The sequence below is a fragment of the Streptomyces sp. NPDC006335 genome, assembly GCF_040612795.1.
GTDB lineage: Bacteria > Actinomycetota > Actinomycetes > Streptomycetales > Streptomycetaceae > Streptomyces.
In genome coordinates this window covers 168,972-225,524 of sequence record NZ_JBEXQX010000011.1, presented here as the reverse complement: position 1 = coordinate 225,524, position 56,553 = coordinate 168,972, and the positions used below count along the sequence as shown (strand labels likewise).

The window sequence follows — 56,553 nt, the reverse complement described above, 5'->3', positions numbered from 1 at the left end:
GCCGATCCGCTCCGCCGCCTGTCCCACGGGCACGCCCGCGTAGCTGTGCCCGACGAGCACCACCTCGCGCAGGTCGAGGCGCTCGACCTCGTCCACGATGTCCCGCACATGGGTCTGCTGTCCCGCGGGGACACCCCGCTTCTCCGCGAGCCCCGACAGCGTCAGGGGATGCGGCTGGTGCCCGGCCGCGCGCAGCTCGTCCGCCACCTCGTCCCACGCCGACGCCCCGAGCCTCGCCCCTGCCACGAGTACGAAATGAGTCATGCCCGCAACGTATCCGACGGTGTCGGCGACTCCCCGGGCCGGGGGCTCGGCGCCGACTCCCCGGCCGTCCAAGTGCCCCTGCCGGTAAACGCTTTACCCGTCCTCCGGGTCCCCGGGGGAGGGATCGGCCACCCCCTCGCCGTCCGGCCCCCGCTCCCGCACCCGCTGGACGTGCTCCAGGGACTCGCGCAGTTCGGCGAGCCAGTCGTCGGTGTGCCGCTGGACCAGCCGGACGCACCAGGCGAGCGCGTCACTGCGGCTGCGGGCGACCCCGCCGGCGATCAAGGTGTCCAGGACCTGGCGTTCGGGCTGGCGCAGCCGGGTCATCACGGGCGCGGCCACATGCGTGAACAGGGCGCGCTCGCCGTCGCACTCCACGCCCCAGGACACCTTGCGGCGGAACTTGTGCTCGGCCTCGCGGGCCACCTCGACGCGGTCCTCCCGGGTGCGCTCCCGGAACTCCTCGATCCGGCCCTGTACGGCCGCCTCCCGCTCGGCGGCCGAGACGTCCTCGGCGAGCCGGGGGCCGGGGATGCGGCCGATGACGGTGATCTCCTCGCGGTCGGCGACCACCTCGACCAGGGCCTCGAAGAGGCCGTCGGGCAACCGGCCGGTGAACCAGCCGCGCAGCTTCTCTCGCTGTTCTTCGGTAATCATGTAATAACGATTACTCCACCGCGTCATGAACGCAAGGGGTCGTGGCGGTGTGCGCCGACGGCTGAAGCGGAATGTTTCAGGCCTATTGCCGAGGCGGGGTAATCAGGCCATACGGCCGGATCCGGCGATCAAGAACCGTGCCGTTGCGGGGCTCTGGTGTTCGGATGACGTGACTTCGCGCCACTGATTCAACACGCAAGGTTACTGAAAGCTGTGGGGTCGATGTGAAGTTGTGGCCAGGACTCGGCAGACTCGCGCTCGCCGCTCCGGCACCGACCGAGTCGGACGGCACACCCTCGAATCCAGCGGAAGGATGCACACAATGCGGAACACCGCGCGCTGGGCAGCGACCCTCGGCCTCACGGCCACCGCCGTCTGCGGACCCCTGACCGGGGCCGCTCTCGCCGAACCCGCCGCCGCTTCTGGTCTCTACGCTCCGTCGGCCCTCGTGCTGACCCTCGGCCACGGCGAGAGCGCCGCCACCGTCACCCCGGAACGGGCCGTGACCCTGACCTGTGCCCCGACCTCCTCGGGCACCCATCCGGCCGCGACCGCGGCCTGCGCCGAACTGCGCGCCGCCGGAGGGGACTTCGGTGCTCTCGGGCCCCGTTCCGACGTCCTGTGCACCAGGGAGTACAACCCCGTGGTGGTCACCGTCGACGGTGTCTGGCGGGGCGAGCGTGTCTCCTACGAGCAGACCTTCGCCAACGAGTGCGTGAAGAGCTCCTACGGGACCGTCTTCGCCTTCTGAGACCGGGGTCGCGTGGTGCCCGTGATCTGCCCGAGGGGCCCGCAGTTGGGGAGTGCCGCCCCTCTCACGGAAGCCCGTGATCCCGCACCGAGGGCCGGCGGACGGAGTGGGGCCGTCCGCCGGACCTTCGGGTCACTGCCTGCCCGGCAACTCCGGAAACGCGAGGAGCGGGGGGAAGCGGTGCCACAGACCGGACGAGCGCAGCAGCCGGTGCAGACGCGGTCCGTCCGTGACCACGCGCAGTCGGCCGCCACGCTGCTGGGCCCGGGACTCGGCGCGGCAGAGCACCCGCAGGCCCGAGCAGTCGAAGAACTCGACGCGCCGCAGGTCGACCAGTACGTCCGGCCGGCCGGACGCGGTCGCCGCGTCCAGATGCTCCGCGAGGAATCCCGCCGTCGCCAGGTCGATCTCACCGACGGCCTCGACCACCGTGAAGCCGTCGTTCACCAGGGTGCGGGCATACGGGTTCGCCGCGGGCGTTTCGGGAGCGCGGTCCTCGGGCTCCGGCGTCATGGCCGCTCCACCTGGGCGAGGGAGCATTCGATCCCGGTAGTTACCCCGCGGCGGCCCGGGCCATCCACCCAGCGGGGCCCGCTTCAGCTGGTTCACTCGACCCGGTGAATTTGTGTCTATTGCTTTGACTTCCTGTCTATGAACGGGTCCGCTCCCGGTGACTGGTGTCGCACCACGGGTAGCGGCGACTGCGGCGGCAGGTGCACAGGGCCACCCGGAAGCGGTCGGAGGAGACCGTCGTGCCGTCCTCCAGCTCCACTTGCACGGGGCCCTCCACGAGCAGGGGGCCGCGGTGCTGGACCCGGATGCGGCACGGCTGGTCGGAGTCAGAGGGGGAGTTCGGCACGGACGACCACCAGCTCTTCCTTCTTGTCGGCGGCGGACAGCAGACCGCGCTGACGCAGCCAGTTCTCACGCGTACGCAGCACCGGCCCGAACGCGATGCGGTGACGGCGGGTCACGGCGGCCTTCAGACCGGCCTCGCGCAGGTGTCCCACCGTCCGTCCCGAGTCGCTCAGTTCGGAGTGCACGATCAGCAGTACTCCGCCGGGGCGCAGCAGGGCGGGTGCCTCCCGGCAGACGCGGTCCAGCACGAACCGCCCGTCGTGGCCCGCGTCCCAGGCCCGGGCCCTTCCGCGCGGTGGCCGGACACCCGTCGGCGCCGGCACGTACGGCGGATTGCTCAGGATGAGGTCGAACGACTCGTTCCGCACGGGGTGGAAGAGGTTCCCGCGCCGGACCCGGACCGACGAGCCCGTCAGCCAGGCGTTCGCCCGGGCGGTGCACACCGCCCGCCACGACACGTCGACCGCGGTCACCCGGCCGCCCCGGCGGGCCGCCTGGAGAGCGAGAGCACCGGTTCCGGTGCCCACGTCCAGGACGTGCGCGCCGGGTGGCAGCGGCTCTTCGGACAGGGCTCCGGCCAGCAGCTCGGTGTCCTCCTGCGGGCTGTACACACCGGGAAGGACCAGAGGGGGAATCAGTGATCTCACTTCGCCCAAGTACCCCGGCATTCAGGAAATATGGTGGATTTCGGAAGCGAGTGGTGTGCGCAGGGACGAACGCCCCTGCGCCCAGTCGCGCAGGAGGCGGTCCGCGAGGCGGTCCTCGACGTGTCCGGTGACGTCGATACCGAAGGCGACGTCGGCGGCGAGGTGCGGCTCCTCGGCCAGCAGACCGCCGATCACCTCGTGGCGCACGACCTGCTCGTGGACGGCGTCGGCCTCGACGTGCTCGTCGTAGAAGTGCTCGGCGGCCGGTCCCGCGCCGGTGCGGCGCATCGCCTCGGCGAGGCGCCGGGAGCCGGGGGAGGAGGTGATCTCGACGGCCGCGAAATGGCCCACGAGGGCTCCGCGCAGGCTGCGGTGCAGGCCCAGCAGGGACATGAGGTTCACCGTCGCGAGCATCTCCGCGCAGGCCGCGTCCAGGTAGTGCCCGTACGTCGTGTCCAGGCGCAGGTCCGTCATCAGGTTCGCGAAGAGCTGGGCGTGGACGCGGTCGGGACGGCCGCCGCCGAACTCGTCGAACTCCACGGCCGCCATGCCCGCCTTCGCCCGCCCCCACAGCCGCGGCAGCACCCACGCGTGCGGGTCGGCCTCCTTGAGGTGGTAGAGCGAGCGCTGGGCCGCGTACTCACGCACGTGCCGCAGTTCGCCCTCCTTGCTCAGGAAATGGCTGACTCCGGTGCCGTCGACCGGTTCCACGAGGAGTGCGGCGAGCGCGTCCTCGACGCTGTCGTGGACCGCGGTGTCCCGGCGCAGGGCGGACAGGAAGCGGTGTTCCAGCGCCGCCCTGGCGCGCAGCAGGTCAGGGTCCCACTCGTGGTCGCCGGAGACGCCCGCGAAGCCGCGGTAGTGCAGTTCGTAACAGATGTAGAGGGCCAGCTGGAGATCGTCGCCGTACACGTCCGCCGCTTCGACGGTCTCGTGAGACGGCAGCGGTCCCGCGCCGAGCAGGTACTCCTGGACTGCGGCGGAGACCGGGCCCCGGGCCGGGGGTAGCTGTGGTTCTCGAGGGTCCTGAGGCATGGCGCCCGGGTACCCGGGCGGCGGCGGATCACCCGCCCTCGCCCGGGACGGTGCGGGTCACTCTCCCGCGGACTCCTCCTGGGCGCGCTCATTGGGGGTGATCGCGTCCCCGTCCTCGCCCCTGTGCGCCCGCTTCTCGTCGGTGTTCCGGACGCGCGTCTCGGCGTCCTCGAACTCGCGCAGGACCTCGTCCAGGGCGGTGTCGGGCTTCTGCTTCTTCTCCGTCACGGCTGTCTCCTCGTTCTCTCGTTCAGGTGGTGGCGGACGCGATGCGCAGGGGCACCGGCTCGGCGGGGGCGATGTTCTCCTCGTTGCGGCGGGCGATCTCGGCCCACCAGGAGGGACCGTCCTCGATGTGCCGCAGCAGGACCCCCTCGCGGATCGCCCAGGGACAGATGGTGACGGTCCTGACCCCGGTCAGCTTCATCGCCGTGTGCCCCACGACGGCCCCGGCCAAGCTCTGCGCGGCGCGCGGAGCGGAGATGCCGGGCAGTTCGGCCCGCCGCGCGGCCGGGAGGGCGGCCAGGCACTCGACGGCCTCCCGCAGGTCGGCCCGGTGCATCCGGCGTTCCACGAACGGTCCGCGCCGCCCGGGCGGGGTCCCGCACAGTCGCCCCAACTGCTCGAAGGTGCGTGAGGTCGCCACCGCGGTGCGCGGGCCCTCCCAGCGGATACGTGACGCCACGTCCCGCAACTGATGGCGCACCTTACGGCGAAGCGCCCGCACCGCCTCCGGGGGCGGCGGGTCCTGCCCCTCGAAGAACTCATGGGTCAGCCGGCCCGCACCCAGCGGCAGCGAGGCCACGTAGTCCGGCAACCGGCCGCGTCCGAAGGCGACTTCGAGCGACCCGCCGCCGATGTCGAACAGCGCGAGCGGCCCCGCCCGCCAGCCCATCCAGCGCCGCGCCCCGAGAAACGTGAGCTCCGCCTCCACCTCGCCCGGCAGGGTGTACAGCCCGACGCCGGTCCGGGTGCGGACGGTGCGCAGCACCTCCTGGCGGTTCGGGGCGGAGCGTACGATCGCCGTCGCGAAGGCCAGCGGTTTGGCCGCGCCCCATCTGGCGGCGGTCCGGCCGGCGTCTTCCACCGCCTCCACCAGCCGTTCCACGGCCTGTTCGGGCACCGGACCGCCCGGCCGCACATGATCCGCGAGTCTCAGCCTCCACTTCGCGGTGTGCACCGGCAATGGCACCCCGTCCTCGGCGTCCGCCACCACCAGACGGACCGTGTTCGACCCCACATCCACCACGCTTATTCGCATGGCCCTGTGGGTACCCACACAGGTCCCGTTCCAACGTTCGGCGCTCCCACAGGGCGTCGCTCTCAGCCACCGGTCGGACACCACCGGTCGGCATCGCGCCCGTGGAGGACAGGCGAGGGCCGCCGTCTCCCTGCTGACGGCGGCCCTTGTGTTCGGCGGCTCCTGCCGCGGCGGCTACATGTGGACGACGGGTGCGGCGTCCGGGTCCTGCTCCGGCACCCCGCGGCGGAAGAGCGCGAAGGTGATCAGCGCGCCGACGGCGAAGAGGCCCGCCGACCACCAGAAGGCGGTGGTGTAGCTCTCGATCGTCGCCCCGGCCTGGACCAGCTTGTTCGTCGGGTCCTTGCCGACCAGGTAGTCGGTGGCGGCGCTCGCGGCCAGCGTGTTCAGGAGGGCCGTACCGATCGAACCGCCCACCTGCTGCATGGCGTTGACGGTGGCGGAGGCGACTCCCGCGTCCTCGGCCGCGACCCCGCCGGTGGCGAGCTGCATGGCCGGCGGCATGACCAGACCGAGGCCGAAGCCGGTCACGATGAGCTGCGGCAGCACGGCGGACAGGTAGCTGGAACCGACGCCGATCCCGGTCAGCCAGGCCATGCCGGCCGCGGCGACCGCGAAGCCCAGCGGGATGACCACCTTGGGCCCGATGCGGGGGACCAGCATCGTGGTGCTGACCTGGGCCGCGACCATCAGTGCGGCGACCATCGGCAGGAAGGCCGCACCCGTCCTGGTCGGGCTGAAGCCCAGGTTGAGCTGGAGGTAGTAGGTGAGGAAGAGGAAGACCCCGAACATGCCGCCGCCGGAGATCAGCACGGCCAGGAAGGAGGCCGCCCGGTTGCGGTCCAGCAGGATGCGCAGCGGCAGCAGCGGGTGCGCGGCGCGGGTCTGCCACCAGGCGAAGGCGGCCACCAGCACTCCGCCCGCGATCAGGAAGCCCCAGGTCTGGGGGGAGCCCCAGTCGTGCGTCTCGGCGTTGGAGAAGCCGTAGACCAGGGAGAAGAGCCCGGCGGCGACCAGCAGGGTGCCGGGGACGTCCAGCTTGGAGTTCGCGGCGTCACGGTGGTTGTGCAGCAGCAGCCAGCCGCCCGCGAAGGCGACGACGGCGATGACGACGTTGACGTACAGCGTCCAGCGCCAGTCGAGCGCGTCGGTCAGGACCCCGCCGAGCAGCAGGCCCACCGCTCCACCGGCGCCGGCTATGGCGCCGTAGACGCTGAACGCCCTGGCCCGCTCGCGGGCGTCGGTGAAGGTCGTGTTGAGCAGGGAGAGGGCGGCCGGTGCGAGGAGCGCGCCGAAGGCGCCCTGCAGGGCACGGGCGGTGACCAGCATCTCGAAGTTGGTGGCGGCACCGCCGAGCGCGGAGACGGCCGCGAAGCCGACGACCCCGACGAGGAAGGCCGTCTTGCGGCCGAAGAGGTCGGCGATGCGGCCGCCGAGCAGCAGCAGGGAGGCGAACGCCAGCGCGTAGGCCGTCACGATCCACTGCCGGTTGCCGTCGGAGAAGCCGAGGTCGGCCTGGGCCGAGGGGAGGGCGATGTTCACGATGGTGGCGTCGAGGACCACCATGAGCTGGGCGAGCGCGACGACGGCGAGGATCCACCAGCGCTTGGCCGAGGCGTCGGCCGGTGGCTCGACGGCACCTTCCCGCCCGCTCTCGGTCAGGGTCTGCTCGGACATGGGGCAACTCCAGGGAAAGTCGGCTGGACGCTTCCCGCTTCAGAACGAAACGGTTTCGTACTCGACGAGATTAGACCACGCCGAACGAAACGGCAAAGTTTCGCTGAGAGGCCGGGCTCGACGCGCCGCGCCGCGCGGTCACTCCTACGCCATCTGCCGCCGCACCAGCTCGTGCAGCCGCCCGCCCGTGTCCGCGAGGAGCTGCGCGGGCGGTCCCTGCTGGGCGACCTTGCCGTTCTCCATCACGATCACGCGATCGGCGTCCAGCACCGTGGACAGCCGGTGGGCGATGACGATCCGGGTGGCGTTCAGGGCCTTCGTGGACTCGATGACCGTGCGCTGGGTGTCGTTGTCCAGGGCGCTGGTCGCCTCGTCGAAGAAGAGGATGCGCGGCCTGCGGATCAACGCCTGGGCGATCATGAGCCGCTGGCGCTGGCCGCCGGAGATCGCCCCGCTGCCCGAGACGATGGTGTGCAGCCCCATCGGCATCCGCTGGATGTCCTCCGCGAGCCCCGCCATCGCGGCCGCCGCCATCGCCTCCTCCGGTGTGTAGGGCTCGGTGCCGCAGATGACGTCCAGGATCGACCCGGTGAACGGCTGGGCGTGCTGCAGGACGACACCGCACTGCCGGCGCACCGCCGACTGGTCGAGCGCGGCCAGGTCCTGGCCGTCGTACAGGACACTCCCGGAGACCGGGCGGTCGAAGCCGATCAGCAGCCTGAGCAGGGTCGACTTGCCGCAGCCGCTCGGGCCGACGATCGCCACGAACTCGCCGGGCCGGATCTCGAAGGACACGTCGTCCAGGATCAGGGGGCCGTCGTCGGAGTAGCGGAAGGAGAGCCTGCGGGCCTCCATCGCCCCGGTGAGCGGCCCCGGCCGGGTGCTCGCGGTACGGACCTCCGGCTGCGCCTCCAGGACCGGCTTGATCTCCTCGAAGAGGGGGAGTGCGGCGACCGCCGAGACGAAGGCGCCGGTGAGCGAGGTGACCGCGGTCAGCAGCATCGTCACCGAGGTGTTGAAGGTCAGGAACTCCGCCGCCGACATCGAACCGCGCGCCGGGCCCGCCAGCAGCATGAACATCAGCAGGGTGCACAGCGGGAGATAGACCGATCCCATCACCGAGGTGAGGTTCTTGATCCGGCCCACCTTCTGCTGGAGCTCGCGGCTGCGGGCGAACTCCGAGGCCCAGGCCGCGTACGCGTAGTTCTCCGCCGCCGCGACCCTCAGCTTGGGCAGCCCGCGCAGGGTCTGGAAGGCCTGGTTGTTCAGCTTGTTGCCGAGCACCACCAGCCGCCGCTGCCAGCGCACCTGCCACAGCCCCAGGCCGAGAAAGCCGGCCGCGATGACGACGAGCATGCCGATCGCCGCCATCGCCATCGGGACGCTGTACCAGAACAGCAGACCCAGGTTCATCGCGCCGACTGTCACCGACTGGGCGACCGTCGGACCGATGCCCGCCATCATCCGGCGGATCGAGCTGATGCCCATGGCCTGACTGGCCAGCTCACCGGTCGAGCGCTCGGTGAAGAACTTCGTCGGCAGCCTCAACAGCCGGTCCCAGACGGCCGGTTGGAGGGTCGCCTCGATACGGCCCTCCAGGCGCAGCATGGTGAGGTTCTGCAGCAGCATGAAGGCCGCCGTCACCACACCGCTGACCATCACGGCCAGACACACCTGCACGATCAGAGCGGTCTGCGCCTTCGGCACGAACTCGCCGAGCACCTTGCCCGTCGCGATGGGGACCAGCGCGCCGATCGCCACCGTCACCAGACCGCTGAGCAGCAGGTTCGTCATATCGCCGCCCGTGCCGCGCATGCTGAACCGGACCAGCCCCAGCGGGCTCAAACTCCGGTCAGGCAAGGGGCGGTAGAACATCACCGCGCGCGGCTCGAACTCCTCCGCGTTGTCCTTCTCGATCGGCGTCTCACGGCCCGTCGCCGGATGCACGGCCACATAGCCGCCGCGCCGCCACAGCAGCGCGACCGGCGCACCCGACAGGGCCCGGTGGCCCACCAGCGGGCCGACGTTGTCCCGCCACCAGCGCCCGTCCAGGCGTACCGACCTGATGCGGACGCGGGAGGCGAGCGCGATCCGCTCGACCGGGTCGAGACGATCGCTCTCGGTGCCGCTGTGCGCGTTCTCGGCGAGCGGGATCCCGGCCGCGTCGGCGACCAGCTTGCACGCCGCGTAACTCGCGTCGGCGTCGGCGGCCGTCGCGCGCCGCTTCGACCTGCCGATGGACGCGAGCAGTGTCCGGTCGGCCTGGGCACGCACCGCCTCACCGGCCTTGATGCCGGCGGCCGTGCGGGTCTCGTGCGTGCGCTCCAGCTGCTCGATCCAGCGGTCGAGGGTGGTCAGCAGCCGGTACTGCTGGTCGACCATGGACTGCCAGACCCCGGGGTCCATCAGCAGGTCGGCGGCCGCCTCGGCGCCGTACAGCGAGCCGTACTGCACACTGCCCGGCGGCACCTGCATCCAGAAGACGTCGTCGTCGGTCGGGGCGGCGGCCCGCTCGTCGGCCATCGGCGCCTGGAAGAGGATCGACAGGCTCCGGCCGACGCCGAGCGCGAGGGCGTACTCCAGCGGGCTCGTCGTCGGCGGCACGTACTGGGGGTTGCCGTACTCGTCGTACGACCACGTCTGGGTGTGCGCCGGCTCGTACAGCTCGCGCAGGCCGATGCGGTGCACGACACAGTCCCTGAGCGGCCGGGCGACCAGGGTGTGCTGCGGGCCCGCCACCGGTCCGAGCAGCAGCGCGCCCGGCTCCAGACGGCCCAGGTGGTGCCAGTGGCCCTGCTGTTCGGCATCCACCGCGAACAGGTCCACCGCCCCCGACACGACCAGCCACAGCACCTGTGGGCCTTCGAGGTCGATGCGGCTGAATCCGGCGCAGTCGACGCGCGTGCCCATCTGCCCGAGGGCGCCCAGGACGACGTCCCCTTCGTGTGCGGTAGTCATCTCACCGTTCCTTGACCAGGGCCGCGTACGCGCCGCCGCGCGCCACCAGTTCCTCGTGCCGCCCGCGCTCCACGATCGTGCCGTGCTGCAGTACGACGATCTCGTCGCTGTCGCGCACGGTGCTGAGCCGGTGCGCGATCACCACACAGGCGCAGCCGCGCTTGCGCAGGTTGTCCATGACGATCTGCTCGGTCTCCGCGTCCAGCGCGCTGGTCACCTCGTCGAGGACCAGGATGCTGGGCCGGCGCACCAACGCCCGCGCGATCTCCAGGCGTTGGCGCTGACCGCCGGAGAAGTTGCGGCCGTCCTGCTCGACCCTGCTGTGGATGCCACCGGGCCGCCGCACGACCACGTCGTACAGGGCCGCGTCGCGCAGCGCGTCCACCACGGCCTCGTCCGGGATGGACGGGTCCCACAGCGCCACGTTGTCGCGGACCGAGCCCTCGAAGAGGAAGACGTCCTGGTCGACGAAGGACACCGAGGAGGCGAGCGCGCCGCGCGGGATGTCGTCCAGGCGTCGGCCGTCGATGCGGATCACACCCTCCCAGGGGGCGTACAGGCCCGAGATCAGCCGGGAGACGGTCGACTTGCCGCTGCCGGAGCCGCCGACCAGCGCCACCTGCTGGCCCGGGCCCACGGTCAGGTCGAAGCCGGTGAGCAGGGGCTTGTCGAGCGGGTTGTAGCCGAAGGTGATGTTCTGGAGCTCGACATGGCCGTGCAGTCGGCGCGTCGAGTCGCCTGCGCCGGGACGGCCGTACAGCGGGTCGGCCTTGAAGTTCTCCACGTCCTTCAGGCGGGCCACGTCGGCCGCGAAGTCCTGGATGCGCCCCGCCACGCCGTTGAGGCGGGTGATCGGCGCGGTGAAGCGGGTGACCAGGGCCTGGAAGGCGACCAGCAGACCGACGGAGATACCGCCCTCGATGGCCCGCATGCCGCCGATCCACAGGATGAGGGCGCTGTTGAAGGTGGCCAGCATCGGGGCGACCACACCCAGCCAGGCACTCGGCACCCCGAGCTTCTGCTGCTCCTCCAGCGTGGTGGCGTGCTGACCGGCCCACTTGCGGAAGTAACCGTCCTCGCCGCCGGTCGCCTTCATCGTCTCGATCAACTGGAGGCCGGTGTAGGCGGTGTTGGTGAGCCGGGCGCTGTCCGCGCGCAGTTTCGCGGTGCGGGTGGCGCGCAGCCGGATCACGATCCGCATGGCGACCACGTTCAGCAGGGCCACGCCGATGCCGACATAGGTGAGCTGGGGGTCGTAGGTGTAGAGGAGGATCGCGTACAGGACGACGACCACCGCGTCCACGCCCGCCGCCGCGAGGTCACGGGCCAGGGTCTCGGCGACCTGGTCGTTGGACTGGAGGCGCTGGACCAGGTCGGCCGGACTGCGCTGGGAGAAGAACGTCACCGGCAGCCGCAGCAGGTGGCGCAGGAAGCGGGCGCTGGACAGGGTCGAGGAGATGATCCGGCCGTGCAGCAGGTTCGCCTGCTGGAGCCAGGTCAGGGCCAGGGTGAGGGCGACGCAGGCCCCCATCGACGCGAACAGCACGCCGAGCAGCGAGGTCTGGCCGCCGATCAGGAACATGTCGATATAGGTGCGGGAGAGCGCAGGGGTGGCCGCGCCGACCAGGACCAGCAGCAGGCTCGCCAGGACCGCCGTCGGCATGGTGCCCGCGGTGCCGCGCAGCCGGGCCGGCATCGCGCCCAGCACACCGGGCTTGCGGCCGCCCTTGGTGAAGCCCTCGCCGGGCTCCATCACCAGCACGACACCGGTGAAGCTGCCGTCGAAGTCCTCCATCGGGACGAAACGGCGGCCTTTGCCGGGGTCGTTGATGTAGACGCCGCGGCGGCCGAAGCGGCGGCCCATGCCGTCGTAGACGACGTAGTGGTTGAACTCCCAGAACAGCACGGCCGGCGTCTTCACCTCCGCGAGCGCGGCCGTGTCCATCTGCATGCCCTTGGCGGTCAGGCCGTAACTGCGGGCCGCCTTCAGGAGGTTGCTGGCGCGCGAGCCGTCGCGGGAGACACCGCAGGCGATGCGCAGCTCCTCCAGCGGGACGTGCTTGCCGTAGTGGCCGAGGACCATGGCGAGGGAGGCGGCACCGCACTCCACGGCCTCCATCTGGAGGACGGTGGGCGTACGGACCGTCTTCGCCCTCCCCTTGGGGACCGGGCGCTTGGGCGGGGCGGAGCGGCGTCTGCTCCGGGTGTCCTGTGCGGTGCTCACGGCAACAGCCAATCGACGGGACGCTGATCGGCCAGCCGGATCGAACCCGAGGCCACGGTCATGGAGGTGAGGGCGAAAGGCGGTCCGTCCGCGGACGACCACTTGTAACCGCTCTTCGTGCCCTTCGACTTGTCCAGCTTCACGAGTACGGCGACCGGACGGCCGTCCTTGGTGAACTGCTCGCCGAGCTGGCCGTCCCCGAGGTACGCGGCGATCTGCTGCGCCGACTGGGCCGAGCGGTCCACCGACTTCACATGGCCGCGCAGCACGCCGTACTCCTGGGTGGGCACCGAGGAGACGGTCAGGTCCACGGCCGCGTCGTCCGGTATGGAGGCCGCGTTCTCGGCGGGCACGTACACCGTGGCGTACAGCGGATCGGAGGCGTGGGCGACCTTCTCCACGGCGGCGACGTTCGCGCCGGTCGAGATGATCTGGCCGATGGTGGCCGCCAGCGTGGTGACCCGGCCCGCCGCGACCGTGCGGACGACGGTGTCGCCGTCGGCCGTACGGACCTTCAGCACGGGGGAGTTGGCCGGCAGCTGCTCGCCCTCCTCGGCGATCACCTGGGTGACCTGGCCCGCGACCGGGCTCTGCAGGATGTAACTGCCCTGTCCGTGCGTGAGGATGGCGGGCGCGCTCACCGTGGAGGCCACCGAGCCGGTCACCGCCCACACGGACGCGGCGGCCATCACGACCACCGTCACGGACATCACCAGCCAGCCCTGCGGACGGGCGAAGCGCACCGGAAGGTCGAGCTCCTCCGGCGACTGGAGCTTGGCGAGGGCCTGTTGGCGGAACTGCACGGGTCTTCCCTCACCTGCGAAAGCGTGCGAATGCTACGCATGCTGCCAATGACAAAGGACCGGCTCGCGCGAGCCGGCCGGATTACGGCACCCAAGAGTCCCGGAACCGCCGGTTTGCGGCTCCGGGACGGGTCGACCACAGAAGAGTGATCAGATCACGAAGTGTGATCAGAGGCCGGCGACCAGGCCGGTGACCGGGGCGGTGTTCAGGCCGGTCACACCCTCGACGGTACCGACGGCCGTGTTGACCAGGCCGGAAACCGGGGCGACGCCGTCCACCAGGCTGGTGACGGTGCCGAGGGCGTTCAGCTGCAGGCCGCCGGAGACGTTGTCGAGGTCGGCGTCCGAGATCTCGACGGTCTCAACCTGGGGGGTGGAGTTCATGATGGAACTTCCCTTCGTATGGGTATTTCACAAGGGGGGAGCGGCCCCCTCTGGGGACAGATGACGGCCGCACTCGCACAGCGCCGGATCCCGTTTCCGGGAGCCCCGACGGCCCTGCGGTGCGATGGATCAAAGCACGCCGCCGCTCCGCCCTTCCAATTAACCACCCCTCTCACCAGGGCACTTGAGTCACAGAAGCCTCGATCCGTGCAGGCTTGCGCACGCTGTGGTGCCGACTTCTTCACATGTGATGTCGCGGCGGCTCGAAGGGGCCCTTGCCGTCGCCGCGGCGAATGCGACACACCTCGCCAATGACATGGGCGCCGGTCCGCGCTTGTGCAGAACTCCCGCTCCCCGTGACCTGGTTGCGCATTCGATGTGCAGGTTTGCTGGAGAGAGGATTCGGGGCGGAGTTCACAACGGACCGTCGCCGAGCGCTTGCTGAGCGTGTCAGCCCAGAAGGGCGTAGACCGTGCTCGCCCGGGCCGCGAGCTCACTCGTCGCGGAGTCGGTCATCGTGATGTCGGCGAACGCCGTGCGGCGGCCCAGTTTGGTGACGACCGCCTTGATCAGGACATCCGAACCGGTCACCGCCCGCTGGAAGCTCGTGGACTGCTGCACCGTCGTCATCGGCCCGTAGGCACCCCGGGCCGCCGAGACGGCGATCACGGTCGCGGTGTCGGCGGCGGCCATCAGGGCCTGGCCCGACAGTGCGCCACCCTCCCGGGCCAACCGCTGTGACCAGGGCAGACGCAGGACTGCATGGTCGTCGCCGAGCGACTCGACGCGCAGCGCGAGGTCGAGGACCCAGGGGGCGAAGTTGTCGGCGAGGATCTTGTCGGCTTCGGCGGTCGTCATCGTCATATGGGGGATTGTTCCCGCCCGCGGGCCGCCCGGCACGGGCCGTGGCCGAATCGGCGTGGCAATCGGCGCGTAAAGAAACGGCATTGAACGCCCCGGGGACACCGTGCGTACCCATGGCCATCCAGGCGCCCAGAACAACCGACTGCCGCACGGCGGTCACAAGACTCCGGTCCCCCCAGGAGGTCGAGAAGTTTGAGTCACAAGCGAATTCCGAAGCGCAAGGCCGCGTTTGCGGCAGGCACCGTGGTGGCGCTCGGAGCGGCCGCGATTCTGCTGCCCAACGCCAACGCGTCCCAGGACGGCTCGTCGAACGACGCGGCGGCCATCGCGCCGAAGACTCTGAAGGCGTCGGACGCCTCGGACCTCGCCTCGCAGCTGGAGCAGTTGCTGGGCGACGCCTTCGCCGGGTCCTACTACGACTCCGACAGCGGCCAGCTCGTCGTGAACGTCATATCCGGCGACGACAACAACGTCGTCGTGCAGGCGAAGAAGGCCGGCGCGAAGGTCCGCGAGGTCGAGAACAGCCTCCCCGAACTGGCGGCCGGCGCGAAGACGCTGAAGGAGGAGGCGACCATCCCGGGCACCGCCTGGGCCGTCGACCCGCGTACCAACAAGATCCTCGTGACCGCCGACAGCACGGTCACCGGCGCCAAGTGGAACACCCTCGAGTCGACCGTGAAGAGCCTCGGCTCCGACATGGCCACCGTGAAGAAGTCGGCCGGCACCTTCAAGACCTTCGTGTCCGGCGGTGACGCCATCTTCGCCGGCGGCGCCCGCTGCTCGCTCGGCTTCAACGTCACCGCGGGCGACGGCAGCCCCGCCTTCCTGACCGCCGGTCACTGCGGGGTCGCGGCCGAGCAGTGGTCGGACGCCGAGGGCGGCCAGCCGATCGCCACCGTCGACCAGGCAACCTTCCCCGGTGACGGCGACTTCGCCCTGGTCAAGTACGACGACCCGGCGACCCAGGCGCCCAGCGAGGTCAACGTCGGCGGCGGCCAGACCGTCGCCATCAACCAGGCCGCGGACGCCGAGGTCGGCCTCCAGGTCTTCCGGATGGGCTCCACCACCGGCCTCGCCGACGGCCAGGTCCTCGGACTGGACGCCACCGTGAACTACCCCGAGGGCACCGTCACCGGGCTCATCCAGACCAACGTCTGCGCCGAGCCCGGCGACAGCGGCGGCTCGCTGTTCACCCAGGACGGCTCCGCGATCGGCCTGACCTCCGGCGGCAGCGGCGACTGCACCGCAGGCGGCGAGACCTTCTTCCAGCCGGTCACCACCGCCCTCCAGGCGGTCGGCGCCACGCTCGGCGCGGGTGACGCGGCGGGCGGCGAAGAGGCCGGCGCGGGTGCAGGTGCCGGCGAAGAGGCGGGTGCGGGTGCAGGTGCCGGCGAAGAGGCGGGCGCCGGTGGCGACGCCGGAGCCGGCGCGGGCGAGGAGGCCGGAGCCGGTGGCGACGCCACCGCGAGCCCCGGTGAGGAGGCCGGCGCCGGTCAGGAGGTCGGCGGCGAGGAGGCCGGCGGTGACGTGATCGGCGGCGAAGAGGCCGGCAACGGCCAGGACGCGGGCAACGGCGCCGGCGACGCCGCGGACCAGTCGCACAACTGACCCCGTAGGTCACGCACCACACCTTGAACCGGCCGCGTCGGCAGCGGTCCCCCCACACCCTCCGCTGCCGACGCAGGCCTTTCGACCACCTCCCGGCCACACCGCGGTTCCGGCCCGGGAAGTGCAACGGTCCGGCCCTCCGGCGGGAGGGCCGGACCGGCGTGTCCTCGCCGCGCACCGCGGGTCGGGCTCAGCCGTCCGCCCGCAGCAGAAGCAGCGCCACGTCGTCGACCCGCTCCCGCGCGGCCGCGCTGCGCCGCACGAGTTCGTCGGCCAGTTCGTCGAGCGGACGGTCACCGGCCTCGGCGAGCTGTCGTCCCAGCTCGGCCAGCGCGTCCTCGATGTCGACGCCCGGGGACTCGATCAGACCGTCCGTGTACAGGGCGAGGACGGAACCGGGCGCGAGATCCACCTCCGTCGTCGGATAGCCCGCCGAGCCGTCGATGCCCAGCAGCGGGCCCCCGGCCAGGTCCAGCACCCGCACCCGGCCGTCCGGCCGCCGCAACAGTGGCGGCGGATGCCCCGCCCGGGCCATGACCGCCCGCCCCCGCTCCGGATCGAGCCGCAGATACAGACAGCTGGCGAACAGGTCGGAGCCGAGGTCGATCAGCAGCCGGTTGGTCGAGCGCATGACCTGCTCGGGCGTCTGACCGACGGTCGTGTACGCCCGTACGGCCGTCCTGAGCTGCCCCATCAGCCCGGCCGCCGTCACGTTGTGGCCCTGCACGTCCCCGATCACGGCGGCCGCCGGCCCGCCCACCGGCACCAGGTCGTAGAAGTCACCGCCGATGTCCATGCCCTGAGTGGCCGGCAGATAGCGGGCCGCCGCGTCGATGCCGGGCAGCGACGGCAGGGTGTGCGGGAGGAGGGCCGCCTGGAGACCGTGCGCCAACTGGTGCTTGGCGTCGTACAGGACGGCCCGCTCCAGGGCCTGCGCGATCAGCCCGCCCAGACTCGTCAGCACCGCCCGCTCGTCCGCGGGGAAGGGATGCCGTTCGGCGTAGGCCAGCACACAGGTGCCCACCGGGCGCCCGGAGGCGATCAGCGGGAGATAGGCCCAGGCCGCGAACCCGTCGGGGGTGGCCTGGCGCCTGGGATACAGGCGCTCCAACTGCTCGCGGGACTCGAAGAACGCGGGCACCCCGGTGGTCAGGGCATGGGTGCCCGGCGTCGGTTCGGCCAGCGGCAGCCCGTCGAACCGCTCCACGACCCGCGCGTCCGGATAGCCGCGGTGCCCGAGCACGTGCAGCCGTCCCGCCCGCGACCCGAGCACGACCAGGGCCTGGCTCCCCGCCGCCGGGGCGATCTCGTCGGCCACGAGCTGCACCACGTCCTGCACGCCCACCGCCTCAGTCAGAGCCCCGGCCAGACTCAGCACCTGCGAGATCGTGACCAGCCGGGAGGGCGAGTCCCCGGGCCGCGGACCGGCCCGGTTCATCTCGGCCACCGCCCGGGCCCGGCTCACCCGGACGCTGAGCCCGGTCGTGCTCGGGTACAGCCGGAACGACAGCCAGTCCCCGGGCGGCCGCAGCGCCACGAACGACGTGCTGTGCTGGCTGAGCAGCGCGGCCCGGTAACGGTCCTCGTAGACCGGGTCGTTGAGCCAGGGAACCGCCGCCCACAGTTGCGAGCCCAGCAGCCGGGAGACCGGGACGCCGATCAGCTCGGCCGCCGCCGCGTTGGCGAACGAGATCCGCCCGTGCAGATCGAGCGAGCACAGTCCGTACGGCAGCCTCGCCACCATCCGTGCCGCCTCCACCGTGCCCAGCGTCCCGGCCGCGCTCCCGACCTGGGCCGCGGCCAGCAGATCCGGTTCGGCGTGCGGCGACACGCTGTCCTCCACAGCCCGCTCCAGCCGCACCGCGAGCCGCCCGCAGGCCGCGCTCAGATGGTCCCGCTCCCGGTCGGACAGGTCCGGGGGGTGCGAACCGGGCCAGGTCACGAACACCGAGCCGTACACCTTGGACGCGGTCGCCACCGGCACCGCGGCCAGCGCGAAGGGGTACGGCAGCACCACGGCGATCCGCGGATAGCGGCGCGCCATCTCGTGCTCGCCGCCCACCCACACCAGCCGCCGCTCCCGTGCCGCCTCCGCCACCGGGATGGGCGCGCTCAGGCCCACCCGTTCCCAGGGCGCCGCGAACGCCCGCGGCAGGCCCGCCATCACCGCCATCTCCAGCACGGGTTCGTCGGCGGCCATGAGATACACCGCGCCGGAGTGGGCATGCACCTCGTCCATCATCGACGCCAGCGCGAGGGAGAGCAGCGGCCGTCCCACCCGGGTCCGGGCGCTCGTCGGCGCCGGGGACGTACGCCCGTCGGACACGCCGACCACCTCCTCGCACAGGTGTGGGCCGGAAGGAGCGCGGGCCGCTGTCGCGTGCCGGGCCCCCAGGGATCAAATCTCCACCCTCACGGCGTGTCCCGCACGGCGAGCCTTCCCGTGTGCGGGCACACGGGTGCCCTCACGACGGCGAGGACGGCCGTGTACCCCCTCGGCCCCGGACCATGCCCCCCCAGTCGAAGCGCGGCATGGCACACGGGCGCCGCTCGTGCGCCCCCGCGCACCCTGATGGCCAATTCTTCGTTCCCGAGGGCGGTCCGGGACCCGAACAATGGGGCACGCGTTCATGCCACGGAACCGAGTAGGGCGAATCGAGGGGGACGAGCAGTGATCCGGGTGCTTCTGGTGCACGACGCGTGTCTGGTGAGATCGGCCCTGGCGGAGTGGCTCCGCCGGGAACCCGATTTCGGGGTGTTCGACACCCCGTGGCAGACCGCGCCCGGTCGTCTGCGGACCGTGCGTCCCGACGTCTGCGCGGCCGACCTCGAATGCTCGGACGCGTACGGCATCCCGCCGCTGGGGGAGTTATCCCTGCGCGAGCCGGACCGGCGTCCGCCGCGCCTTCTCGTGCTGGCCAGCGCCAACCGGCCCGGGCTGCTGAAGCGGGCCGTCGAGGCGGGGGCGCTCGGCTACGTCGACAAGGAGGGGGCGGCGCCGGAGCAGCTCGTGCGCGGAATCCGCCGGGTCGCCGAGGGGAAACGTTTCGTCGACGACTCGCTGGGCTTCGGCTTCCTCCAGGCCGCGGAGATGCCGCTGACCAGACGGGAGCTGAGCGTGTTATCCCTCGCGGCCGAGGGGGCCTCCATCGCGGAGATCGCGGGGAGCCTGTGCCTGTCCCACGGGACTGTGCGCAACTACATGGCCGCGATCACCCGCAAGACCGGGGCCCGCAACCGCATCGACGCGATCCGGATCTCGCAGGGGCAGGGCTGGCTCTGAGCGCCCGGGGGCCACACCCATCCAGCCGCCCACGAGTTCGCGGTACGCCGGTGAGTCGCGCACCAGCTCGTCGTGCGTGCCGTACGCCGTGCGCGGGCCGTCCATCAGCAGCACGCGGTCGGCGCGGCGGGCCGAGCTGATCCGGTGGGCGACGACCACCAGCGTGGTGCCCGGCCGGTTCGCGAAGGCCCGCTCGGCGCGCTCCTCCGCCTGCGGGTCCAGATGGCAGGTGGCCTCGTCGAGCAGGACGAGGGGGGCATACGACAGATAGGCCCGGGTCAGCGCGACGAGCTGCCGCTCACCTGCGGACAGCGCGGCCGGGTCGACGCTCGCCCCGACTCCGCCGAGGGCTTCCAGCAGCGGGGTGAGTCCGACCGCCTGGGCTGCCGCGAGCAGCTCGGGCTCGGGCACCGGGTCCGCCCTCAGATGCCCGAGGTTCTCGGCGAGGGTGCCGGTGTGGACGTACGCCTCCTGCGGAATGAGCACGCGCAGCGCGGCCGCGGCGGGGGAGGGCACGGGGTGCCCGCACAGCCTGATGCTGCCGTCGGTGGGGCGGAGGAGCCCCGCGATCAGTGCGGTGAGCGTGGACTTCCCGATCCCACTGGGGCCTACGACGGCCAGGTGGGCGCCGGACGGGACGGCGAGGTCGAGGCGGTCGACGACGGGGGTGGCGGCGGGGCCGTAGGCGAAGGAGACGGCGGTGAGGCGGAGGGCGGTGGCCCGGTCCGTGCTGTGGGACGCGGTGCGGGAGGTGCGGCAGTCGTCGTGCGTGGCCCGTGCCGGGGTGCGCGGGGCGAGGCGGTGGCCCGGCCGGGCAGTGCGGTCAGGGAGCGTGGCCGGGGTGCGGTCGTCACCGGTGTCGTGGGCGGGGGCGTCCGGCTCCGTCGGGTGTGCGGCGAGGGCGATGTCATGGACCGCGGGGTGGCTGTCGCCGACCGGGTCGGTGGCGTGGGTGTGCTCGGCGGAGCCGTCCGGCTTCGTCGGAGTCGGGGTGGCGGCGGCCCTGGGGTGGCTGCCGCCGTCCGGGGCGGTCGTGCCGGTGCGGTCGGCCGGAGGGTCCGCGTCCTGTGATGCTCTCCGGACGGCCACCCCCTCCGCGACCGGCTCGCGGACCAGTCGCCGTAGGACCACCACCAGTCGGGAGCCGCTCGTGCCCAGGCCGTGGACCAGGTTGCGCAGGGCGGGGAGCAGGGACTGGGTGACGTAGGCGAGGGCGCCGACGAGGGCGCCCGTGGTGACGCCGCGAGCCAGGAGCCAGGGCGCGCAGGCGAGGAGGAGGACGATCGGGAGCTGCCCGCCGAGGGCGAGGGAGGCCACGCGCAGGACGGACCAGCGGGCGAGGGAGTACGCGGCCCGCTGCTCGGTGTCGACGAGTCGGCCCGTGTCGGCGGCGACCCGGTCCTCCGCACCGGCCGCAGTGATGTCCCGCAGCCCGGGGCAGACCCTGCCGAGACCGTCGGCCAGCGCCTCGTCGGCGACGAGGAAGTCCTCCTGGCGGCGGGCCAACGGCCGCAGGGTGGCCGCGAACAGACCCAGTCCGGCGGCGAGCGGCGGCCCCACGACCAGCAGGAGCAGCGGATCGAGGGAGGCCAGTCCGACGGCCGCGCCGACCGCGGTGAACACGAAGGAGCGCGACACCATCACCAGCCCGGCGAACGTGTCCCGCGCGATCTCGACCTGCTGGGTCAGCCCGGACAGCGCCCCCGCGTCCGCCTCCCGCACGCCGCGCTCCACCACCCGCCCGACCAGCAGGTCCCGGAGCGGCTCGACCAACGCGGCGACGGCGGCGTACACCCGCACCGTCCCGAACGCGCCGACGAGCACCCCGATCCCGGCCACCCCGAGCCACCCGAGTCCGACGCCCGGCCGCCCGGCCAGAAACCCATCGTCCAGGGCACGCGCGGGCGCGTACCCGGTGAGGAAGGTCTGCGCGGTCTCCAGCACCGACCACCCGCCCAGGCGGACGATCACCCGCCACCGGGCCCGCAGGAAGCGCAGGCCGCGGCCGTAGACGCCGTCCGGTGCGAGGCCCCCGCTCATGACCGCCCCCCGTCCGGCGCGTCCGCGCCGTCCGCCGCGCCCCCGAACACCTCCCGGTACTCCGCCAGCCGCCACAGCTCCTCGTGCGGCCCCACCGCCCGTACCCGCCCGCCGTCCAGCCAGGCCACCGCGTCCGCGCGGGCCGCCGTGGCGGTGCGGTGGGCGACGAGCAGACGCGTGCCGCCCGTCCCGCCGCTCACCAGGGCCCCGGCGATGCGCGCCTCGGTGACCGTGTCGAGGCTGGAGAGGGCGTCGTCGAGGATGAGCAGGCGGCCGCCGTGGGCGAACGCCCGGGCGAGACCGAGCCGTTGGGACTCCCCGCCGGAGCGTGGCGCGTCGGCGACGAGGGTGTCGTAACCGTGGGGCAGCCGGCGCACGAAGTCGTCCGCGTGGGCGGTCCGGGCGGCCTCCCGGACGCGGGCGGGGGAGGGGGACGGGAGGGCGAGGCCGATCTCCTCCTCGACGGTCCCGCCGAGCAGGGCGGGGCGTTCGAAGGCGTAGCCGACCGAACGGCGCAGTGCGTCGTGGGTGAGCTCGCGCAGCGGCACCCCGTCGAGCAGGACCTCCCCGGCGTCCGGGTCGGCGAGTCGGCCGGCGACCGCGGCGAGCAGCGACTTGCCGGCACCCGACCGGCCCACCACCGCGAGGGTCGTCCCGCCCGGTACGACGAGGTCGACCCCGCCGAGCACGGTCCGTGCCCCGCGCCGGGCGGTGACGCCCCGCAGTTCCAGCCGCCCGGGGCCGGGCGGCAGCCCGCGTTCGCCGTGCTCGACGGGGGGCTCCGCGAGGACCTCGCCCAGACGTCCGGCCGCCGCCCGGGCGTGGGCGAGGCCGGCGAGCTGGCCCACCAGGACGCCGACGCCGGTCGCGAGGACCGCGTACCGGGAGGCGGCGAGGACCTCGCCCACCGTGACGTGGTGCCGGGCGAGCAGGAACCCGGCCACGGCGACGACGGCCAGCTGGAGCAGCGGGGCCACGGCGACGGACTGGCCCGAGGCCCGGCCCTGCACGCGCCACATGCGGTGTCCGGCCTCGGACAGCTCGGGCAGCGGGCGCAGGATGCGGGCCGTCTCGCGGTCCTCCGTTCCCGCGGCCCGGATGGTGCGGTGTCCGCCGACGGCCTCCGAGAGGGCCTGCGCCATCCGCCCCTGCACCTCCTGGTAGCGCGTCACGCACTCCCGGGTGTCCCGGGCGAAGGCGCGCAGCAGCAGGGCGAGCACCGGCGCTCCGGCCAGGAACACGGCCGCGAGCCAGGGGGAGATGAGACCGAGGGCCACGACGGCGCCGACCGGTCCGGCGAGCGCGGCGAGCAGGGCGGCACGGGCGGTCGGTGCGGTGCCGGCCTGGGCGGCGTTGCCGACGAGGCGGGCGACGAGCTCTCCGGGTCCGAAGCGGGCGGTGGCGCGTGGGCCGACGGCCAGGACGTGCCCGGTGAGACGGCGGCGCAGCCAGGCGGTGGTGCGGGCGTCGAGGGTGCCGCCGAGAACGGTCTCGGCCGCGTCGAGCAGGGCGACGAGGAGGATCAGCGCGGCGCAGCACAGGACCCAGCGGGCCGCCGGTTCCCGCGCGAGCAGCAGGTCCAGGGTGCGGCCGAGAGCCGCGGGCAGCAGCAGTCCGGCGCCGGTGGCCGCCGTGCTCACCAGGCCCAGGACCACACAGCGGGCGGGGGCCGGACCCAGGAGGCCGTGCGTGGCCGGCGGCGAGGTGCGAGTCGTCATACGGCGGCCTTCCCACGGTGTGCAGAACCCCGGGCGGTCCCTCCCTCGCGGGAGTGGACCGCCCGGAGTCATGGGCGCACTATTCCTGTCAGAGACAGAGCGTGACGCTCGCGGCGCTGACGCAGGACAGCAGGCTCAGGGTGCTGTTGCCGCCGCCGCCGGTGTGCTCGTCGGACTCCATCGTCTGCAGGTCGAGAAGTGCCATCTCGGTTTCCTTTCCTCGGTGTCGTCCACCCGTGGGGACGGGGTTGGGTCACGGCTCCGTCAGGTCGCGGAACCGCGTATGGGGGGCCGCCGGAGCGGCGGCAGGAACGGCAGGTGGGCCGTGGTCGGGGCGTCGGGGGCCGCGTGCGCCCCTCGGACCTCCTGGGCCGCGCCGAGCGCGAGCAGGCACCCTGCCGTTCCGGTGCCCAGGTCCATCGACAGCCGCATCATCTGGTGGCCGGGGAAGGCCAGTTGACCCTGGTAGTCCATCGAGAACCAGCCGAGCCCGTCGATCTGTTCGGCCAGCCGCTCGCGGGTCGCGCCGGGCGTGTCCGTGCGCGCGAGGTGCAGGATCATCCCGGCACGGCCCTGGAAGAGACCGGGCTGGACGTAGAAGCGGCTGGTGGCGGCGGTCAGCACCCCGGCCCGCGCCCGCTCGAACTCGCCCTCGGTGTCCGCGCCTTGGGCGAGGTAGTCGTCCAGCACCATCCCGATGCCGGCGCTTCCCTCCCCGAGGTAGGGCAGCGTCCGCCAGCCCTCGTCGACCTCGAGGGAGCCGCCCGGGTGCGTCACGCAGCACTCCAGGTCCCTGCGCAACGCCACCTCGGCCGCCCGCAACAGCAGGGGTTCACCGGTGTGTTCGTACTGCCGCAGCAGGAAGAGCGCGGGTCCGGTCCACCCTTTCAGCAGCCCGGCCCGGCGCCGCTTGGGGGTGTCCGCGAGGGGCTGCGCGAGTCGTCGTACGAGGACGTCGGCGGCCTCGGCGGCGCGCTCCCGCAGCTCCGACTCGCCCGTGGTGCGGGCCAGTTCGCCGAGGACCAGGCCGAGGCCGGCCAGGCCGCCGTGCAGGTCGGCGGAGAGGTTCTGCCAGCGTTCGGCCAGGACGCGCTCGACCAGGTCGAGGGCGCGCTGCCGGTGGCCGAGCCGGTCCAGGACATGGGCGACGCCCGCGAGACCGTCGTAGAGCCCGAGCGGTGTGCCCGTCGCCGGGGGCGCGGTGCGGGCCAGCAGCCAGCGCTCGCCCTCCTCGTACCGCTCCGCGCCGACCGCGTCCAGCGCGTACAGGACTCCGGCCGCGCCGTGCGCGAGTCCGAGGCCGCCGCCGTCGTTGAACTGCGTGATGTCGCCGGGGAAGAGCCGGTCCTCGCGCTCCGGGGTGGCCGAGGCGAGGAGCGCCTTGACCATGGAGTCGCGGCTGTAGGGCCAGTCGCCGGGTTCGACGAAGGTCGGCGCCGCCTTCGGGGCCGTGCGCCCGCCGGTGTCCGTGGCGATGTCCCGGGTGATCTCCGCGACCGCCTCGTCAAGGAACTCCTTGGGCACGTCCGGGAACTGACGTCGGATCACCTCGGCGAGATGGGCCGCCTTCCCCCGGTCGACCACGAACAGCGTGGTCACCGGCAGGAACAGGGCGATCCGCAGACAGGCCAGGGCGTAGCGGTCGACGTCGATGCCCTTGCGGTCCGGCGGGGCGAAGAAGCCGGGGTGGGCGACGACCTGGCGGCCGTTCTCCTCGACCGGTGCGGCCGCCTCGAAGTCGAGCAGGGAGACCGACTCCTCGTCGGGGCCGACCATGATGTTGAAGACATGGAGGTCGTTGAAGACGATCCCGCGTGCGTGCACCGCCTCCACCGCCCGCTCCACCGCCCCGTGGATGCGCACCGCCCACGCGGTGTAGTCGGCCACGGCCTTCGGGTCGGGGTCGGGGGTGAGCAGCGGATGCCGTTCGGCGAAGAACGAGTTGAGCGGGCGCCCCTCCAGGAAGTCCATGACGAGGAACCGGTGGTCGCCGAGGGTGAACCAGTCACGGACCTCCGGCGCCACACCCGTCCCCGCCACCTGCTCCAGGGCGTCCTTCTCCCGCTCGAGGCGGGCGATGGCGTCCGCCCCGTCGGCGGCCAGTCCCGCGTGCGGCCGGCCCTCCTTCAGGACGACCTTGCGCCCGTCGCGGGTGTCGGTGCCGGTGTAGACCCCGCCGCCGTTGGAGAAGTGCAGCGCCTTCTCGATCTTGTACGGCAGCTCCCCGACCGTCGTGGTGTTGCGGGCCTCCAGATGGGGCTCCAGGAAGGCGGGCAGCGTCACCCACTCGGGCACCTGGAAGGAGGGTGCCCGCCGGTCCGGCACCAGCTTGCCCTCGCCGTCCCGCACGGCCGGCACCAGCGAGCCCCGGTCGTCGACGACGAAGGTCCGCGCGAACGCGCCGTAGCGCACGTAGAGCGGGCCCTCGTGCCAGCGCAGGTCGGTGAGGATGTACGGCCCCTCGAAGCCCTCCAGGAGCTTGCCGAGCTCACGGAGCACGTCGTGCAGCTGCTCCTCGTCGGCCGGGTAGATCGTGACGAACTTGCCGCTGGTGTCGCGGGCCGCGTACTTGGTGTTGCGCAGGTGCAGCAGGTGCGGGCCCGGCACGAACTTGAACGAGATGCGCCGGGGCACGCAGTAGTCCCACACGATCGAGGCGATCTTGTCCGCGTTCGCCCGGGTGGCCGAGGCGTGGATCTTCCAGCCCTGCGAGGGGCCCGGCGCCGGCTTGCCGTCCGTGCCCAGCGGCGTCAGCGTCAGCCAGTCGCCGATGCGCGCCGCGTCCCAGCCGGCCGGCACCGCGCGGCGCGCCGTCTCGTAGACGGGTGCCTCGCCGGCGGAGATCCGGTCGGGCGTCTCGTAGAAGTGTCTGTCGGCGAGCGCGTACACCTCGTAGCGCTTGTCCATGCGTCCCCTCCTTGGCCCACCACAGAGCCTTCCAGCGGGGCGGTGGCCACGGACAGTCACGGCTGTCACGAGATCACCGTGCGAAACGCATGCGTCAAGAATTGTTCGAGAGGTTTCGAGCACCGCCGCGGCGGCCGCTCCGCCGAACGCTCACAGGGGCTGCGCAGGTGCCGTATTAGCGCTGTAATGGCGAACGTGGTGAGTGAGGGCGCTGCGGGACGCAGAACGGGAACGCTGCGTGTCGAAAATGCCCTGACGTCGCTCACGGACGGTCCCGAATCGCCGGAAAGGCTGCGCCGCGTCCTCGAACAGGCGCTCGTCTTCACCGGAGCGACCTTCGCCGCCGTGTACACGCCCCGCGAGGACGGGGACCTGCTGTGCCTCGTCGAGTCGGCCGGCGTCCCCCGGACGGTGTACGGGTTGCGCGACAGCTATCCGGGCTCCGGCGGCTCCCCGCCCGCCGACGCGCACCGCTCGGGCCGGCCGGTCTTCCTCGGCCCGGAGGAGCTCGCCACGGGCGCCGAGTCCCGCCGGGTGGCCCGACGGGACTTCCACCTGGCCGCGCTGCCCGCGCACGGCGACGACGGCCGGGCCTGTCTCGTGGCCGTCAGCGAGGACCCGCACGGTTTCGACGACGAGGACCGCAAGTGCCTCGAACTGGTCGCCGACGCGATCGTCTGCCCCGCCCCCGTGGCCGCCCCCGAGAGCACGGAACCGAGCTCCCACGCCTTCAGCCTCGCCATGGACACCGGCCGGGTCGAGGTCGGCGACGGACTCCTGGAGCTGTTCGGCATGAGCCGGGCCGCCTTCGACGGCAAGATCGAGACCCTCCTCGGCCTGACCGTCCCCGAGGACCTGCCCTCGCTGATGTCCCTGTTCGAGGCCGGTCACACGTCCATCGGCGACCGTGAGCTCGAGTTCCGCGTCCTCCAGCACTCGGGACCGCCCAAGTGGCTCAGGCTGCGCGGCCGCATGCTGGCCGGCGACGAGGGCCTTCCGGCCCGGCTCGTGGGCACCGTCGCCGACGCCTCCACCCTGCGCTCCGACGTCACCGACGTGGCCCGCGTCCAGCGCCTGGCCGCCGCCCTCGCCATGGCGGGCACCGTCCGCGACGTCAGCCAGGCCGTCGTCTCCGCCCTCCGCGCCCCCCTCAGGGCCGACCGCATCGCCCTCGCCGAGCTGGAGAACGACCGGCTCGTCGTGACCGTCCTCGACCCGCCCGAACCGGAGTCCTGGCCCGAGCTGTGGCGCCTGGAGTGGCGCAGCGAGTGGCCCGAGGCACCCGTACGGGCCATGCCCACCCTGGCCACCGCCCTGCGGGAGGGCCGCGCCCAGATCTGGCCCGCCGGGACCGTCCTCGAACCCGCCCTCGCCGACGTCGGCCCCGGCGGCCTCGCCGTCCTGCCGCTGCCCGCCGCGGGCCGCATGGCCGGCGCCTGCCTCATCGGCTGGGACACCCCGCACCACTTCGACCCCGACGAACGCGCCCTGCTCACCGCCTCCGCCGGCCTCGCGGGACAGGCCCTGATGCGCGCCCACGCCCTCGACGCCGAACACGAACTCGTCGGCATGCTCCAGCGCCAGCTCCTGCCCCGCCGCCTGCCCAAACTGCCCGGCGCGGTCGCCGTCGCCCGCTATCTGCCCAGCACCGCCGGGCTGGAGCTCGGCGGCGACTGGTACGACGTGATCCCGCTGCCCGACAACCGGGTCGCCCTGGTCATCGGCGACGTCCAGGGCCACAGTGCCGCCGCCGCGACCCTCATGGGCCAGATGCGCACCGCCCTGCGCGCCTACGCCGTCGAGGGCCACCCCCCGGACGTCGTCGTCGCCCACGCCAACCGGCTCCTCATGGACCTGGAGACCGACCTCTTCGCCACCTGCACCTACGTGGACCTCGACCTGGAGGAGGGCACCGCCTGGTGCGTCCGCGCCGGACACCTGCCGCCGGTGCTGCGCCACCCCGACGGCACCACGGAGATCGCGGAGGCCGACGGCGGCCCCCCGCTCGGCGTGGTCGCCCAGGCCGACTTCCCGATGACCCCGCTCCGACTGCGGCCCGGCACCCTGGTCGCCCTGACCACCGACGGTCTCGTCGAGTCCACCGAGGCCGACATCGACACGGGCATGGACCGCTTCGCCCACGGGGTGGCCGCCGCCGACCCCGCCCACCTCGGACTCGTCGCGGACGTCCTGCTCGGCGGCGCCCGCCGCAGCGACGACGTCGCCCTGCTCCTGCTGCGCTACGACGGCATGGCCGCCCACCCGCTGCGGGAGACCTGGACCGTCTGGCGGGTCCCGGAAGCCGCCCGGCACGCCCGCCGCTTCACCCGGCGCACCCTGCGCGTGTGGGGCGTCCCCGAGGACGCCATGGACACCGCCCTGCTCGTCGTCTCCGAGCTCGTCACCAACGCCCTCGTGCACACCGGCGGCCAGGTCCGCCTCGACCTCACCCTCGTCGGCCGGCGGCTGCGCGTCTCCGTCGCCGACGCCTCGCCCCGCACCCCCGCCAAACCCACCAGCATCGGCTGGGAGGCCACCGGAGGGCGCGGCATCCTCCTGGTCGAGGCCGTGTCGGCGGCCTGGGGCAGCGTCCCCGTCAGCGGCGGCAAACAGGTGTGGAGCGAGATCGCACTGGACGCCTGAGGAGGGGTACCCGGAGCGGACCATCCCCGCAGCAGGAGGTACGTCATGACTCAGCACGTCAGCGACATCATGACCAGCACCCCGGTCACCGTGGAACCGCAGACCTCCGTGACGGCCGTCGCCAGGATCATGCGCGACCAGGACCTCGGCGCCGTCCTGGTCACCGACGGCGACGAACTGCGCGGTCTGGTCACCGACCGCGACCTCGTCGTGCGGTCCCTCGCCGAGGGCGGCGACCCGGAGCAGATCACCGTGGCCGCCGCGTGCAGCGACGACCTGGTGACCGTCACACCCGAGGACGACCTTGACCACGCGATCGAGCTCATGCGTGAGCACTCCGTGCGCCGGATCCCGGTCGTCGACCACGGCCACGCCGTCGGCATCGTCTCCCTCGGCGACACGGCGATGGAACGCGATCCCGACTCGGCCCTGGGCGACATCAGCGTGGCCCGGCCCAACACCTGAGCTGTGCAGGCCGGTTCGGCCGGCCGTCAAGTTCCGGCGCCCCGGATCCTCGGCGAATGTGTGTGCGGGGGCGACGGGCTGACGGGCCTCGCGGTCCGTTTGTCCGGCGCCCTCCGGGGGACCCGGAGGGCAGCCTGGAAGGACGGTGAACCGCCGTGACCCCGCAGACCGTTGAGAAACCCGTAGCACGCCGGCCCGAGACGGGCTGGTCCAGGACCCGCCGCCTGCACGGCAAGGGAGACCTGCGGACCTGTCTGCCCGCGGTCGAGGACCGGGTCGGACCCACCACGGCGCACACGGGAGAGGACAACATCTTCCGCGGCGAGGACTGAGCGCCCCCACCGCGCCCCACCGCGACACTCCACCGCGCCACCCCCAAGTCACCCCCCTGCCATGGCCGGTTCCTCCGCGTCCGGGCTAAGGTGACGCAGATGAAGGCTCTCGTGCTGTCCGACGGGGCCGGTACCCGGTCGCGCACGGTCACGCACACCCCGGCCGGACAACCGGTGCCCCTCGCCGACAAGGATGTCCTGGCCGGCGGCCCGGAATCCGTCTCCGACGCGGGGATCACCCCGGTCGGCGGGATCGTCGGCGACAGCCTCGGGCGCGGCCAGCGGCAGCAGCCGGAGCACCCCCCGACTGGCCTCGCCCCTGTCGGCGTGCATCCGTGCACGCCGGTGATCCATGCCGCCGTACGGGCCGTCGAGCCGCCCCGGCGGGGCGAGTTGGAGATCACTCACTGCATCACTCACTGCTCTCCGGCACCGGGCCCACCGTCCTGTCCGCGAGGACCTCGGCGAGGTGCGGATCCTGTCACGGGCCTCCTCGCCGCCGCCCACGTCCGCGCGCACGAGCCCCGTACAGCGTCCCGCACCCGGAAGGCCAGCCTCCGTCTTTCCCCACTTTGCAAGCCTTTTCCCTCAGGATCATGCTCCTCGGCGCGAAGTCCTGTCATGGGGAGCTCACAGCAGGTATGTTCCACGGAACCGGTTTCGGCGCGGGCAGCCGGCTCGGACCGGGGCGGGGAACGTTCCGGCACCTCGGCCGGCCCGGACCGGGACGGCCCCACCAGCAGCGGGGCCTGCAACGGGCCCGCACCACGCCCCGCCTACCGCGCCCCAGGGCGCGACCGGTGGACAGAGGTCGCGCCGGCCTCGCACCAGGACCGGCGGTCCGCCCTGCACGAAGCATTGCCACACATCCGCAAGGAGATTTCCCAGTGAAACGTCACGAGTTCCTGCGGGGGCTCCACAAAGCCAGCGCGAACCGCAACTACCTGGAGATCGGCGTCAACGACGGCCGCAGCCTGACGTTCTCCCGGGTACCGAGCATCGCGATCGACCCGGCGTTCAAGGTGGTCTCCGAGATCCGCTGCGACGTCCATCTGGCGAAGGCCACCAGCGACGACTTCTTCGCGCGCGAGAACCCACTGCAGCACCTCAAGGGCGGCCGCCACCCGCTGCGCAACATCGTCCGCAACCGCAGCCCGTTCGGCTACTGGAAGGACGTCACGCTCGACCTGTCCTTCATCGACGGCATGCACCTGTTCGAGTACGCGCTGCGCGACTTCATCAACGTCGAGAAGTACTCGGACTGGGCCAGCGTGATCGTCTTCGACGACATGCTGCCGCGCAACGTGGACGAGGCGGCCCGCGACCGCCACACCAACGCCTGGACCGGTGACGTCTACAAGGTGATCGAGGTCCTGAACCGCTACCGGCCCGACCTGGTGACGGTCCTGGTCGACACCGAGCCCACCGGACAGCTCGTGGTCTTCGGCGCGGACCCGACCAACACGGTGCTCAAGGACAAGTACGACGAGATCATCGCGGAGTACGTGGTCCCCGACCCGCAGAAGGTCCCCGAGACGGTCCTGGACCGGACCGTGGCGATCAAGCCGGAGACGCTGATCGAGGCCCCCTTCTGGAAGGCGCTGGTCAACGCCCGCAACCGCGGCAGCAAGCGGGACCGGAGCTGGGAGCACCTGCGCACCAGCCTGAAGCAGCTCAGCGACGCCGGCTGAGCGAGGCGCCGTGAGCCGGGGAGGACGCGTCCGCGTCCTCCCCGGATCTGTTTCTACCGGCCGCGTGCCCTGAGCCGGCGGACCAGCTTCCCGGCCAGCCGCCTCGCCCTGCGGACCAGCGGCTGTCCGGCCGCTGGCTGCCGGGGCGCGCGTACGGCCACGACCTCGACCGTGCCTCCCTTCACCCGCAGCGCGAACGGCAGCGGATGGAAGCGGGGCGCCTCGGCGTCGGGCGCCGGGCTCAGCGCGACCCGCCAGGACGCGCCGTCCAGGTCGCCGACCGGCAGCACCGCCTCCAGGAGGGCCCCGGAGTCCTGGGGACGCAGCGTGCCGGGCACCTTCGCGGGCGCGGCACCGGAACCACCGGTGAGCTCCAGCAGCACCGGCGTGTCACCGGGCACGTGGAACGGCACCGGCACCTCGACGCGGTCACCGGTGACCGTGACCTCCCCGGGCGCGACCCGCCCGAGCTGCAGGCGCTCGCCCGCCATGTCGACGTCCAGGGCGAGAGTGCCCTGCTTCGCGGTCCAGTACGGCAGCACGACCCGGCCGCCCGCCACACCGGCGTCCGCGGCCGTACTGCCCTTGAGGGAGACCGGGCCCAGCTTGGACTGCTTGGTCCAGCCGCCGAGCTTGACGCGGACGAACACGTCCCACAGCCCGGCGTCGAGCGGGCCGCCGTCGGCCGCGGTGGCCGGGTCCAGGGCTGTCGTGCCCCGCAGCACCAGCCGCACCCGGCCGTCCGCACCCGGGACGGTCTCCCGGGTGAACTCCACCGGCTGGAAGAACTGGGCGGAGCTGGCGCGTTCGGTCAGCAGCACTTCGACGGTGGCGCGACCGAAGCCGGCGACGCTGTGGGCACCGACCCAGTCCACCGCCTCCCGCACGGAGGCCGGCGGTCCGGCCAGCGGCTCCTTGCTGCCCTCGGCGGGGAACGTCATGGGCGTGCCGTCGGACGCGAGCTCGGCGGACAGTCCGATCCGCAGCACACCGCCGTCCCACTCGACACCGTCCGGTTCGACCTTGGAGGTGACGGAGACCTCCCACTCGGCGAACGCGACCAGGTCGTCGAGCCGGCCGTCGGCGATCAGTGCGGCGACGACCTGCTGGGTGGGCTGGAGGCCGGCCGCGACACCGGGCCCGAAGCGCTCGACGACCACCCCGCGGATCTCGGTGAACAGGTCCCTGCGGTAGTCCTCGGGCGCGGCGAGCAGGCGCTTTCCGCGCATCCGCTCGACCATCTCGTTGCGCAGCCAGCGACGGAACAGCCGGTCACGGGTGGGCCCCGGTTCGGTGTACTTCTCGACGACGTCGAGCGCCTCGCGCAGGTTCGCGAAGTAGCCCACCGGGTCGAAGCGCTGGAAGCCCGCGTTGGAGGCGTCGTCGCGCTTGAGGTGGTAGTAGCAGACGTAGTCGCTGAGCACGGAGACGTTGTCCGCGCGCAGATACGCCTCCGTGACGAAGACGTGGTCCTCCAGCCGGCGCCTGCCCTCGGGGAAGCGCAGGCCGATCCGGTCGAGGAAGGCCCGGCGGAACATCTTGTGCGGGGTCAGGCTGTCGATCAGCGGGGCGTTGTCGACGGTGGCGCGGGGGTGGTTGCGGCGGAACAGCTCCACCGGGACGCCGCGCCCCTTGCCGGCCATCTTGCCCACGACCACGTCGGCGCCGTTGGCGACCGCGTAGTCGTACATCCGCTCCAGGGCCTCGTCGCCGAGGTAGTCGTCGTTGTCGACGAACATGACGAACTCGCCCTGGGAGGCGGCGATCCCGACGTTGCGGGGCTTGCCCGACCAGCCCGAGGCCTCCTGGTGGATGACCTTGAAGTTCGCGGTCTCGGCGGCCACCTCGTCCAGCCGCGCGGGCGTGTCGTCGGTCGAACCGTCGTCGACGAAGATCGCCTCGAACTCCTCCGGGGGCAGGGACTGCCTGCGCAGCGAGGAGATGCAGTCCTCGATGTAGTTCCCCGGGTTGTAGACGGGGATGACGACGCTGACCTTGACCGGCATCGGTGTCCGGGCTCCTTGGGTGGTTTGTGGCTTGCGTCACGGATCGACGCTTTGTGGGCCGATGTTAACGCCGCCGCGTAAGTGCCGTGTCAGCAGGCCGTCTTGACGGGTGGCTCCAGGACGCCGCGCCGTCGACGCGATGTCGGGGCGAGTCTTCCGCGTGCCGACCCGCAAGCGCGTTCGGACCGTCCGCGACGAAGGGTACCGGACCTTGGGCCATGGGCGGGCGACGGGCCGGGAGACACCGGTGGGACGCGCCCGCCGGAGAACGGGTGCGGAACGGCAGGGCGTGGGCGTCGGCGGACGGACGGGGCGAGGGGAGCGGCCGTCGGACCGGTCCGGCCCCGGCGCGCCGTCTGCGTGGTGCGGGGCCCGGGCGTGAGCCCCTCTAGGGTGATGCCGTGCGTCTGCTGCTGATGTCCGACACCCACCTTCCCAAGCGTGCCAAGCAGCTCCCGGCCCCGCTGCTCGCCGAACTCCCGCACGCCGACGTCGTGTTCCACGCCGGCGACTGGGTCGACACCGCCACCCTCGACCTGCTGGAGAGCCGCAGCGCCCGGCTCGTCGCGGTCCACGGCAACAACGACGGGCCCGAGCTGCGCGCCAGGCTGCCCGAGGTGGCGTACGCCGAACTGGGCGGCCTGCGCTTCGCCGTCGTCCACGAGACGGGTGCCGCCCAGGGGCGCGAGGCCCGCTGCGCCGCCCGCTACCCCGACACCGACGTGCTGGTCTTCGGCCACAGCCACATCCCCTGGGACACCACCGCCCCCGGCGGACTGCGGCTGCTCAACCCCGGCTCGCCGACCGACCGCCGCCGCCAGCCCCACTGCACCTACATGACGGCCACCGTGGCCGACGGCCGCCTCACGGACGTCCACCTGCACCGCCTGCCGCCACGGACCGTTTCGCCCTAGGTGTATCGACCCGCGGCGTTGTTCACACGGCTGATCGGTGGCCGGCCGCCGAGTGCGGTGTGGCAGCGGTGGTGGTTGTAGGTGCGCAGAAGGTCTGCCAGGACCGCGGTCCGCTCGTCGTCGGCACGCTCTTCGTGCTGCTGCTGTTCCCCCAGTCGGTGCAGCACGCTCCGCCCTGCTCGCGGGGCTGACCGTCGTCCGCCTGTTCGCCCCGCTCGCCGTCGTGGCTCCCGTCGGCGGACGCGTCACCAGCCGGTTCGGCCCACGGCTGCCCGCGGCCGCTGGGCTGCTGGTCGCCGCGTGCGGGCTCGCGCTGCTGGCCCGCGCCGGGACCCACGCGGACTACGCCGATCTGCTGCCGACCCTGCTGCTGTGGGGGATCGGCTGCGGGCTGCTGGCCCCCGCGGTCGTCGCGGCGGCCATCGCCACGGTCCCCGCCGAGCGCTCCGGCCTGGCCTCCGCGGTCGACAACACCGCACGGCAGACGGGCGGCGCGATCGGCATCGTGGTGGCGGGCGCCGTCGCGGGTGAGCCCGGCGACCAGACACGCGCTCGGCTCGGCCTGCCTCTACGCGGCCGCCGCGGCGCCGGCGCTGACCCTGCTGCCGGGCACGCTCGCACCGGCCCACCGGCGCTCATGAGATCCGGGCCGCTCCGTGAACAGGGGAGCGGCCCGGACGCTACGAGTGTGCGCTTTCACGGACCTCCTTCCCGATCGGAAGCGGGGTGAGGGCTCGGGCGCCCTCTCCCGTACCTCGGCGCGTACCCCTCCGGGCGCGCCTCACACCCTGCAATTCCGACGGCGGCGGCGGACGCCGCAGGCGCGGCCACGGTGCGCTTGGTGGTGTGTGGTTCCCCGACTTCCTCCTGGCAGGCCTCACGAGGGCGGATGGATCGCCCCCGCCGTCGCCGTCAGCGGGACACCGCTGCCGCCCCAGCGCAGCGCGACGATCTCGGCGGCCACCGACACGGCGACCTCCTCCGGCGTACGGGCCCCGAGATCGAGGCCGACCGGCGAGCGCAGGCGGGACAACTCGGCCCCGGTCAGCCCGGATTCGGCAAGCCGCTTCATCCGGTCGTCGTGCGTACGGCGGCTGCCCATCGCCCCGATGTACGCCGCGGGCCGGCGCAGCGCCACCTCCAGCAGGGGCACGTCGAACTTCGGGTCGTGGGTGAGGACGCAGATCACGGTGCGATCGTCGGTGTCGGTGCCGCCGAGGTAGCGGTGCGGCCAGTCCACGACGACCTCGACGCCCGCCGGGAAGCGCTTCGGTGTGGCGAAGACCGGGCGTGCGTCGCACACGGTGACCCGGTACCCGAGGAAGTCGCCGATCCGGGCGACCGCGGCCGCGTAGTCGATCGCGCCGAAGACCAGCATGCGGGGCGGCGGGGCGAAGGAGTGCAGGAAGACGCCGACCGCGTCCTCGCGCCGCTCACCGTGCGGACCGTAGTGCCGCAACCCCGTGGCTCCCAGGGCGAGTTCGCCGCGCGCGTCGGCGCTGACCGCCACGTCCAGGCCGGTGGTGCCCAGAGTGCCCGCCACGCGGTCCGGCCACACGGCGAGCGTGGCACCGCGGGGTGCGGGTCCGTCGGTCACCGTCGCCACGGTCACCGGGCGGCCCGCGGCGACCGACTCCGCGATGTCGCCGAACGCGGGATCGAGGGCGGCCGTCACGGGCCGTACGAGAACGGTGATCTCCCCGCCGCAGGTGAGGCCCACCGCGAACGCGTCCTCGTCGCTGTACCCGAAGGTCTCCAGTTGGGCCTCGCCGCTCGCCACGACCTCCTGGGCCAGGGCGAAGACGGCCCCCTCGACACAGCCGCCGGACACACCGCCGACGACCTCCTCGTCCGGGCCGACCGCCATGGCCGCGCCCGGATCGCGGGGCGCGCTGCGGCTCGTCGAGACGACCGTGGCCAGCCCGAACGGCAGCCCCGCCGTGTACCAGCCGTTCAGCACCGGGAGGATGTCACGCATCGTCGGCTCCTTTCACCGCCGACGCCAGACGCTCCGGCGCGGCCAGGGGCGGGCCGGCACCCTTGGGCCCAGATCACCAGGTGCGGCAGCAGGTGCAAGCGTCGCATCCGCGCCATGAGCGGTTCCGGATCGCCACGCTCCCAGCCGTCCGACACGAAACCGGGTCCGACACCGAGCCGGGTACCCCCGCGCCGGCCGGTCACGGCCACGGCGATCGCCGCCATCGCCCGGTCCTGATCGCGGTGCGGGAGCTCGCGGGTGACGCGGATCAGCCGGGTGGCGATCGTGAGCACGTCGGTGCGGGTGCCGCCCGATGGCGCCTGGCCGTACGCCGTGTCCGGCCGGGCAGCGAGAACGCGTCCCCCAGGTGCCGGAGGGCCGCGCGTCGGGCGGCGCCCAGACCGACGATGTCACCTGAGACGCACTTCCGGCGGCGGGCGGCCCGGGGCGGGCCCGGCACCACCGCAGCAGGCCGCGACACATGGTCGTAGCGTTTTGAGGTCCTCGTGGCTCGCCACAGGGGCAGCCGCCGGTCCAGCGCGGCCCTCGCCCGCGGGGAGGCGTGCGCGGTCGGGGCTCGCGTCGCCACCGGCGGTATGCAACACGGACGAGGACGGCGTCGGCCCGCTCCCTACCCCCCCGTGTCACCACCGCCTCCCCAACGCCCGGAGCGCGACTGGTCGAGCGTTAATCCGTTGCCCCGAGGGCGTGCACCTGCTGGACTTCAGGTGTCTTTGTCGTCGCACGATCCAGGGGCCGTAATGCGCACTGCGTCCATGTCCAACCCGGAAGGAAACTCCCTCTCTTCAAAGGACATGACGCTTCGTGCACTTGCTCAACCTCGGGATCCTCGCCCACGTCGACGCCGGTAAGACCAGCCTGACCGAGCGGCTGCTGCACGCGGCCGGAGTCATCGACGAGATCGGCAGCGTCGACGCGGGCAGCACACAGACCGACACCCTCGCGCTGGAGCGCCGGCGCGGTATCACCATCAAGTCGGCCGTCGTCTCCTTCGCGGTCGACGACGTGACCGTCAATCTCATCGACACCCCCGGCCATCCGGACTTCATCGCCGAGGTGGAGCGGGTGCTCGGGGTGCTCGACGGTGTCGTGCTCGTCGTCTCGGCCGTCGAGGGGGTCCAGGCGCAGACGCGGGTCCTGATGCGGACCCTTCAGCGGCTCCGCATCCCGACCCTCGTCTTCGTCAACAAGATCGACCGGCGCGGAGCCCGGTACGACGGTGTCCTGCGGGCCGTCTCCGAACGGCTCACTCCGGCGATCGTGCCGATGGGGACGGTGGACGGACCCGGTACGCGCGAGGCCCGCTTCCTCCCGGGAATCGGTGCCTACGACGTTCTCGCGGACCACGACGACGACCTGCTGTCGGCCTACGTCGAAGGGCGGGTCGACGAGGACCTGCTGCACGCGGCACTCGTCACGCAGACCAGGCAGGCCCTGGTGCACCCGGTCTACTTCGGGTCGGCGGTCACGGGCGCGGGAGTGCCCGAACTCATCACTGGCATCAGGGAGTTGCTGCCCGCCGCCGACGGCGACCGGGAAGGGCCCGTCTCCGGCACGGTGTTCAAGGTCGAGCGGGGCCCGGCGGGGGAGAAGATCGCATACGCCCGTCTGTTCTCCGGCATGCTCGGCGTCCGCGACAGGGTGCCGTTCGGGGAGGCGCGCACCGAGGGCCGTGTCACCGCGATCAGCGTCTTCGACGGCGGCACCGAGATCCGTCGGGAGACGGTCCCGGCGGGACGGATCGCCAGGCTCTGGGGCCTGACCGGCATCCGCGTCGGCGACACCCTCGGCGAACCCCGCAAGGCTCATGGCCACTTCTTCTCCCCGCCCTCCCTCGAAACGGTGGTCGTCCCCGGCCCGGACACGGACGCGCGGTCCCTCCACCTCGCCCTCACCCAGCTCGCCGAGCAGGACCCGCTGATCGACCTGCGCCACGACGAGGTCCGCCAGGAGACCTCCGTCTCGCTCTACGGCGAGGTGCAGAAAGAGGTCATCCAGGCCACGCTCGCCGAGGAGTTCGGGCTCGAGGTCACCTTCCGGGAGAGCTCGCCGCTGTGCGTCGAGCGGCCCGCCGGCACGGGTGCGGCCGTCCGCTTCAACAAGAAGGACGGCAACCCGTTCCTCGCCACCGTCGGTCTGCGGGTCGACCCGGCGCCCATCGGCTCGGGCATCGGGTTCCGGCGGGAGGTGGAGCTGGGCGCCATGCCCTACGCGTTCTTCAAGGCCGTCGAGGACACCGTGCACGAGACCCTCGGCCAGGGCCTGTACGGCTGGCAGGTCACCGACTGCACGGTCACCATGACCCACTGCGGCTACTCGCCCCGCCAGAGCCACGCCCACCAGCGCTTCAACAAGAGCATGTCCAGCACGGGCGCCGACTTCCGTGGCGTGACCCCGCCGGTCCTGTTCGAGGCCCTGCGCCGGGCGGGCACCCGGGTGTACGAGCCCGTGCACCGGTTCCGTGTGGAGGCCCCGGCCGACACCCTCGGGGCCCTGTTGCCCGCGCTGACCGCGCTGCGGGCCGTACCGGAGACCACCGGGACGCGCGGCGGGACCGGCTCGGTGGAGGGCACCGTACCGGCGGCACGGCTCCACGAACTGGAGCAGCGGCTGCCCGGACTCACCAGGGGCGAGGGCGAGCTGGAGAGCACCTTCGACCACTACGCGCGGATCACACACGGCAATGTCCCGTTTCGACGGGCCCCTACCCAGAAAAGCTGAAACCTACTCATCAGTCATGAGTGTTGACGGTGTGCCGGATGAGTCGGACTGTAAGGTACATGCCGAATATGCGCGCGCGTCTGCTCGTTGTTCTGGTTGTCCTCTGTGGATTCCTGACGGTCGCGGGTACCCCGTCCGCCTCCGCCGCCACCATCGCCGACTCCCTGCCCTTCGACGGCACCGCCCTCACCGTGGCGAACGGCCGGTTCGTCGACGGCAACGGCCGCGAGGTCGTGCTGCGTGGCTACAACGTCTCCGGCGAGACCAAGCTCGCCGAGAACAAGGGCCTGCCCTTCGCCTCGGTGGCCGACGCCAGGAAGTCGGCGACCGCGCTGAGAGCCCTCGGCGGCGGCAACTCCGTGCGCTTCCTGCTCTCGTGGGCCTACGCGGAACCGGTGAAGGGCCAGGTCGACACCGCTTACCTGGCCAATGCCACCGCCCAGATGCGCGCCTTCCTCGACGCGGGGGTCCGGGTCTACCCCGACTTCCACCAGGACCTGTACTCCCGCTGGCTGTTCAACTCGGGCAGCTGGTACACCGGTGACGGCGCCCCCGCGTGGGCCGTGGCGCTCGGCAACTACCCCGCCGAGTCCTGCGGCATCTGCCTCCTGTGGGGCCAGAACATCACCCAGAACGGCGCGGTCAAGGCCGCCCAGTACGACTTCTGGCACAACAGGTACGGCCTTCAGGACGCCTTCCTGGCCACCGCCCAGAAGACCATGGCGTACCTCAAGACCAACCTCAGCAGCGAGGAGTTCGCCGGTGTGGTCGGCTTCGACCCCTACAACGAGCCCTACGCCGGCAGCTACGACTCCGGGCAGAACAGCCGCACCTGGGAACGCGACCTGCTGTGGCCCTTCTACGTGAAGTTCCGGGCCCGGATGGACGCGGCGGGCTGGACGGACAAGCCCGCCATGGTCGAGCCGAACCTCTTCTGGAACGGCAACGTCAGCAAGGAGGAGGGCGGCCTCCTCGACGCCGGCACCCTCGGCTCCCGGTACGTCTTCAACACCCACTTCTACGACCAGAAGGCCATCTCCGGCATCCTGATGTGGGGCAACGCCTCCGACGGCCAGTACGTCGGTGACTTCGGCACGGTCCGCGACCGGGCCTCGGCGCTCGGCACCACGGCCGTGGTCAGCGAGTTCGGGCACCCGCTGAACGGCTCGACCGCAGGCAAGGCGCCGACCGTCCTCAAGGCCATGTACCAGGCCCTCGACTCCCGGGTGAAGGGCGCCAACTGGTGGTCCACGCCCGCGACTTCGGGACCCGTCCTCTCCGGCACGCAGTGGCAGTGGGACATCTACAACGGCCGTCACCGCGAGCTGATGAACGACAACCCCGACAAGGTCATGACCTCGGGCGACGCCTGGAACGACGAGGACCTGTCGGCCGTGCGGCTCGACGACTCGGGCACGGCGGTGCTCCGCCAGGACGCCCGGCTCCTCGACCGTATCTACCCGAGCGCCACCTCGGGCACGACGCTCGCCTTCACCTACGAGGACCGCTCACGCGACGGCTCCACCACCCTGAGCTGGAACCCGGTGCCGAGCAGTCTGCCCAAGGTGTCGTCCCTGGTCGGGTCCGGCCAGTACGCGGTGCTGGTGTGGCGCTCGTCGGGCGGCTCGGCGCCCACCGAAGTGCACCTGCCCGCCTCCTTCCCGACCGCGACCACCACCGTCGTCTCCGACCTGGGCACGGTGCACGGCCCGCCCGCCTACACCTCGTCGACCCCGGTCGGCGCGGCTGCCGAACCCGGCGGCACGGGCAGCCGGCGGCTGCTGCTCACCGACGCGGACTCCGGCGTCCTGCACTACGCGCTGGTGACCAACGGGGCCACCTCCCCCTCCGCGTCCGTGCTGAGCGCGGCCAAGGCCGAGCTGGCGACCTGGACGGCGCAGAAGTTCGGCTGACGCCGGCCCCGGCACACAGCCGGGCCGGTACCGCCTCCCGCAGGAGGCGGTACCGGCCCGGCTGCGGCACCCGGCCTTCCCGCTACGAGGAGGGACTCGTCCAGTCCGCGGCCACGTGCCCGAGGCGCACCCGCTGCGGATGGTCGCCGACCGGCACGGACACCGTCTTGCGCCCGGTCGCGAAGTCGATCGCGGTGACCTGGTCCGCCCCGCTCTCGGACACGACACAGCTCTTGCCGTCGCCGCTGACGGTCGCCCAGTACGGCTTCGAGACGGTGACGAGCGGGCCCTCCTGGAGGGTGGCGCGGTTCACGACGGTCGCGTAGTCGTCCATCGTGCCCGCGACGCACAGCTTGCTGCCGTCCGGGCTCATCGAAAGGCCGTGGTGGCGCGAGTCGTTGACCATCGTGGTGCGGTCGTCGCTGGTCGCCGGGTTCTTCGGCAGGGTCTTCGTGCGGGTGATCTTGTCGGTGGCGACGTCGTACTCGAAGAAGCCGTTGAAGAACGACACCTGGAAGTACAGCTTGGACTCGTCCGGCGAGAACACCGCGGGGCGGACGGCGTCGGAGTAGTCGGTGAGGCCGATCGCGTTCAGCCGGTCCCGCATGTCGATGGTCTTGACCTGCTTGTAGGTGGTCGCGTCCACCACCGTGATGTGCCGGTCGCCCTTCGTCCAGTCCAGCCAGGGGGCGTCGGAGTCGGTGTTCACGTCACCGATCGCCATGTTCCAGATGTACTTGCCGTCCTTGCTGAAGATGTTCTCGTGCGGCTTGTCGCCGGTGGCGAACGAACCGAGCTGCTGACCGGTGTTGATGTTCAGCACGTGCACGGTGTTCGCGGTGGAGGCCGACACCGCGACCCGGGTGCCGTCGGGGGAGACCGCCATGTGGTCCGCGCGGTACCCCGAGACCTTGAAGCGCCAGTTGATCTTCCCGGTGGCCAGGTCGATCGACACCACGTCCGCGAAGCTCGGCCGGGAGACGACCACCGACTTGCCGTCCGGCGTGGAGTACATGTCGTCGACGAACTGGTCGTGGCCCTCGCCGACGCTGTTGCGGATCGCCATGAAGTAGATCCACTTGATCGGGTCGGCGTTGATCTCCGCCATCCGCGCGTCCTTGTCGGGGACGACGTTGATCCGGCCGATCTTCGCCAGGTCGCCGGAGGACTTGATGACGTCGGCCGTGCCGTCCCAGTTGTTGCCCACGAACAGCACCTCGCGCAGGGCGGCGGTGTCCGCGGCGGAGGCGACGGTCGCGGGCGCGGTGACGGTCAGTACGACGGCGGCGGCCATGACGCACAGGTGTCTGGGCTTGAGAACAGGCATGACGGGTCTCCCTCTGGGCGGCTCATGACGGGGGCATGCCAAGACGGCAAAACTGAAGACGTGTGCTTTCAGACTCAACTTACTGCAAAGTAAGGAAGGGGGGCCCTTCTCCACAAGACTGCGTACACGACAAAATTGGCGTTCATACGGGAGGCCGGACGCTCCGGCCCCGACAGGAGGTGCGGTGACGGGCAGACTCAAGGCCCCGACCGGTCGCTACGGCGGCAAGACGGCCGCGGAGCGGCAGGCCGAGCGCCGCCGCCGTTTCCTGGACGCGGCACTCCAGCTCTTCGGGGACACTCCCGGCTACCGCGCCACGACCGTCGCGGCCCTCAGCGAGGCCGCGGGCCTTTCCACCCGCCAGTTCTACGAGGAGTTCCGCACCCTGGAGGACGTCCTGGCCGCGCTCCACCTGGAGGTCAACGACTGGGCGACGGCGGCCGTGGTGGCCGCGGTGGCCGACGCGGACCACCTGCCGCTCGCCGAGCGCGCGGCCGCGATCTTCCGCGCGTACGCGGCCGATGTCACCTCCGACCCCCGCCGGGTGCGGATCACGTTCGTGGAGATCATCGGCGTCAGCGCGCGCCTGGAGGAACAGCGGCTGGCCCGACGGGCGCACTGGGTCGACCTGGTGTGCGCCGAGGCCGAGCGGGCGGTCGCGCGGGGCGAGGCGGCCCGGCGGGACTACCGGCTCGCGGCGACCGGGTTCATCGGCAGCGTCAACGGACTGCTGCACGACTGGAACGCCGGGTGGGTGGACGCGACCCTGGACGAGGTGGTGGAGGAACTGGTGCGGCAGTTGCTGGGCATCCTGCGGCCGCCGGGGTGGGAGCCGATCCGGACCTGAGCGGACCGGCTCACATGTGCCTCAGAGCCTGTCCACCGCCTCCAGTACCGGCGTCACACCGTCCTCCTCGCGGATGCGCGCCCCGAGCGCCCGCGCCCGCTCCCGGTACTCCGCGTCCCGCGTGACCCGGAGCAGGGCCGCCGCCAGCGTGTCGGCGCTCAGCCGCCTCAGCGGCACGGCACCCGGCGCCACGCCCAGCGCCACCAGCCTCGCCGCCCAGAAGCTCTCGTCGAACTGGATCGGTACCGGTACCGCCGGAACCCCGGCGCGCAGGCCCGCCGCCGTCGTGCCGGCACCCGCGTGGTGGACCACCGCCGCCATCCGCGGGAAGAGCGCGGAGTGCGGCACCTCGTCGACGGTCAGCATGTCGTCACCCGTCGCCGACAGACCCGCCCAGCCGTGCTGGATCACCCCGCGCAGACCGGCCCCGCGCAGCGCCCGCACGATCTCGGCGCTGACCCGCGCGGGGTCGGGCACGGTCGCGCTGCCCAGACCCACGAACACCGGGGGCGGGCCGGCCTCGACGAAGCTCAGCAGGTCGTCGGGGAGCCGCGCGTCGCCGTCGTAGGGCCACCAGTAGCCCGCCACGTCGAGTCCTGACCGCCAGTCGCGGGGCCGGGCGACCACCCGTGGGCTGAAGCCGTGCAGGACCGGCCAGCCCTGTCGTTCACGGGTGCGCAGTGCCGCGGTCGGCCTCGTGGGCGGCAGGCCCAACCGGGCCCGGACCGGTGGGAGGGCCGCGGCGAAGACCTGTTCCACGGCCAGGTTCAGGCCCAGCCCGGCGACCCGGTTGCCCAGGCGGCCCCAGGAGCCGATGCCCAGCATGGGCGGCGCGAACTCCCGGGTGGGCGCGAGGGGTTGGAGATTGAGGCCCAGACTCGGCAGGCCCAGGCCCTCGGCGACGGCGTGGCCCAGCGGGGCCACCGAGCCGGACAGCAGCAGCGCGTCGCTCGCGCGGGCGGCGGCCACCAGGTCGTCGGCCATCTCCACGGCCAGCGCCCGCGCCATCGAGACCACCCGGACCAGCTTGCCCACGCCGGTCGTGCTGCGGTGCAGGGCCCGCCCGCGCGAGGACTCCAGCTCGGCGCGGGGGTCGACCGGCAGGGCGTGGAAGCCGATGCCGGCCCGTCTCGCGAGCGGTTCGAAGCGCCCGTGGGTGACCAGGGTGACCTCGTGCCCGACCCGCGCCAGACCGTGCCCCAACCCCGTGAAGGGGGCCACATCGCCCCGGGAACCCGCTGTCATGATCGCTACTCGCACGCCCGACAGTATGGCGCCGGGGCTCGACGTCCCGTGCGAACGACCCGTTCACATCGGCCACTTCACTCCTGTCGCATCCGTTGACTTCCCCCTCCCGTGGCCCTAGCTTCGGCGCGCACGGCGTTCGAAGCACCGGCCCGCGTTCGGTATATCGATCGCGCTTGGCGCCCCCCGCTAGAAGGAGCCACATGTACCCCCCGCCGCGAACGACCCGCAGAGGTCTCGCAGAACGTCTCCGAGCCGCGGCCGTCCGCGCGCTCGTCCTGGCCCTCACCGCCACCGCCGCGCTGCTCTTCGCCCAGCCGAACCCCGCGCAGGCCGCGACGACCCGGCAGATACCGGTGCCCGCGGCGCCGATGGGCTGGGCGTCGTGGAACAGCTTCGCCGCGAAGATCGACTACAGCGTGATCAAGACGCAGGTCGACGCGTTCGTCGCGTCAGGTCTCCCGGCGGCGGGATACAAGTACATCAACATCGACGAGGGCTGGTGGCAGGGCACCCGCGACAGCGCCGGGAACATCACCGTCGACGAGTCCGAGTGGCCCGGCGGCATGAAGGCCATCGCCGACTACATCCACGGCAAGGGCCTCAAGGCGGGTATCTACACCGACGCGGGCAAGGACGGCTGCGGCTACTACTACCCGACGGGCCGCCCCGCCGCCCCCGGTTCCGGCAGCGAGGGCCACTACGACCAGGACATGCTCCAGTTCTCGCAGTGGGGCTTCGACTTCGTGAAGGTCGACTGGTGCGGCGGTGACGCCGAGGGACTCGACGCGAAGACCACGTACCAGGCGATCAGTGACGCGATCACCAAGGCCACGACCACGACCGGCCGTCCGATGACCCTGTCGCTGTGCAACTGGGGCCGGCAGAACCCGTGGAACTGGGCGCCGGGGCAGGGCGCGATGTGGCGGACCAACGACGACATCATCCTCTACGGCAACAAGCCGTCGATGACGAATCTGCTGACCAACTACGACCGCAACCTCCACCCCACCGCCCAGCACACCGGCTACTACAACGACCCGGACATGCTGATGGTCGGCATGGACGGCTTCACCGCCGCCCAGAACCGCACCCACATGAACCTGTGGGCCATCTCGGGAGCCCCCCTCCTGGCCGGCAACAACCTGGCCACCATGACCACCGAGACCGTGAACATCCTCAAGAACCCCGAGGTCATCGGCGTCGACCAGGACCCGCGCGGCCTCCAGGGCGTCAAGGTCGCCGAGGACACCACCGGACTCCAGGTCTACGGCAAGGTCCTGTCCGGCACCGGCAACCGCGCGGTCGTGCTGCTCAACCGCACCTCCTCCGCGCAGAACTTCACCGTCCGCTGGTCCGACCTGGGCCTGACCAACGCCAACGCGACCGTCCGTGACCTGTGGACGCGCTCCGACATCGGCTCGTACGGGACTGGTTACACCACCGGCGTCCCGGCGGGCGGCTCGGTGATGCTCAAGGTCACCGGCGGCACCGAGGCCGCGAGCAGCACCTACACGGGCACGTCGAGCTTCTCCGCGGTGGCCGCCGGGAGCACCGGGATCAAGACCGTCGACGTCGCCTACACCAACAACACCTCGACGGCCCGCACCGCGACCCTCAAGGTCAACGGCCAGGGCACGACCACCGTCTCCTTCCCGCCCACCGGCTCCACCCAGGGCACCGTCTCGGTCCAGGTCGGTCTGTCCAAGGGCTCCTCGAACACGCTGGTCTTCACGGGAGCCCCGACCCTCGCCGACATCACGGTCCGCCCGCTGCCCGGCACCAACAGCACCCTCGCCGTCGGCACCCAGTCAGGCCGCTGCCTGGACGTCTACGACAACACCATCGGCAACGGCACCCAGGCCGAGCTGTGGGACTGCAACGGCGGCCAGAACCAGCAGTGGACCTACACCTCCCGCAAGGAACTCGTGGTGTACGGCAACAAGTGCCTGGACGCCTACAACCTCGGCACGACCGACGGCACCAAGGTCGTGATCTGGGACTGCAACGGCCAGAACAACCAGAAGTGGAACGTGAACGGCGACGGCACGATCACCAACGTCAACGCCGGTCTCTGCCTGGACGCCTACGACGCGGGCACGGCCAACGGCACCCAGATGGTGCTGTGGACGTGCAACGGCCAGGCCAACCAGAAGTGGACACTGAGCTGACCTAGCCCTGCCGGGCGGCCGCCTCCGCTGCTGTCACCGTCTGCTCCAGCAGCGTGGCGATGGTCATCGGACCGACCCCGCCCGGCACCGGCGTGATCAGCGAGGCCCGCTCCACCGCGGAGTCGAAGTCGACGTCACCGACGTTGCCCGCGTTGTAGCCGGCGTCGACGACGACAGCACCGGGCTTGATGTCCTGGCCCCGGATCAACCGGGGCCGGCCCACCGCGGCGACCACGATGTCCGCCTCCCGTACGGCCGCCGACAGGTCCGCCGTACGGGAGTGGCAGTAGGTCACCGTGGCGTCCCGGGCGAGCAGCAGCATGCCGGCCGGCTTGCCGAGGATCGCGCTGCGGCCCACGACCACGGCCCGCTTCCCGGCCGGGTCGACGCCGTACTCGTCGAGCAGCCGCATGATCCCGCCGGGGGTGCACGACACGAAGCCCGGCAGCCCGAAGCTCATCGTCGCGAAGGAGGCGAAGGTGACCCCGTCGACGTCCTTCTGCGGGGCGATCGCCTCGAACGCGGCCCGCTCGTCGATGTGCGGACCCATCGGGTGCTGGAGCAGGATGCCGTGCACGGTGGGGTCGACCGACAACTCCCGCAAGGTGCCCACCAGTTCCTCGGTGGTGGTGGCCGCGGGCAGCTCCACGTGCCGCGACTCGATGCCGGCGGTGCGGCAGCGGTTGCGCTTCATACGGACATAGGTGACGGAGGCGGGGTCCTCGCCGACCAGCACCGTCGCGAGACAGGGCGCCTGTCCCGTGCGCCGAGTGAGATCGGCCGCGCGCTCGGCGGTGTCCTCCACGATGCGCTTGGCGAGCGCGGTGCCGTCCATGAGCCGTGCCTGGGACATGATCCACTCCTGAGTCGATCGAAGGAATCGCCCAGGCGCACGGCATCGGGTGTGCGGACCGCTCCACGGTGGTGCTCCACCTCAGCGCCAGTCACGGTCCGAACATCACATTAACCGACGCGCCGGGCGGCGCGCCGGGAAGGTCCAGGTCGGTGGGGGGGGGTGGTGAGCTGGACCTTCGGCGCTTCCCCGCTACTCGTCCCAGGCCTGGATCGTGGTCTGCTCGACGATCTTGCCGTCCCGGAGCGTCAGCATCGACTCGGACAGGACGCGCACCCCGTCGGAGTACCGGCAGGACTCGCTGAAGGCGACGTGGTCGCCGTCGATGACGCACTGTTCCATCTTGTGCGTCATGTCGCGGCTGTAGACGTCGTCGAGCATCGCGCTGATCTGGTCCCTGCCGTGCAGCACTGTGGGGTGGCTGGGCTGGCTGTTGCGGTCCACGACGCGTATCTCGGCGTCGTCCGCGTAGAGCGACAGGAGATTCGCCGCGGAGTCTCCTTCGATGACGCTGCGGAGGGTTTCGGTGCTGAAGCCGGAGCTTGCCGCGGTGCCCATGATGACCTCCTTCGAGGGCCGCGGCCCGACGAGGAGCGGGTCGCGTGGGGCTGTTTCTTCGAGACTCCTCCGCCCCGGCGGCCACGGCAAGCGCAGACCGGGCGCTCCGCCTGACGAGTGAGGGGTGTGGGCCGGCCGTGTCCGCCGGACCTCCGCCCGCGTTGCTGAAAACATGATCTCAACTCGACGTATCGTTGCCGCCGTCGGTCTCGCCGTCGGCGTCACCGGCCTCACCGCCCCCCTCGCGAACGCGGCCGACGCGGCCGCCCCGGACGCCGGGCTCAACCCGATCGCCGTGCTCGACTCGCTCGCGATGAGCGACATCCCCGCGGAGCACAGGGACGAGATCCCGCCGGTCTCCCGGCAGCTCGCCGGCCTCAACCGCGTCAACGACCTGAACCAGCTCGGCCAGGTCACCGGACTCGTCGCCCCCGTCACCGGGCTGGTGCCGGCCGTCCACTGATCGTCCCGCGCGGAGAACCGAGGGCCGTCCGGATCACCGGGCGGCCCTCTACGCGGTGGCGAGGAACTGCGTCGCCGCGAGTTCCGCGTACAACGGATCCCCGTCGACCAGTTCCCGGTGCGTCCCCACCGCGCGCACGCGCCCCGCGTCCATGACCACGATCCGGTCCGCCATCGTCACCGTGGACAGCCGGTGCGCGACGACCAGCACCGTGGTCGTACGCGCCACGTCCGCCACCGTGTCCCGCAGGGCCGCCTCGTTCACCGCGTCCAGCTGGGACGTGGCCTCGTCGAGGAGCAGCAGCCGGGGCCGCCGCAGCAGTGCCCGGGCGATCGCCACCCGCTGCCGCTCACCGCCGGACAGCTTGGTCCCCCGGTGCCCGACCAGTGTCTCCAACCCGCTGGGCAGCTTGGCCACCAGACCGTCGAGCCGGGTCGTCCTCAGCGCGCGCGCCAGTGCGTCCTCGTCCGCCTCCGGGTTGCCGAGCAGCAGGTTCTCCCGCAGCGACCCCGACAGGACGGGCGCGTCCTGCTCCACGTACCCGATCGCGGACCGGAGCCGGGGTAGCTCCCACTCCGCGAGGTCGCGCCCGTCCAGCGTCACGACCCCGGCCTCGGGGTCGTAGAACCGCTCGATCAGCGAGAACACCGTCGTCTTGCCCGCCCCCGACGGCCCGACGAACGCCGTCATGCCCCGCGCGGGCACCTCGAACGTCACCCCGTGATGGACGTACGGCAGATCCTCGGCGTACCGGAACCGGACGTCCGTGAAGGCGACGGCAGCCGGCGCGGCACCGTCGGCCGGCAACGGCGCGGGTGGCGCGGCCGGTTCGGCGGGCAGCCGCAGCGCCTCCTGGATGCGGGCGAGGGCCGCGGCCCCGGTCTGGTACTGCGTGATCGCCCCCACCACCTGCTGGATCGGCGACATCAGATAGAACACGTACAGCAGGAACGCGACCAGCGTGCCGACGTCGACGGCCCCGGTGGCGACCCGCGCGCCGCCCACCGCGAGCACCGTGATGAACGCGATCTGCATCGCGAGCCCCGCCGTGTTGCCCGCGGCCGCCGACCACTTGGCCGCTCGCACGCTCTGCCGCCAGGACTCCTCGGCCGCCGCGTGCAGCGTCCGCTCCTCCCGGTGCTCGGCGCCGGACGCCTTCACCGTGCGCAGCGCGCCGAGGATGCGTTCCAGCGCGGCGCCCATCACGCCGACAGCGTCCTGGGCCTGGCGGCTCGCCCGGTTGATGCGCGGCACGATCACACCGAGGACGGTGCCCGCGGCCAGGATCACGGCCAGCGTGACGCCCAGCAGCACCGGATCGACCAGGCCCATCATCACCACGGTCGCCACCAGCGTGAGCCCGCCGGTCCCCAGGCCCACGAGGGAGTCGGTGGTCACCTCGCGCAGCAGCGTGGTGTCCGAGGTGATGCGTGCCATCAGGTCGCCGGGCTCCGTGCGGTCCACGGCCGTGATGCGCAGACGCAGCAGATACGACGACAGCGTCCGCCGCGCGCCCAGCACCACCGACTCCGCGGTGCGCCGCAGCACGTACGAACCCAGCGCGCCCACCGCCGCGTTGGCGATCACCAGCACCGACATGACGAACAACGCGCCGGTGATCGCGCGGTCGTGGGACAGGTCGTCGATCAACTCCCGGGCCACCAGCGGAAGCAGCAGACCGGTGCCACCCGTCAGGAGCGAGAGCACGGCTCCCAGGAGCAGGGTCCACCGGTGCGGCCGTACGTATCCGAGGAGCAGCCGCCAGGTCGCCGGCCCTGTCTCCGTCTCGGTGCTGCTCACGGTGCTCCTTCGGAACCTGACGGCGTGGGAGCCTTCAGGCTACGTCCGGGCTCTCCCGGCGCAGGAGAGAGGATGCCGTTCCCGTCACGGCGTGCCTCCTACCACCCGGGGGTATCGCCCTGGCCTGGAACCGGTGCCGTTACTGATCAGTCACGCGTAGGGTCGGAGGGACGTACACCGGGCGACAGAAGGGGTCAGGCCATGGCGCAGGAGGTACGCGGAGTGATCGCACCCGGCAAGGACGAGCCGGTGCGAGTCGAGACGATCGTGGTGCCGGACCCGGGTCCGGGCGAGGCCGTGGTCCAGGTGCAGGCCTGCGGGGTCTGCCACACCGACCTGCACTACAAGCAGGGCGGGATCAACGACGACTTCCCCTTCCTGCTCGGCCACGAGGCCGCCGGTGTCGTGGAGTCGGTCGGCGAGGGGGTGACCGACGTCGCGCCCGGCGACTTCGTCATCCTCAACTGGCGTGCCGTGTGCGGCAATTGCCGGGCCTGTCTGCGCGGTCGCCCCTGGTACTGCTTCAACACGCACAACGCCAAGCAGAAGATGAGCCTGACGGACGGTACCGAGCTCTCGCCCGCCCTGGGCATCGGCGCCTTCGCCGAGAAGACGCTGGTCGCCGCGGGACAGTGCACCAAGGTCGACCCGTCGGTCTCCGCCGCGGTCGCAGGGCTCCTGGGCTGCGGAGTGATGGCCGGCATCGGCGCCGCGATCAACACGGGGAACGTCGGCCGGGGCGACACCGTCGCCGTCATCGGCTGCGGTGGGGTCGGTGACGCGGCGATCGCCGGCTCGAACCTCGCGGGCGCGGCGAAGATCATCGCCGTGGACATCGACGACCGGAAGTTGGAGAAGGCCCGCACCATGGGCGCGACCCACACCGTCAACTCGAAGGACGCGGACCCGGTCGAGGCGATCCGTGAACTGACCGGCGGCTTCGGCGCCGACGTCGTCATCGAGGCGGTCGGCCGCCCGGAGACGTACCAGCAGGCCTTCTACGCCCGCGACCTCGCCGGCACGGTCGTCCTCGTCGGCGTGCCCACCCCCGAGATGAAGCTGGAGCTGCCGCTCCTCGACGTCTTCGGGCGCGGCGGCTCGCTCAAGTCGTCCTGGTACGGCGACTGCCTGCCCTCCCGCGACTTCCCCATGCTGATCGACCTGCATCTGCAAGGCCGCCTGGACCTGGAGGCGTTCGTGACCGAGACCATCCAACTCGACGAGGTGGAGAAGGCGTTCGAGCGCATGCACCACGGCGACGTCCTGCGCTCGGTGGTGGTGCTCTGATGGCCGCCCGCATCGAACGCCTCGTCACCTCAGGGCAGTTCAGCCTCGACGGTGGCACCTGGGACGTCGACAACAACGTCTGGATCGTCGGCGACGACCACGAGGTGATCGTCATCGACGCGGCCCACGACGCCGACGCCATCCTCGAGGCCGTGGGCGACCGCAGGCTGACCGCGATCGTCTGCACCCACGCCCACAACGACCACATCGACGCCGCGCCCGCCCTCGCCGAGCGCACCGGCGCCACGATCTGGCTGCACCCCGACGACCTGCCGCTGTGGAAGCAGACCCACCCCGACCGCGACCCGGACGCCCATCTGCGCGACGGCCAGGTCATCGAGGCCGCGGGCATCGACCTCCAGGTGCTGCACACCCCGGGCCACGCGCCGGGCGCGGTCTGCCTCTACGACCCCGGACTCGGCACCGTCTTCACCGGTGACACCCTCTTCCAGGGCGGACCGGGCGCCACCGGCCGCTCGTACTCCCACTTCCCGACGATCATCGACTCGATCCGCGACCGGCTGCTGGCCCTGCCGCCCGAGACGAAGGTCCTCACCGGCCACGGCGACCCCACGACGATCGGCGCCGAGGCCCCGCACCTGCAGGAATGGATCAACCGTGGCCACTGACAGCAACGGATCGCCCGTTGCCACGGACGACGTCGTCCACCTGCACGGCGTGAACGTCCTGCACTGCGCCCCCGACGGCCCCCCGCTGGACGGCGAGCGGGCGGCCCTCGACCTGATCGGCGACGCCATGGGCCGCGACGCCCAGGTGGTCGCCGTACCCGTGGCACGGGTCGCCGAGGAGTTCTTCCGGCTGCGGTCGGGCGTCGCGGGCGCGGTGATGCAGAAGTTCGTGACCTACCGGGTCCGGCTGGCGGTCGTAGGTGACGTCACCCGGCACGTCGACGAGAGCACGGCCCTCAGGGACTTCGTCCACGAGACGAACCAGGGCGGCCACATCTGGTTCCTGCCGGATCTGGCCACCCTGGACGAGAAACTCGGCGCGACCGGGTGACCCTCCCCTAAATCACGACAGAGGGTGTCCGGCTTCCCGGCGATGCTCGACGAGACATCGTGCACAACGGGAGGTCGGACATGTCACAGCCGCTGCAGGGCAAGGTCGCACTGGTCGCCGGAGCCACACGCGGAGCCGGACGCGGGATCGCCGTCGAACTGGGAGCGGCGGGCGCCACCGTCTACGTCACCGGACGCAGCACCCGCGCCCGCCGCTCCGAGTACGACCGCCCCGAGACCATCGAGGACACCGCGGACCTCGTCACCGCGGCCGGCGGCCACGGCGTCGCCGTACCCACCGACCACCTCGACCCCGCGCAGGTCCGCGCGCTCGTCGACCGGATCGCCGACGAGCAGGGCCGCCTCGACGTCCTCGTCAACGACATCTGGGGCGGCGAGCACCTCTTCGCGTGGGACAGCCCGCTGTGGGAGCACGACCTCGACAACGGCCTCCGGCTGCTCAGGCTCGCGATCGAGACCCACGCGATCACCAGCCACCACGCCCTGCCACTGCTGCTGCGCCGGCCCGGCGGCCTGGTCGTCGAGATGACCGACGGAACCGACGCCTACAACCGCGAGAACTACCGCGTCTCCTTCTTCTACGACCTCGCCAAGACCTCCGTCATCCGCATGGCCTTCGCCCTCGGCCACGAACTCGGCCCGCGCGGCGCCACCGCCCTGGCCCTCACGCCGGGCTGGCTGCGCTCGGAGATGATGCTCGACCATTTCGGCGTCCGGGAGGACAACTGGCGTGACGCCCTCGACCAGGTTCCCCACTTCGCGATCTCGGAGACCCCGCGCTACGTGGGCCGCGCCGTCGCCGCGCTGGCCGCCGACGCCGACGTGGCCCGCTGGAACGGCCAGTCCCTCGACAGCGGCTCGCTGGCCCGGACGTACGGGTTCACGGACCTCGACGGCAGCCGCCCCGACGCCTGGCGCTATCTGGTCGAGGTCCAGGACGCGGGAAAGCCGGCGGACGTGACCGGTTACCGCTGAGGCGGTGTGCCGCTCGACGGCAGGGCCCAGCGCGCCGAGTGGCCCGGGGGCAGTGCGAGATCCTCCCGGACGGCCCGGTAGTACCCCTCGCGTCCGGCGCGCTGCCGCTCCATCAGGGCCTGCCACGCGGCCGGGTCACGTGTCTGCGCGCGCAGGAAGGCCTCCATCTCCATCACGGTGACGACCCAGGTCCGGGCCCGCTCCACCACCGTGGGGCTGCCGAGCAGGATCAGCGCCTCCCCGGCCGGATCCCGTGCGATCGTCGCCTCGGCCAGCTGCGGCTCGGCCTCCTGGGGCGTCAAGGGGTGCGGGTGCGGGTCGTTGCCGAAGTGGGCGGCGACCCGGTAGGTCAGCGTGACGGACCTTTTCAACGCCCGCGCGTACTCGGCGTACACCGCGAACTTGCGGTCCTCCCACCGGGCCGCCTGCTCCCGCTGGAACCGCACCCGGTCGCCCCGCACGACCGCCAGGTAGGAACCGAGTGCGCCGATGACGACGCCGATGAGCGCGGGCAGTTGCTGTATGAACGCGGACATGGACGCACGGTATCCGCCCGGTGGATCACCGAGGGGCTATGTTCGGCGCATGACCCACACCATGCGCTTCGAGGGACACGTGGCCCTGGTCACCGGCGCCGCCCGCGGGATCGGCGCGGCGGTGGCCCGCCGGCTCGCCGAGGAGAGGGCGCGGGTCGTGCTGACCGACCGCGACGGGCAGGTGGTCGAGGAGACGGCGGCGGGTCTGCGTGAACAGGGCCTCACCGCACGGGCGTCGGAGTGCGACGTGGCGGACCGTACGGCCGTGGAGGCGGCGGTCGCCCACTCCGTGGAGGCGTTCGGCTCCCTCGACGTCCTGGTCAACTGCGCCGCCCGGTGCACCCCGCAGACCCCGCTGTTCGAGGACGACTCCGACGACGAGTGGGCGCGGGACCTGGACATCACCCTGAGCGGGCCGTACCGCTGCTCTCGAGCCGCGCTGCCGCACCTGGTCGCCTCCGGACGCGGCGCGATCGTGAACATCGGTTCCGTCAACGGCCTCCAGGACTTCGGCAACCACGCCTACAGCGCGGCCAAGGCGGGCCTCGGCTCCCTGACCCGTACCCTCGCCGGGCACGCGGCCGCCCGCGGGGTGCGCGTCAACCTGGTCGTCCCGGGCACGGTCCGCACCTCCGCGTGGGAAGGGCGGGAGAGCGAGCTCACCGAGATGCGGCGGCTGTATCCCCTCGGCCGGGTCGGCGAGCCCGAGGACATCGCCGCCGCGGTCGCTTTCCTCGCCTCCGCCGACGCGGCGTGGATCACCGGCACCGCACTGGTCGTCGACGGCGGCCTCACCGCGGTGAACACCGGTTTTCACGCGGCGGTCCATCCGGACCGCGGCACGGTGTCGTGAGCTTTGTCACCGTTCCGTCCCAGCGGGCCTGGCGGTACAACGATCGGGCAGGCACACCCGTCTAGCTGGTTAGAGATCGCAGGACCTTACGAAGGGGACAGGACCATGGGGGACATACGCAGACGGGGTGCCGTCGTACTCGGGATCACCGGGCTCGTCGCTCCGCTGACCATCGCGATGGGCGCCGCGCCCGCGCAGGCGGCGAGCTGCACCACGCAGGCGGGGCCGTACCAGAAGAAGGTGGAGAAGTTCCTCGGCCGTCCGGTCGACGGCAGGCAGTCCACCGCCGACTGCAAGGCGATCAAGGCCTTCCAGACCAAGCACGGCATCACACCGAACATCGGCTACGCGGGATCCGTCACCTGGGGCGTGATGGACCTGATGAACAAGCAGAAGGCCGTCGGCAGCAACCCGAACCGGGACGGCAAGTGCCCGACGAACAAGGGCCGCATCGCCTGTGTGAACCTCACGCTCCAGCTCAGCTGGATCCAGGACGGCGACCGGCTCGTCTACGGCCCCGTCCCGGTTCGCACCGGCCGCGACGGCTACGAGACCCGCACCGGCCTGAAGAAGATCTACTGGCGTGACATCGACCACGTCTCGTCGATCTACCACGTGCCGATGCCCTACAGCCAGTTCTTCGACGGCGGCCAGGCCTTCCACTCGGTGAACCTCAGCATGTGGAACCCGCCCGGCTCGCACGGCTGCACCAACATGACCCCGAAGGACGCCAAGAAGTACTGGTCGCTGCTGAAGAAGGGCGACGACGTCTTCGTGTACGGCCGCAAGCCGGGCACCTGAGACACCAGGCGCCCGGCGCGACGGCACGCTCACGCCTCGGGCGCGTCCCCGAAGTCCGGGATCTCCAGCCTGGCTCCACCCTGCCGCGCCGAGTCGTGCGCGACGATGCCCGGCAGGGTGTAGCGGGCCGCCACCCAGGCGTTCACCGACGACAGGGTGCGCGTGTTGACCGCGGTCACGAAGTCGTCCACCAGGAAGTGGTGGCTGCCCTCGTGGCCGTTGTGCAGGTTGTCGAACGACCGGGGCAGCCGCGCCCGGTCGTGCACCGGCGCCGACCCGGACGTGAACGCGGCCCGCAGGTCCGGCGCGATGTGCTGAAGTGACGGGTCGTCAGGAGCCATGGTGGGCTTGGGCTCCAAGAGTTCGCTGATGTCCTTCACGCCCTTCTTGTCCTGCCACAGGGCCACCGTGGCGAGCTGCTCCATGCTCGCCTCCGTCCCGAAGAACCGGAAACGCGACTCCCGGATGTGGGACGGGTAGCCGACCCGCCGGAACTCGTTCGTGCGGAACGACCCGCCGCCCGCCACCTCGAACAGCGCGGTCGCGTTGGAGAAGTCGTTGCCGAACTGGCTGACCTCCTTGTCGAACACCCCGTCCCCGCGGTCGTCGACCACACCGATCGCCGACACGCTCACCGCGTGCGTCTGCCAGGCGCCGAGCACCCCGCCCACCGAGTGCGTGGGGTAGAGCAGCGGGGGATAGCTGGCGGTCTCCTTCCACTTCTCGCCGCCGCTGTACTGGTACGCATCGTAGAACCCCAGGTCCATGTCGTGGACGTAGTCGCCCTCGGCGTAGAAGAGCCGCCCGAAGGCACCCTCGGCGATCTGGTTGCGGGCGTGCACGGTCGCCGGGTTGTACTGGCTGGTCTCGCCCATCATGTACGTCAGCCCGGTCGCCCGGACCGCGTCGATGATCGCCGCTATCTCCTCGGTGGTGATGGCCATGGGGACCGCGGAGTACACGTGCTTGCCGGCGTTCAGGCCCTGGAGCACCAGAGGGCCGTGCGTCCAGCGCTGGGTGAAGATCGCGACCGCGTCGACCTCCTTCGACTCCAGCATGGCCTCGTACGTGGGGAAGGTGCCGGCCAGGCCCTGCGCCGAGGCGAGCTGCTCGGCCCGTTCGGGCAGCAGGTCGGTGACGTACACGTCGCCGACACCGGGGTGGGCCTGGAACA

Annotated in this window: 50 protein-coding genes, 1 pseudogene and 1 riboswitch (2 of these 52 running past the window's edge); of the genes and pseudogenes, 20 read left to right on the top strand and 31 right to left on the bottom strand. The window is 72.0% G+C overall.

All coding sequences use genetic code 11. The features are described 5' to 3' along the window. A protein-coding gene (locus ABZ098_RS28820; RefSeq protein ID WP_356595984.1) for an alpha/beta hydrolase crosses the window boundary here: on the bottom strand, positions 1-264 show its 5' end (the start). The gene continues 495 nt to the left of window position 1, outside the view; 264 of the gene's 759 nt are visible here — the first part of the coding sequence; it begins with the start codon at positions 262-264; its stop codon lies beyond the left edge, outside the window. A 93-nt stretch (positions 265-357) separates the two neighbouring features. Continuing rightward, complete coding sequence (locus ABZ098_RS28815; protein ID WP_356595982.1) at positions 358-921, bottom strand: hypothetical protein; 564 nt, start codon at positions 919-921, stop codon at positions 358-360. 322 nt (positions 922-1,243) lie between these two features. Between ABZ098_RS28815 and ABZ098_RS28810 the strand changes: the two genes are divergently transcribed. Next, positions 1,244-1,672 (top strand): protease inhibitor, encoded by a 429-nt coding sequence (locus ABZ098_RS28810; RefSeq protein WP_356595980.1) that lies wholly within the window; start codon positions 1,244-1,246, stop codon positions 1,670-1,672. A gap of 132 nt (positions 1,673-1,804) precedes the next feature. On the opposite strand, the gene ABZ098_RS28805 is transcribed toward ABZ098_RS28810, so the two are convergent. From ABZ098_RS28805 to ABZ098_RS28750, 12 genes are all read right to left on the bottom strand, one after another. Further along, the gene (locus tag ABZ098_RS28805) at positions 1,805-2,185 is read right to left on the bottom strand and encodes an STAS domain-containing protein (protein ID WP_356595978.1); all 381 of its coding nucleotides are present in this window, start codon (positions 2,183-2,185) and stop codon (positions 1,805-1,807) included. Positions 2,186-2,321: 136 nt separating this feature from the next. Continuing rightward, positions 2,322-2,531, bottom strand: a complete 210-nt coding sequence (locus tag ABZ098_RS28800) for a CDGSH iron-sulfur domain-containing protein (protein ID WP_356595976.1) — start codon at positions 2,529-2,531, stop codon at positions 2,322-2,324. Beyond that, positions 2,512-3,198, bottom strand: a complete 687-nt coding sequence (locus tag ABZ098_RS28795; protein WP_356595974.1) for a HemK2/MTQ2 family protein methyltransferase — start codon at positions 3,196-3,198, stop codon at positions 2,512-2,514. Before ABZ098_RS28795 ends, ABZ098_RS28800 begins: the two co-directional genes overlap by 20 nt. Further along, positions 3,199-4,212, bottom strand: a complete 1,014-nt coding sequence (locus tag ABZ098_RS28790) for an iron-containing redox enzyme family protein (RefSeq protein ID WP_356595973.1) — start codon at positions 4,210-4,212, stop codon at positions 3,199-3,201. Positions 4,213-4,269: 57 nt separating this feature from the next. Then, positions 4,270-4,440: a hypothetical protein gene (locus ABZ098_RS28785; RefSeq protein WP_356595971.1), complete on the bottom strand. Its 171-nt coding sequence runs from the start codon at positions 4,438-4,440 to the stop codon at positions 4,270-4,272. Between the two features lie 22 nt (positions 4,441-4,462). Further along, positions 4,463-5,473, bottom strand: coding sequence for a Ppx/GppA family phosphatase (locus ABZ098_RS28780; protein ID WP_356595969.1), 1,011 nt, complete (start codon positions 5,471-5,473; stop codon positions 4,463-4,465). Positions 5,474-5,647: 174 nt separating this feature from the next. Next, positions 5,648-7,150, bottom strand: a complete 1,503-nt coding sequence (locus ABZ098_RS28775) for an MFS transporter (RefSeq protein ID WP_356595967.1) — start codon at positions 7,148-7,150, stop codon at positions 5,648-5,650. A gap of 144 nt (positions 7,151-7,294) precedes the next feature. After that, complete coding sequence (locus ABZ098_RS28770) at positions 7,295-10,108, bottom strand: NHLP bacteriocin export ABC transporter permease/ATPase subunit (protein ID WP_356595965.1); 2,814 nt, start codon at positions 10,106-10,108, stop codon at positions 7,295-7,297. A 1-nt stretch (position 10,109) separates the two neighbouring features. Continuing rightward, positions 10,110-12,332 carry an NHLP family bacteriocin export ABC transporter peptidase/permease/ATPase subunit gene (locus ABZ098_RS28765; RefSeq protein WP_356595963.1) on the bottom strand — a complete coding sequence of 741 codons (2,223 nt, stop codon included), beginning with the start codon at positions 12,330-12,332 and terminating at the stop codon, positions 10,110-10,112. After that, positions 12,329-13,135 carry an HlyD family efflux transporter periplasmic adaptor subunit gene (locus ABZ098_RS28760; protein WP_356595961.1) on the bottom strand — a complete coding sequence of 269 codons (807 nt, stop codon included), beginning with the start codon at positions 13,133-13,135 and terminating at the stop codon, positions 12,329-12,331. Before ABZ098_RS28760 ends, ABZ098_RS28765 begins: the two co-directional genes overlap by 4 nt. Before the next feature lie 168 nt (positions 13,136-13,303). Then, positions 13,304-13,519 (bottom strand): hypothetical protein, encoded by a 216-nt coding sequence (locus tag ABZ098_RS28755; RefSeq protein WP_020134776.1) that lies wholly within the window; start codon positions 13,517-13,519, stop codon positions 13,304-13,306. 450 nt (positions 13,520-13,969) lie between these two features. Continuing rightward, entirely contained in the window at positions 13,970-14,383 is a 414-nt protein-coding gene (locus tag ABZ098_RS28750; protein WP_356595959.1) for a PaaI family thioesterase, read from the bottom strand. Between the two features lie 192 nt (positions 14,384-14,575). Between ABZ098_RS28750 and ABZ098_RS28745 the strand changes: the two genes are divergently transcribed. Further along, positions 14,576-15,991, top strand: a complete 1,416-nt coding sequence (locus ABZ098_RS28745) for a S1 family peptidase (RefSeq protein WP_356595957.1) — start codon at positions 14,576-14,578, stop codon at positions 15,989-15,991. A 190-nt stretch (positions 15,992-16,181) separates the two neighbouring features. On the opposite strand, the gene ABZ098_RS28740 is transcribed toward ABZ098_RS28745, so the two are convergent. Beyond that, on the bottom strand, positions 16,182-18,326 hold the full coding sequence (locus ABZ098_RS28740; RefSeq protein WP_356595955.1) for a SpoIIE family protein phosphatase: 2,145 nt from the start codon (positions 18,324-18,326) through the stop codon (positions 16,182-16,184). Between ABZ098_RS28740 and ABZ098_RS28735 the strand changes: the two are divergent. After that, positions 18,216-19,190, top strand: a pseudogene (locus tag ABZ098_RS28735) (response regulator transcription factor); the annotation flags it as partial. The gene ABZ098_RS28740 and the pseudogene ABZ098_RS28735 overlap by 111 nt on opposite strands. On the opposite strand, the gene ABZ098_RS28730 reads toward ABZ098_RS28735, so the two are convergent. From ABZ098_RS28730 to lanKC, 4 genes are all read right to left on the bottom strand, one after another. Next, complete coding sequence (locus ABZ098_RS28730) at positions 19,113-21,314, bottom strand: ABC transporter ATP-binding protein (protein ID WP_356595953.1); 2,202 nt, start codon at positions 21,312-21,314, stop codon at positions 19,113-19,115. The pseudogene ABZ098_RS28735 and the gene ABZ098_RS28730 sit on opposite strands and share 78 nt — an antisense overlap. Beyond that, a complete protein-coding gene (locus ABZ098_RS28725) occupies positions 21,311-23,032 on the bottom strand; it encodes an ABC transporter ATP-binding protein (protein WP_356595951.1) in 1,722 nt (573 codons plus the stop codon). Before ABZ098_RS28725 ends, ABZ098_RS28730 begins: the two co-directional genes overlap by 4 nt. An 88-nt stretch (positions 23,033-23,120) precedes the next feature. After that, positions 23,121-23,237 carry a SapB/AmfS family lanthipeptide gene (locus tag ABZ098_RS28720; protein ID WP_020117173.1) on the bottom strand — a complete coding sequence of 39 codons (117 nt, stop codon included), beginning with the start codon at positions 23,235-23,237 and terminating at the stop codon, positions 23,121-23,123. A 59-nt stretch (positions 23,238-23,296) separates the two neighbouring features. Further along, positions 23,297-25,939 (bottom strand): class III lanthionine synthetase LanKC, encoded by a 2,643-nt coding sequence (gene lanKC, locus ABZ098_RS28715; RefSeq protein WP_356595949.1) that lies wholly within the window; start codon positions 25,937-25,939, stop codon positions 23,297-23,299. A 195-nt stretch (positions 25,940-26,134) separates the two neighbouring features. Here lanKC and ABZ098_RS28710 point away from each other — a divergent pair, with 195 nt between their 5' ends. The 3 genes from ABZ098_RS28710 (at position 26,135) to ABZ098_RS28700 (ending at position 29,379) form a co-directional block, all read left to right on the top strand. Further along, positions 26,135-28,582 carry a SpoIIE family protein phosphatase gene (locus ABZ098_RS28710; protein WP_356595947.1) on the top strand — a complete coding sequence of 816 codons (2,448 nt, stop codon included), beginning with the start codon at positions 26,135-26,137 and terminating at the stop codon, positions 28,580-28,582. A gap of 45 nt (positions 28,583-28,627) precedes the next feature. After that, positions 28,628-29,047: a CBS domain-containing protein gene (locus tag ABZ098_RS28705; RefSeq protein ID WP_356595945.1), complete on the top strand. Its 420-nt coding sequence runs from the start codon at positions 28,628-28,630 to the stop codon at positions 29,045-29,047. 155 nt (positions 29,048-29,202) lie between these two features. Continuing rightward, a complete protein-coding gene (locus ABZ098_RS28700; protein ID WP_356595943.1) occupies positions 29,203-29,379 on the top strand; it encodes a hypothetical protein in 177 nt (58 codons plus the stop codon). 48 nt (positions 29,380-29,427) lie between these two features. Here the strand turns inward: ABZ098_RS28700 and ABZ098_RS28695 are convergent, their stop codons facing one another. Then, on the bottom strand, positions 29,428-29,787 hold the full coding sequence (locus ABZ098_RS28695) for a hypothetical protein (protein WP_356595941.1): 360 nt from the start codon (positions 29,785-29,787) through the stop codon (positions 29,428-29,430). 479 nt (positions 29,788-30,266) lie between these two features. Here ABZ098_RS28695 and ABZ098_RS28690 point away from each other — a divergent pair, with 479 nt between their 5' ends. Beyond that, complete coding sequence (locus ABZ098_RS28690) at positions 30,267-31,070, top strand: class I SAM-dependent methyltransferase (RefSeq protein ID WP_356595939.1); 804 nt, start codon at positions 30,267-30,269, stop codon at positions 31,068-31,070. A 53-nt stretch (positions 31,071-31,123) separates the two neighbouring features. On the opposite strand, the gene ABZ098_RS28685 is transcribed toward ABZ098_RS28690, so the two are convergent. After that, a complete protein-coding gene (locus ABZ098_RS28685) occupies positions 31,124-33,076 on the bottom strand; it encodes a glycosyltransferase family A protein (protein WP_356595937.1) in 1,953 nt (650 codons plus the stop codon). Positions 33,077-33,477: 401 nt separating this feature from the next. Here ABZ098_RS28685 and ABZ098_RS28680 point away from each other — a divergent pair, with 401 nt between their 5' ends. Next, entirely contained in the window at positions 33,478-33,990 is a 513-nt protein-coding gene (locus tag ABZ098_RS28680; protein ID WP_356595935.1) for a metallophosphoesterase, read from the top strand. Here ABZ098_RS28680 and ABZ098_RS28675 read toward each other — a convergent pair. Beyond that, complete coding sequence (locus tag ABZ098_RS28675; RefSeq protein ID WP_356596085.1) at positions 33,987-34,157, bottom strand: hypothetical protein; 171 nt, start codon at positions 34,155-34,157, stop codon at positions 33,987-33,989. The genes ABZ098_RS28680 and ABZ098_RS28675 overlap by 4 nt on opposite strands. A gap of 56 nt (positions 34,158-34,213) precedes the next feature. Between ABZ098_RS28675 and ABZ098_RS28670 the strand changes: the two genes are divergently transcribed. Then, positions 34,214-34,720 (top strand): MFS transporter, encoded by a 507-nt coding sequence (locus ABZ098_RS28670; RefSeq protein ID WP_356595933.1) that lies wholly within the window; start codon positions 34,214-34,216, stop codon positions 34,718-34,720. A gap of 147 nt (positions 34,721-34,867) precedes the next feature. On the opposite strand, the gene ABZ098_RS28665 is transcribed toward ABZ098_RS28670, so the two are convergent. After that, positions 34,868-35,968, bottom strand: a complete 1,101-nt coding sequence (locus tag ABZ098_RS28665) for an XdhC/CoxI family protein (RefSeq protein ID WP_356595931.1) — start codon at positions 35,966-35,968, stop codon at positions 34,868-34,870. Beyond that, a complete protein-coding gene (locus ABZ098_RS28660) occupies positions 35,944-36,261 on the bottom strand; it encodes a hypothetical protein (protein ID WP_356595929.1) in 318 nt (105 codons plus the stop codon). Before ABZ098_RS28660 ends, ABZ098_RS28665 begins: the two co-directional genes overlap by 25 nt. 532 nt (positions 36,262-36,793) lie before the next feature. Here ABZ098_RS28660 and ABZ098_RS28655 point away from each other — a divergent pair. Together ABZ098_RS28655 and ABZ098_RS28650 are read left to right on the top strand one after the other, a co-directional pair. Beyond that, positions 36,794-38,710 carry a translation factor GTPase family protein gene (locus ABZ098_RS28655; protein ID WP_356595927.1) on the top strand — a complete coding sequence of 639 codons (1,917 nt, stop codon included), beginning with the start codon at positions 36,794-36,796 and terminating at the stop codon, positions 38,708-38,710. Between the two features lie 59 nt (positions 38,711-38,769). Beyond that, complete coding sequence (locus ABZ098_RS28650; protein ID WP_356595925.1) at positions 38,770-40,623, top strand: endoglycosylceramidase; 1,854 nt, start codon at positions 38,770-38,772, stop codon at positions 40,621-40,623. A gap of 82 nt (positions 40,624-40,705) precedes the next feature. Here the strand turns inward: ABZ098_RS28650 and ABZ098_RS28645 are convergent, their stop codons facing one another. Beyond that, a complete protein-coding gene (locus tag ABZ098_RS28645) occupies positions 40,706-41,950 on the bottom strand; it encodes a YncE family protein (protein WP_356595923.1) in 1,245 nt (414 codons plus the stop codon). A 184-nt stretch (positions 41,951-42,134) separates the two neighbouring features. Between ABZ098_RS28645 and ABZ098_RS28640 the strand changes: the two genes are divergently transcribed. After that, entirely contained in the window at positions 42,135-42,797 is a 663-nt protein-coding gene (locus tag ABZ098_RS28640; protein ID WP_356595921.1) for a TetR/AcrR family transcriptional regulator, read from the top strand. A 21-nt stretch (positions 42,798-42,818) separates the two neighbouring features. Here ABZ098_RS28640 and ABZ098_RS28635 read toward each other — a convergent pair whose 3' ends face one another. Then, positions 42,819-44,042 carry a glycosyltransferase gene (locus tag ABZ098_RS28635; RefSeq protein ID WP_356595919.1) on the bottom strand — a complete coding sequence of 408 codons (1,224 nt, stop codon included), beginning with the start codon at positions 44,040-44,042 and terminating at the stop codon, positions 42,819-42,821. 203 nt (positions 44,043-44,245) lie between these two features. Between ABZ098_RS28635 and ABZ098_RS28630 the strand changes: the two genes are divergently transcribed. Beyond that, positions 44,246-46,213: a ricin-type beta-trefoil lectin domain protein gene (locus ABZ098_RS28630; protein WP_356595917.1), complete on the top strand. Its 1,968-nt coding sequence runs from the start codon at positions 44,246-44,248 to the stop codon at positions 46,211-46,213. Position 46,214: 1 nt separating this feature from the next. Here ABZ098_RS28630 and ABZ098_RS28625 read toward each other — a convergent pair whose 3' ends face one another. Beyond that, on the bottom strand, positions 46,215-47,066 hold the full coding sequence (locus ABZ098_RS28625; RefSeq protein ID WP_356595915.1) for a bifunctional 5,10-methylenetetrahydrofolate dehydrogenase/5,10-methenyltetrahydrofolate cyclohydrolase: 852 nt from the start codon (positions 47,064-47,066) through the stop codon (positions 46,215-46,217). 22 nt (positions 47,067-47,088) lie between these two features. Continuing rightward, positions 47,089-47,171, bottom strand: a riboswitch (ZMP/ZTP riboswitch). An 87-nt stretch (positions 47,172-47,258) separates the two neighbouring features. Further along, entirely contained in the window at positions 47,259-47,624 is a 366-nt protein-coding gene (locus tag ABZ098_RS28620; RefSeq protein WP_356595913.1) for a nuclear transport factor 2 family protein, read from the bottom strand. A gap of 172 nt (positions 47,625-47,796) precedes the next feature. On the opposite strand from ABZ098_RS28620, the gene ABZ098_RS28615 reads away from it, so the two are divergent. Further along, positions 47,797-48,087, top strand: a complete 291-nt coding sequence (locus tag ABZ098_RS28615; RefSeq protein WP_356595911.1) for a hypothetical protein — start codon at positions 47,797-47,799, stop codon at positions 48,085-48,087. A gap of 48 nt (positions 48,088-48,135) precedes the next feature. Here ABZ098_RS28615 and ABZ098_RS28610 read toward each other — a convergent pair whose 3' ends face one another. Beyond that, on the bottom strand, positions 48,136-49,887 hold the full coding sequence (locus ABZ098_RS28610; protein ID WP_356595909.1) for an ABC transporter ATP-binding protein: 1,752 nt from the start codon (positions 49,885-49,887) through the stop codon (positions 48,136-48,138). 201 nt (positions 49,888-50,088) lie between these two features. Here ABZ098_RS28610 and ABZ098_RS28605 point away from each other — a divergent pair, with 201 nt between their 5' ends. The 4 genes from ABZ098_RS28605 (at position 50,089) to ABZ098_RS28590 (ending at position 53,189) form a co-directional block, all read left to right on the top strand. Further along, positions 50,089-51,174: an S-(hydroxymethyl)mycothiol dehydrogenase gene (locus ABZ098_RS28605; protein WP_356595907.1), complete on the top strand. Its 1,086-nt coding sequence runs from the start codon at positions 50,089-50,091 to the stop codon at positions 51,172-51,174. Further along, positions 51,174-51,803, top strand: coding sequence for an MBL fold metallo-hydrolase (locus ABZ098_RS28600; RefSeq protein WP_356595905.1), 630 nt, complete (start codon positions 51,174-51,176; stop codon positions 51,801-51,803). Before ABZ098_RS28605 ends, ABZ098_RS28600 begins: the two co-directional genes overlap by 1 nt. Further along, positions 51,793-52,194, top strand: coding sequence for a DUF4180 domain-containing protein (locus ABZ098_RS28595; RefSeq protein ID WP_356595903.1), 402 nt, complete (start codon positions 51,793-51,795; stop codon positions 52,192-52,194). The genes ABZ098_RS28600 and ABZ098_RS28595 overlap by 11 nt, the downstream gene beginning before the upstream one ends. Positions 52,195-52,274: 80 nt before the next feature. Next, positions 52,275-53,189 carry an SDR family oxidoreductase gene (locus ABZ098_RS28590; RefSeq protein WP_356595902.1) on the top strand — a complete coding sequence of 305 codons (915 nt, stop codon included), beginning with the start codon at positions 52,275-52,277 and terminating at the stop codon, positions 53,187-53,189. On the opposite strand, the gene ABZ098_RS28585 is transcribed toward ABZ098_RS28590, so the two are convergent. Beyond that, positions 53,180-53,725 (bottom strand): hypothetical protein, encoded by a 546-nt coding sequence (locus ABZ098_RS28585; protein ID WP_356595900.1) that lies wholly within the window; start codon positions 53,723-53,725, stop codon positions 53,180-53,182. The two genes, ABZ098_RS28590 and ABZ098_RS28585, sit on opposite strands and share 10 nt — an antisense overlap. Positions 53,726-53,774: 49 nt before the next feature. Here ABZ098_RS28585 and ABZ098_RS28580 point away from each other — a divergent pair, with 49 nt between their 5' ends. Together ABZ098_RS28580 and ABZ098_RS28575 are read left to right on the top strand one after the other, a co-directional pair. Then, entirely contained in the window at positions 53,775-54,578 is an 804-nt protein-coding gene (locus ABZ098_RS28580) for an SDR family NAD(P)-dependent oxidoreductase (RefSeq protein WP_356595898.1), read from the top strand. Between the two features lie 105 nt (positions 54,579-54,683). Next, a complete protein-coding gene (locus ABZ098_RS28575; RefSeq protein WP_356595896.1) occupies positions 54,684-55,379 on the top strand; it encodes a L,D-transpeptidase family protein in 696 nt (231 codons plus the stop codon). Between the two features lie 29 nt (positions 55,380-55,408). On the opposite strand, the gene ABZ098_RS28570 is transcribed toward ABZ098_RS28575, so the two are convergent. Beyond that, a protein-coding gene (locus ABZ098_RS28570) for a Gfo/Idh/MocA family oxidoreductase (protein WP_356596079.1) crosses the window boundary here: on the bottom strand, positions 55,409-56,553 show its 3' portion. 58 nt of this gene lie beyond the right edge of the window; only the last 1,145 of its 1,203 coding nucleotides appear in the window; the start codon falls outside the window, past its right edge — the gene reads right to left on this strand; its stop codon occupies positions 55,409-55,411.

Bases quoted from the DNA above. Each gene is read 5' to 3' on its own strand.
- ABZ098_RS28815 (WP_356595982.1), bottom strand. From the start codon at position 921: ATGATTACCGAAGAACAGCGAGAGAAGCTGCGCGGCTGGTTCACCGGC.
- ABZ098_RS28810 (WP_356595980.1), top strand. From the start codon at position 1,244: ATGCGGAACACCGCGCGCTGGGCAGCGACCCTCGGCCTCACGGCCACC.
- ABZ098_RS28805 (WP_356595978.1), bottom strand. From the start codon at position 2,185: ATGACGCCGGAGCCCGAGGACCGCGCTCCCGAAACGCCCGCGGCGAAC.
- ABZ098_RS28795 (WP_356595974.1), bottom strand. From the start codon at position 3,198: ATGCCGGGGTACTTGGGCGAAGTGAGATCACTGATTCCCCCTCTGGTC.
- ABZ098_RS28790 (WP_356595973.1), bottom strand. From the start codon at position 4,212: ATGCCTCAGGACCCTCGAGAACCACAGCTACCCCCGGCCCGGGGCCCG.
- ABZ098_RS28780 (WP_356595969.1), bottom strand. From the start codon at position 5,473: ATGCGAATAAGCGTGGTGGATGTGGGGTCGAACACGGTCCGTCTGGTG.
- ABZ098_RS28775 (WP_356595967.1), bottom strand. From the start codon at position 7,150: ATGTCCGAGCAGACCCTGACCGAGAGCGGGCGGGAAGGTGCCGTCGAG.
- ABZ098_RS28770 (WP_356595965.1), bottom strand. From the start codon at position 10,108: ATGACTACCGCACACGAAGGGGACGTCGTCCTGGGCGCCCTCGGGCAG.
- ABZ098_RS28755 (WP_020134776.1), bottom strand. From the start codon at position 13,519: ATGAACTCCACCCCCCAGGTTGAGACCGTCGAGATCTCGGACGCCGAC.
- ABZ098_RS28750 (WP_356595959.1), bottom strand. From the start codon at position 14,383: ATGACGATGACGACCGCCGAAGCCGACAAGATCCTCGCCGACAACTTC.
- ABZ098_RS28730 (WP_356595953.1), bottom strand. From the start codon at position 21,314: ATGAGCGGGGGCCTCGCACCGGACGGCGTCTACGGCCGCGGCCTGCGC.
- ABZ098_RS28725 (WP_356595951.1), bottom strand. From the start codon at position 23,032: ATGACGACTCGCACCTCGCCGCCGGCCACGCACGGCCTCCTGGGTCCG.
- ABZ098_RS28720 (WP_020117173.1), bottom strand. From the start codon at position 23,237: ATGGCACTTCTCGACCTGCAGACGATGGAGTCCGACGAGCACACCGGC.
- lanKC (WP_356595949.1), bottom strand. From the start codon at position 25,939: ATGGACAAGCGCTACGAGGTGTACGCGCTCGCCGACAGACACTTCTAC.
- ABZ098_RS28705 (WP_356595945.1), top strand. From the start codon at position 28,628: ATGACTCAGCACGTCAGCGACATCATGACCAGCACCCCGGTCACCGTG.
- ABZ098_RS28685 (WP_356595937.1), bottom strand. From the start codon at position 33,076: ATGCCGGTCAAGGTCAGCGTCGTCATCCCCGTCTACAACCCGGGGAAC.
- ABZ098_RS28665 (WP_356595931.1), bottom strand. From the start codon at position 35,968: ATGCGTGACATCCTCCCGGTGCTGAACGGCTGGTACACGGCGGGGCTG.
- ABZ098_RS28650 (WP_356595925.1), top strand. From the start codon at position 38,770: ATGCCGAATATGCGCGCGCGTCTGCTCGTTGTTCTGGTTGTCCTCTGT.
- ABZ098_RS28645 (WP_356595923.1), bottom strand. From the start codon at position 41,950: ATGCCTGTTCTCAAGCCCAGACACCTGTGCGTCATGGCCGCCGCCGTC.
- ABZ098_RS28635 (WP_356595919.1), bottom strand. From the start codon at position 44,042: ATGACAGCGGGTTCCCGGGGCGATGTGGCCCCCTTCACGGGGTTGGGG.
- ABZ098_RS28630 (WP_356595917.1), top strand. From the start codon at position 44,246: ATGTACCCCCCGCCGCGAACGACCCGCAGAGGTCTCGCAGAACGTCTC.
- ABZ098_RS28625 (WP_356595915.1), bottom strand. From the start codon at position 47,066: ATGTCCCAGGCACGGCTCATGGACGGCACCGCGCTCGCCAAGCGCATC.
- ABZ098_RS28620 (WP_356595913.1), bottom strand. From the start codon at position 47,624: ATGGGCACCGCGGCAAGCTCCGGCTTCAGCACCGAAACCCTCCGCAGC.
- ABZ098_RS28615 (WP_356595911.1), top strand. From the start codon at position 47,797: ATGATCTCAACTCGACGTATCGTTGCCGCCGTCGGTCTCGCCGTCGGC.
- ABZ098_RS28605 (WP_356595907.1), top strand. From the start codon at position 50,089: ATGGCGCAGGAGGTACGCGGAGTGATCGCACCCGGCAAGGACGAGCCG.
- ABZ098_RS28600 (WP_356595905.1), top strand. From the start codon at position 51,174: ATGGCCGCCCGCATCGAACGCCTCGTCACCTCAGGGCAGTTCAGCCTC.
- ABZ098_RS28590 (WP_356595902.1), top strand. From the start codon at position 52,275: ATGTCACAGCCGCTGCAGGGCAAGGTCGCACTGGTCGCCGGAGCCACA.
- ABZ098_RS28585 (WP_356595900.1), bottom strand. From the start codon at position 53,725: ATGTCCGCGTTCATACAGCAACTGCCCGCGCTCATCGGCGTCGTCATC.
- ABZ098_RS28580 (WP_356595898.1), top strand. From the start codon at position 53,775: ATGACCCACACCATGCGCTTCGAGGGACACGTGGCCCTGGTCACCGGC.
- ABZ098_RS28575 (WP_356595896.1), top strand. From the start codon at position 54,684: ATGGGGGACATACGCAGACGGGGTGCCGTCGTACTCGGGATCACCGGG.